Source organism: Dactylosporangium salmoneum (assembly GCF_039532525.1).
In the GTDB taxonomy this organism is placed as follows: domain Bacteria; phylum Actinomycetota; class Actinomycetes; order Mycobacteriales; family Micromonosporaceae; genus Dactylosporangium; species Dactylosporangium salmoneum.
In genome coordinates this window covers 56,328-112,891 of sequence record NZ_BAAARV010000086.1, presented here as the reverse complement: position 1 = coordinate 112,891, position 56,564 = coordinate 56,328, and the positions used below count along the sequence as shown (strand labels likewise).

Genomic DNA, 56,564 nt, shown 5'->3' with positions numbered 1-56,564 from the left:
CGGCCAATGGCGCTTCATCGACGTCGCCATCGGCTCGGCCGTCGGGCTCACCATCGCCGTCGTCGTGCCCGAGCCGCCCCGCATCAGGCATATCCACGCCACCCTCGACACCTGGGGGTGGGCGTGCGCGAAGGTGCTGCGCGCGATCGCCGACGAGCTGGGGGCCCGGACGCAGGCGCTCGAGGGGGACCGGCGCCACGACTGGATCGCCGAGTCGCGCAAGCTCAACGACGTCAGCGCGGAGGCCTCGGCGGCCGTCGCCGGGGTCGAGGAGATCACGGTGCTCAACCTGTTCGCCAAGCGGCTGCGGCGCGACATCGTGCACGCCCAGCGCCGGCAGCTGTGGCTGGTGCGGCTCACGCTGCAGGTGCGGGCCATCTCGCTGGCCACCGACCGGCTCTACGACCGGCCCGGGGAGCCGCCGGCCCTCGATCGCGAGACCCTCCGGGCGCTGCTGACCGCCCTCGCCCGGCTGCTGGAGGACCGGCTCGACGGGCGCGAGGCCGACGACCAGTCGCTGCGCTCCGCGCTCATCGCGGCCGTCGAGCGGGTGCACCTCGTGTTCCCGACCGCGCTCGCCGTGCTCGACTCGGTGTCGCTGCTGGGCCGCCTCGACCAGCTGCGCCAGGACATCGGGGGCGAGGAGGCGGAGGCGCTCATCGATCCGGGCACCCTGCCGCGCGCCGACTGAAACTTGGTTCAAGTTTCGGAACAACCCCTCGGACGGGTTGACAAGACATCGATGAAGGCGTTTATTGGCAGCCACTCTGCCTAATCGGAGGAACCCGCCCATGAAACGCCGCTCCAAGCTCCTCATCGTCTTCACCGCCACGGCCGTGGCCGGGGCGCTCGGCGTCCTCGGGATCACGGCCGCCACCGCCGCGACCGCCGGGCCGATCACCGGGCTCGGCGGCAAGTGCGTCGACGTCGCCGGGGCCAGCAGCGCCAACGGCACGGCCGTGCAGCTGTACGACTGCAACGGCTCCACCGCCCAGAGCTGGACCACCGGCGCCGCCGACCACACCGTCCGGGCCCTGGGCAAGTGCCTCGACGTCACCGCCGCCGGGACCGCCAACGGCGCGAAGATCCAGCTGTACGACTGCAACGGCACCACCGCCCAGCAGTGGACGAGCAGCGGCGCCGCGCTGGTCAACGCCGGCTCGGGCAAGTGCCTCGACGCCACGGGCCAGAGCTCGGCCAACGGCACCCGCCTGCAGATCTGGTCCTGCACCGGCGCGGCCAACCAGTCCTGGACGCTGCCCGGCGGCACCACCACGCCCACCACGCCGCCCGCGTCCAGCCTCGACCCGGCCGTCGCCCCCGGCGGCAACTTCGACCTGTCCATCTGGCAGCTGCAGCTGCCGATCGGCAGCCCGGGCGCCCCGACCACCATCCCGCCGTCGCAGCTGAAGGGGCCCGGCGGGTACACCAATCCGGCGTACTTCTTCACCGACAAGACCGACGGCTCGATGACCTTCTGGGCGCCGGAGAAGGGCGTGACCACGCCGAACTCCAACTACGCGCGCTCCGAACTGCGCGAGATGAACGCCGACGGCAGCGCCGCGGACTGGCGGCTGGCCGGGTCGCACAAGCTCTCGGCCACCCTGCGCATCCCGTCGGTGACCCAGAACGTGTGCGTCGGCCAGGTGCACCTCGGCTCCGGCGGCACGTCGACCAAGCCGCTGCTGGAGCTGTACTACCGGCCCAACGGCGACATCATCCTCGGCACCGAGAACTCCCCGGACGGCGGGCAGACCCTGCACACGGTCGGCAACGTCCCGCTCGGCACCAAGTGGAGCTACGTGATCGCCATCGCCGGCGGCAACACGATCAAGCTCACCGTCAACGGCTCGACGACGAGCTATGCGATCCCGTCGTCGTTCAACCAGTACGGGATGTACTTCAAGGCAGGCTCCTACAACCAGTCCTCGTCGGACAGCACGACCAACGGCGCCAAAGTGAAGTTCTATGCCCTGACGGTCAGCCACGGCTGAGCGAGGTTAGGCTTGCCTCCGCAAATTGCAGAAGCGGGGGTACGGCATGGCGCGCGAGGAGTCGCTGAGCGATCTGCTGGGCGGCTGGCGCTCGGCGGTCGAGACCGCGGTGCCGGTGCTCGGGTTCGCCGCCGGCTGGCTGGCCGACGGCCGCTCGATCCCCCTCGCCGCGGGCATCGCGGTGCTGGCCGGCGCCGCCGTGGCCGGATGGCGCATCGCCGCCGGCCGGCGCCCGGTCGGCACCGTGTTCAGCCTGCTCGTGGTGTGCGTCGGCGCGCTGGTGGCGCTGCGCACCGGCCGGGCCGCGGACTTCTTCGGCGTGCGGGTGCTCACGAACGCGGCCTCGGCGCTGGCCTGGGCCGCGAGCATCCTCGTGCGGTGGCCACTGCTGGGCGTGGTGGTCGGCACGGTGCTGGGCCAGAAGACCCGGTGGCGCGCCGACCCGGACCTGCTGCGCGGCTACCAGCACGCCAGCTGGGTGTGGGTGGCGCAGTACCTCGTGCGGCTGCTCGTCTTCGTCCCGCTCTGGTGGGCGGGCACCGTGGTGTGGCTGGCCGCCGCGCAGGCCGCCCTCACCTGGCCCCTGGTGGCGGCGTGCCTGGCGGTGAGCTGGTGGGTGCTGCGCCGCGCCCTGCCCGAGGGCCACCCGGGCATCCGCTACCCGCGAGCCCTGCAGCGCACCTGACGACGGCTACTCGAGCGCGGCCCGTGCCTCGTCGACCGTGTCCGTCAGGGTCAGGACGCGGTCCAGGGCGGTCAGGTCGAAGATGCGCCGGATCCGGGCGTGCGGGCAGACCACCGCGAACCCGCCGGTGTCCAGCAGCCGCTTGTGCACCGACACGAGCACCCGCAGCGCCGTGGAGTCGATGAAGTCGACCTGGGACAGGTCGAGGATCAGGCAGGTGGTGCCCTCGTCGAGGGTCCGCTGCAGCAGCGCGTGCAGCTGCGGCGAGGCGGCCACGTCGAGCGCGCCGGCGGGCGTGACCACCACGCACCCGCCGACGGTGGCCGTCGCGATGCCGTCGGTCATGACCGCTCCCACGGCGTGCTGCGCTGGGTCAATCCTCGTCCCTCTCCTGCTCGGACACGCGGCATGGTACCCGTCGCGGCTGTGTGCGCCGCGGGCCCGTCACCCGCAGGGCCGTGCGGCCGTTGTGCACTCGGACGCGTGTGCGTTGATCCCACGTCTGGACACAGCGGATCGGCGCGCCGTGCCGTTACTCCGACGCGCCGACGGGATGGATGCCATGGACGGGACCGCCACCGATCAGCTCAGCATGACCGCCGCCGAGCTGTCGTTCCTGCTGGCCAGCGGGGATCGGCAGGGGCAGACGCCGCGGCTGCTCGGCCTGGGCGACGCCGACCGCACCGACGCGGTGCTCAGCGCCGGGCTCGGCTCGCTGCTGCTTCGCCACCTGGCCGCCCCGGTCGACGGCAGCCGGCTGGAGATGGCCCCGGCCGTGGCCGCGGTCGCCGCCGGGCTGCACCGGCCGCGCGGCTTCGTGCAGCTCGGGCTCACCGCCGACGACCACGCCGACGGGGCGCTGCTCATCGCCGCCGAGCAGATCCGGATGCTGGTCGCGGCCCGGGCGTACCGCTGCTACGACGTCACCCCGCTGGCCCCCGAGGCCGACGCGCGCGACGCGCTGCTGGCCGTGGCGGACAAGTTCCTGCACCGGCACCGGCCGGCGATCGCCACGTTCGCGGCCACCTCCGCCGCCGACTTCGAGCGGGGCGTCCAGCCGGGCCGGGCGACGCTGTCCTCGGCGGCCGACGGCACCTGGCGGGTGGTGACCCGCGACGGCGCCGAGACCACCGCCGAGGACTTCGACGCGGCCGCCACCGTGCTGCGCGAGGAGCTGGCCCGGATGATGCCGGCGCCGTCCGCCGCCCAACCGGCCCAGTCGTAGGGAAGGTCCGCACGTTAGGGTCGTTGCCGTGCGCAACATCGACCACCCCAACCTGTTCAACTTCCGCGATCTGGGCGGCTACCCCGCCGCCGACGGGCGCACCACCCGTTGGCGGCGGCTGTACCGGTCCGACTCGCTGAGCCGGATCGACCCCGCCGACGCGGCGTCGTTCACCGCCCTCGGCGTGCGCACCGTCATCGACCTGCGCCGGCCGCGGGAGATCGAGCGGGACGGGCGGATCCACGCGTTCGACGGCCTGCGGTACCACCACCTCAACCCCATGCACGCGGAGTGGGAGGAGGCGACCGACCACGACGAGCCCAGCGACGCCCGCTGGCTCGCCAACCGCTACCTCGACCTGGCCGAGCACGGCCACGCCGCGATCGCCGGCGCGGTCGAGGTGATCGCCGACGCCGACAACGCGCCCGTGGTCGTGCACTGCGTGGCCGGCAAGGACCGTACCGGCGTGGTGTCGGCGCTGACCCTGGCCGTCCTCGGCGTGCCCGACCCGGTCATCGCCGAGGACTACGCGCTGACCAGCGCGGCCACCGACCGCAGCATGGCCTTCCTGCGCGGGCTCAACCCGGAGATCGCCGACATGCCGGCCCGCTGGCTGCTGTCGCCGGCCGAGACGATGCTGCTGTTCCTGGCCGACGTCCGCCGGCGCTACGGCTCGATCGAGGGCTACCTGCGCCTCCCCGGCGAGGTCTACCCGCGGCTGGAGACCAACCTGCTGGAGGCCGCGTGACGACCCGCGTCTGCGTGGTCGGCGCCGGGGCCGTCGGCGCGGTGTTCGGCGCCCGGATCGCGGGGCCGCTCTCCGTGCTGGCCCGCGGGGCCACGCTGGACGCGCTGCGCGAGCGCGGCTGGTCCCTCGACGGCGCCGCCCGCCCGGTCACCGCCAGCGACGACCCGGCCGCCCTGGGCGAGCAGGACGTGGTGATCCTGACCGTGAAGGCGCACGCCCTGCCGGCCCTGGCCCCGTCGCTGCGGCCGCTGCTGGGGCCGGACACCGTCGTGGTGCCCGCGCTCAACGGGGTGCCCTGGTGGTTCTTCCCCGACCGGTCGCTGCGCAGCGTCGACCCGGACGGGACGGTCGCCGCGACCATCGCGCGGTCCCGGGTCATCGGCTGCGTGGTGCACCTCAGCGCGGCCGTGACCGCGCCCGGGCAGGCCGCGCTCGTCGCCGGCAACGGGCTCATCCTGGGCGAGCCCGACGGCGGGCCGAGCGCCCGGCTCGACGCGGTCGCGGACCTGCTGGGCGGCTTCGACGTCACGCGCTCGGCCGACGTGCGGCGCGACGTGTGGTACAAGCTGTGGGGCAACATGACGGTCAACCCCATCTCGGCGCTGACCGGCGCGACCGCCGACCGGATCCTCGACGACGAGCTGGTGAACGCCTTCGCGCACGCCGTGATGCGGGAGGCGGCGGCGATCGGGGCGCGCATCGGCTGCCCGATCGAGCAGAGCCCTTCCGACCGCAACGCGGTGACCCGCCGGCTCGGCGCGTTCAAGACCTCGATGCTGCAGGACGCCGAGGCCGGCCGCCCGCTGGAGCTCGACGCGATGCTCGGCGCGGCCCGGGAGATCGCCCAGGTGGCCGGCGTGCCGACGCCGTCGCTGGACGCGCTGCTCGGCCTCGCCCGGCTGGCCGCCCGGCAGCGGGGGCTGTACCCGGGCTGAGAAACCAGCCCCCGAAAGAGCCGCACAAGAAGACGCGGCGGCGGGACCACCCGCGGGCAAGGTCATCTGTATAGTGCCCCTCGCATTCGTTCGCGGGGGAGGCAGAAGTGAAGCGGATCGCGGTGGCGGCGGTCTCCGTCGCGCTGGTGGGGCTGCTCGGCGGCTGCGGCATCACGGCCGGCGACGGCGACCTCACCGACGACTGGGCCATGCTGCCCGCGGCCAAGGTGCCCGAGCCGGAGGCCGGCTTCTGCTGGTCCACGAAGTCGACCGAGGCCAGCTCCCGGGCGATCTACCTGGACCGCACCACCTGCGACGTCACGCACACCTTCGAGACGGTCAAGGTCGGCCACTTCACCGGCAGCGCCGCGTCGGGCAGCACGGCGCCCGAGGGGGCGGAGCTCAAGGACGCGTGGGCGGACTGCGACAAGGCGGCCGGGGACTACCTCGGCGGCGACTGGCAGTCCGGCCGGGTGTTCGTCACGGTCACCCGCCCGACCAGCGCCGAGTGGCACGGCGGCGCCCGCTTCTACAGCTGCAACGTCGCCGCCGTGCGCACCGAGGCGGGCGAGTTCGACCCGCGCCGCGACTCCATGAAGGGCTCCCTGGCGGGCGACGGCAAGCTGCGGCTCGGCTGCGGCAGCCAGGTCGGCACCACCTCGACCAGCTGGGACGACATCTCGCCGGTCGCGTGCACCGACGCGCACGACGTGGAGTACGTCGGCTGGGTCAGCAGCCCGTCGGACACCTACCCGACCGACGACAAGAGCTACGACGCCGCCTTCGGCAAGACGTGCGAGGCCAAGATGCTCAGCTACATCGGCATGAGCCGCAGCCACCTGGCGTCGCAGCGGGCGCTGTACTACGGCTACTGGATGACCTCCGGCAAGGACGAGTGGGCCGCGGGCAACCACACCGCCCGCTGCTACCTCATGCTGGACAAGAAGAAGATCAACCGGTCGCTCAAGGGCGCCGGCGACACGACCGTCTGACGTGCGCCGCGCGCTCGCCCTCGGCGCCGCGGCGGCGCTGCTGCTGGGCTCCCTGGCCGGCTGCGCCCGCCCGCCCGGCACCGACGGCGACCTGGCCGACGACTGGGCCATGCTGCCGGTGGCCAAGGTCCCCGAGCCGGTGGCGGGGGTGTGCTTCGACAACCGCAAGCTCTCCCGGTCGGTCAAGGGCATCGGCGACGTCACGATCTCACGGCGTTGCCGGAGCCGGCCGGGTCTGGTTACCCTGAAGGGGATGTGATCACCGGACCTTCCCGCGCCCGCGCCTGAGGCCTCGCTGCCCGGCGGGCGGAAGCTTCTCGTTTCCGGTGGTCAGCCTTGTCCCAGTCTCCCCTGCTCGCCCATGACCTCGTGCGCACGTTCGGCGACCGCCGCGTGCTCGACGGGGTCTCCCTCACCGCCACCCCCGGCCGCCGCATCGGCCTGATCGGCGAGAACGGCACCGGCAAGTCGACGCTGCTGCGCCTGCTGGCCGGCGCCGACGAGCCCGACGGCGGCACCGTCGTGCGCCCGGCCGACCTCGGCTACCTGCACCAGGAGATGCCGTACGACCCGGCCGCCACGGTCGCCGACGTGCTCGGCGACGCGCTGCGCGAGGCCCGGGCGTGCCTGGCCGGCCTCGACGCGGCCCTCGCGGAGGACCGCCTCGACGACTACGCCACGCTGCTGGAGCGGGCCGAGGAGCTCGAGGCCTGGGACGCCGACCGCCGCGCCGAGCTGGTGCTCGCCGGTCTCGGTCTGGCCGCGGTACCGCACGATCGCGCCCTTCGGACCCTCTCGGGCGGGCAGCGTGGCCGGCTGGCGCTCGCCGCCCTGCTCGTGCGGCGCCCGGCGGCGCTGCTGCTCGACGAGCCCACCAACCACCTCGACGACGGCGCCGCGGCGTTCCTGGAGGAGCAGCTGCGCGGCCTGCCCGGCGCCGTGGTGCTGGCCAGCCACGACCGGGCCTTCCTGGACGCCGTGTGCACCGACCTGATCGACCTCGACCCGGCGATCGACGGCCCGGTGCGCTACGGCGGCGGGTACACCGCCTACCAGGCCGAACGGCGGGCCGAGCGGGAGCGCTGGGAGCGCCGCTTCGCCGAGGAGCAGCAGGAGCTGGCCGAGCTGCGCCACGCCGTCGCCGTCACCGCGCACCAGGTGGCGCACAACCGGCCGAAGCGCGACAACGAGAAGATGAACTTCGGCCGGACCACGGGCCGGGTCGAGGGGCAGATCTCCCGGCGGGTGCGCAACGCCTCCCGCCGCCTGGACACGCTGACCGGCGAGCAGGTCCGCAAGCCACCGCCGCCGCTGCGCTTCCACCCCCGCCCGCTGGCCGCCGCGGGCCCGGCCGACGGCCTGCTCGTGTCGGTGCGCGACCTGCACCTGCCGGGCCGGCTGCGGCTGGAGCGCCTCGACGTGCCCGCCGGCGACCGGCTGCTCGTCACCGGGCCCAACGGTAGCGGCAAGTCGACGCTGCTGGGCGCGCTGGCCGGCCGGCTGACCGCGGACGGGGTGCGCCGCCGCGCCGGGCTGCGGGTCGGCCTGCTCACCCAGGACACGGCCTTCGACCGCCCGGACCGCACCGCGCTGCAGACCTACGAGGCGGTGCTCGGCGCCGAGCGGGCGGAGGCGGTACCGCTGCGAAGCCTCGGCCTCCTCGCCCCCCGCGACGCCGCCCGGCCCGTCGGCGACCTGTCCGTGGGCCAGCGCCGCCGCCTCGACCTCGCCCTGCTGGTCGCCGACCCGCCGGACCTGCTCCTGCTGGACGAGCCGACCAACCACCTCTCCCCCGCGCTGTGCGACGAGCTGGAGGAGGCCCTGGCCACCGGACCGGGCGCGGTCGTGATCGCGAGCCACGACCGCTGGCTGCGCGCACGCTGGACCGGCCGCGGCATCGCGCTGTCCTGAGCGTTCAGTCGCGGGAGACGATCCACCAGATCACCGGGGCGGACGCCAGCGCCACCGCCCCCAGGCAGCACAGGGTGTCGCCGAGGGGGTTGAGGAGGCTGGCGGCCCCGTCGTAGTCCGGGCCGGCGATGACGCCCGAGCCGAGCCCGCACAGCAGGACGCCGGCGAGCAGCGGCGCGGCGACCGCGAGCACGAGCCCCCAGGCGACGCCGGCGGCCGGCTCAGGGGAGCTCAGCGCGGTCGCCCGTCGCCTCGTCGATGACGTGGACGCGCTGCCCGTCGGCCGGGCGGTGACGCGGGGAGCTCAGCACCGCGGCCAGCCGGGACACGCCGTCGCGCCACCACTGCCCGTCGGGCACGCCGAAGAGCGCCCCGTCGAGGTCGGAACGGATGATCACGTCGAGGTCGCGCCAGACCTGCTCGCCGCCGACCAGCTCGCACGGCCGCCACGGCCCCGCGTGCACCACGGTGGCGCGGGCCAGCCCGGTGTACCACATCCCGGACCGGATGACGTCCTCGATCGGCTTGCCCTCGCCGGCGGGCGCGGTCACGGTGGCCCCGCGCACCGAGGCCGACAGCGCGCCGCCGCGGTGCAGCACCAGCTCCACCCGGGCCCCGTCGCCGGCCAGCCGCAGCAGGTCGGCGGCGGTCCAGGCGGCGATGACCAGCGGCCAGTCGGCGGCCGGATACGCGCCGAAGTACATGCCGGGATGTGCCTTCACCGCGTCGGACACCGAACGTGCCCGAGCGCGCAGACGCGGTAACCCTTGGTCAGCCACGGCGAAGATTGTGACAGTGTTCCTCGTCAATGCGCAGCCCGCTCCACCGGATTTAACATTCCGCCGGCGACGATCGACCGGACGGCGTCGCGCCCGGCCCGGTTGGCGCCGACGGTGCTGGCCGACGGGCCGTAGCCGATGAGGTGCAGGCGGGGCTCGCGGGCGGCGCGGGTGCCGAGCATGCGGATGCCGCCGCCTGGCTCGCGCAGGTGCAGCGGGGCCAGGTGGGCCAGGTCCGCGCGGAAGCCGGTGGCCCAGATGACGGCGTCGAAGGGCTCGAAGCGATCGCCCCACACGGCGCCGCCCGGGACCAGCCGGTCGAACATCGGGTGGCGCACGAGCGCACCGCGGGCCAGGGCGGCCTTGGCCAGGGCGGTGTAGCCGAGGCCGGTCACGCTCACCACGCTGCGCGGGGGCAGGCCGGCGGCGACGCGCTCGGCGACCTGGGCCACCACGGAGCGGCCGAAGTCCTCGGTGAACTCGCCCTCGTGGAAGACCGGCTCGCGCCGGGTGACCCAGTAGGCGCCGGGCAGCTCGGCCAGGACGTGGATCGCGGAGTTGCCGCCGCCGACCACCAGGACCCGCCGGCCGGCGAACTCCTGCGGCCCGCGGTAGGCGGCGTAGTGCAGCTGGCGGCCGCGGAAGTCGGCGATGCCCGGGTAGTACGGGACGTACGGCGAGCGCCAGGTGCCGGTGGCGTTGACGACCGCCCCCGCGGTCCACTCGCCGACCCGCAGGCCGCCGCCGGCCCGGGTGACCTCGTGGACCGGGTAGGGCCGGCGCACCGGCAGGTCGAAGGCCCGCTCGTACTCGCGGAAGTAGCCGGCGACGACGGTGGCCGCGGGGCCGGAGGGCGGCGGGGTGAAGGGCATCCCGGGCAGGTCGAAGATGCGGTGCAGCGACTCCACGCCGAGCGAGGGCGAGCGGTGCCGCCAGGCGCCGCCCGGGGCGTCGTCCGCGTCGAGCACCACGAAGTCCAGGCCGCGCCGCCGCAGCCAGTATGCGGCGGACAGGCCCGCCTGGCCCGCGCCGATCACCACCACGTCCACGGCGGGTGCAACCCCGCCGTGGACGCGTGCCATACCGGCTGGTGACGGACCTTACTTCGCCTTGCCTTTGGTGAGGGCCCACGCCGTGGTGTTCAGCGTGTCCTCGGTGCCGGCCAGGCCCTCGTCCGGGGTGTAGACGTCCTCGCCGAAGTCGTAGTCGGCGTCGTCGGCGGTGCCGCCGATGTTGTCCGGGCCGACGCCGAACAGGCCGGGGAAGGCCCCGCCGGCGTCCATGAGGTCCGGCGTGTCGTTGAGCGGGTCGGTGTGGAAGTTGCCGTAGAGGTGACCGGCCTCGTGGCTGATCACGTTGCCCAGCGCCCGCCCGACGAACTTGATCTTGTTGCTGGCCGGGGTGATGTAGGCGTTGAGCGAGGCGGCGCCGCTCGGGTCGCTCAGCGTGTCGAGCAGCACGACCGCGGTGTCCTGCCGGTCGAAGTTGCCCGGGTCGATGAACTGCGAGATCCCGATCGTGTCGAGCCCCAGCTCGCCGATCGTCCCGCCGACCACGACCCGCTGTACGTTGGGCTGGCCGAACGCGTCGGGGTTGTCGCGGCTGTTCAGGATCGTCAGGCCCACCCGCGGGTCGGTGCCGCGGGCCTTGGCGTCGGCCAGGAGGTTCTCCCGCACGGTGGCGATCACCTGGTCGATGACCTTGTCCTCGTCGGCCGCGGTGAGGCCCCACCGGCCGAGGAAGCCCTGCAGCGGGGTCAGCGTGCGCACGCCCGGGCCGCCGAAGATGGCGGTGTTGAGCCGGGCGCCGTCGAAGTCGAGGAACAGCGTCTGGGTGGTGCCCTGCGCCTGGGACTCGAGGCCGGGCCGGTAGGCCTCCAGCGTGATGTCGTACGACCCGGAGGTGCCGCCGACCTCCAGCGTGTACCGCCCGTCCCTGGGGGCCACGTAGGACACGACCGCGTTGCCGCCGCCGGGCAGCGGCGAGGACGGCGGGTAGAGGGCGCTCGCGTCCTGGGCCGAGCCGAAGACGACCCGGCCGGCCGGGTCGCGGACGATAAGCGCGACGCCCGCGTCGGTGACCGAGGCGCCCAGCACGTCGCCGGCCACGAGGTCGACGGCGTAGAAGTCGTGGTCCGGGAAGACCAGCGTGGCGGCCAGCTCGTAGGCGCCCTCCTTGCCCACGCCCAGCCCGCTGCCCGAGTCGAACGGATCGGCCGGGAAGACCGTGCCCTGCCCGTAGCCGGCGACCATGACGTAGTAGTTGCCGGTGGCCGGGATGGTGAGCTCCAGCAGGCTGCTCAGCCCGGGGCCGCTGTCGTCGTCGGCGTCGACGAGCACGCCGGCGTCGTCGTAGAGCCCGATCACGGTGTCGAGCGCCCCGGAGGTGCCCACGGTCAGCTGCTGGCCGGCCGAGCCGTGCACGACGAAGAAGTCGAAGTCGCCGGTGGCGTCGCCGCCGCCGCCGTGCGGGCCGTCGCCGATCGTGCCGGTGGTGCTGAAGCCGTTGACGATGTTGCCCAGCTGGAACTCCGCGGCCAGCGGGATCGACCCGTCGTCCTCGGCGGCCGGGGCCACCAGCGGCGTGCCCGACGGGTCGGGCGCGAGCCGGCCCAGCACCCGGGCCCGGTTGTTGAGCTTCTTGGCGGTGCCGAAGCCCTTGACCAGCTCGGCGGTGGCGTGGGTGTCGTTGCTGCCGTGCGTGCCCTTCGGCTCGGCCTCGTCGTGCACGAGCGGGTTGGCGGCCGCGGCGAGCGCGTTGCTCCTCAGCGTCCGCTGGTTCGCCCGGGCCGCGGCCGCGGCCTTGGCCTGCTCGGACCAGGAGTACTTGTCGACCTTCGACGGGTCGCGCAGCAGCGACGTGTACGGGTTCGCCGCGCCGGTCGCGGCGAGCTTTCCGGCGGCGGTCTGCTTGGGCACGACCTGGATGCCGGCGGCCAGCTGCCGCTCGATCCCCGCCGCGAGGTCACCGCGCGGTGCCTTCGCCGCCGCCGGCGCCTGAGCGAGCACCACCGCGGCACCGGCGATCAGGCCGGCCACGGCGATACCCGCGAGCCTTTTCCTCACTCGGCCTCCCCCATTGAGTCAGGCGTTTCGTGCACGCTATGACCATGGGGGCAATCCGCACCACCCCTGCATTTGTTACGATATAGATCAATGTTACCTTCGACCACGTCAGTGACGTGCGCCAATGCGAATTACCGGCCCCCACGGCCGAGCCCCGGGCGGGTAAGGTATGCGGGATGTCCGCCGTCATCAGCCCGACCCAGCGCGTCCTGACCCCGGAAGATGTCGCCGCCCTCCTGCGCGAGCACTTCGACCTCACCGTGACCGGCTGCGCCCCGCTCTCCGGCGGCACCTTCGCCGCGGTCTGGCGGGCCACGCTGCCCGACGGCACCGACGCCGTGGTGAAGATCGGCCCGCCGGCCGGGGTGCCGCTGCTGCGGTACGAGCGGGGCATCATCGGCGCCGAGGCGCGCTACTACGAGCTGGCCGGCTCGGCCGGCGGGGTGCCCGTGCCGCCGGTGCTGCACGCCGACGAGGAGGCCGTCGTGGTCGGCCTGCTGCCCGGCCGGCCGCTGACCGAGCAGCACGAGCAGAACCCCCAGGACCAGGATTCGGTACGGCGCGAGCTCGGCACGGCCCTCCGGCACCTGCACACCGTCAAGGGCTTCCGGTTCGGCTACGACGGCGAGGGGCGCACCGGCGGCGACACCTGGCCGGAGGCCTACGCGGCGATGACGGCCGACCTGCTCGCCGACGCCCGCGACTGGGGCGTCACGCTGCCGGCCCCCGACGAGCAGATCATGGCGGTCGCGCAGCGGCACGCCGGCGCCCTGGCCGAGGTGACCGTGCCCTCGCTGGTGCACTTCGACCTCTGGGACGGCAACGTGCTGTGCGAGGGCGGCCGCCTCACCGGGCTGGTCGACGGCGAGCGGTACTTCTGGGGCGACCCGCTCTACGACTTCGTGTGCACGGCGATCGGCCGGCGCATGGAGGACGAGCCGGACCACCCCGTCCTGCGCGGGTACTACGGCAAGTCGAGCCACGTGTTCGGGCCGGGCGAGCAGGTGCGGCTCGGGCTGTACCGGATCCAGTTCTATCTGCTCCTGCTGGCCGAGATGCCGAGCCGGGCGATGACCGGCGAGGCCGCGCGGGAGCGCCGCGACTGGGTGACCCCCATGCTGCTGGAGGAGCTGCGGGCCCTGCACTGAGCGCTGCCGATGTGATACAAATCGTTATCCGGCGGTGAGGATGTCGATGGGCGAACACGGCGAGCGGCGGCTCCTGGCGGGCTACGCCGCGCTCATGGCGGCGCTGGCCACGTTGCTCTTCGCCCGGCCGGGCCTGAACTCCGTCGCCTGGGCCGGCATCGGCCTGGCCTCGGCCGGCGCGATCGTCGCCGGCATCGCCCGCTACCGGCCGCGGCGCGCCAGCCCGTGGTGGGCGCTGTCCGCCGCACTGGTCGCGATGATGCTCGGCGACTTCGCCTACGGTCTGGTCGCGCCGAGCGACGCCGACCCGCCAGCCCTGGCCCAGCTGTCCTACCTGGCCATGTTCCCGATCATGGCGATCGCCTTGATCGGGCTGACCCGCGAGACGGCGTTCCTCGACGACCGCTCCCGCCTGCTCGACCTGCTCGCGCTGGGCACCGCCGGCCTGCTGGCCGGCTGGGTGTTCCTCGCCTCGCCGCGGATGGCCGGCGGCGGCATGACCGCGGCCGACTGGTCGGTGCAGGCCGCGTTCACCCTCGGCGACGTCATCCTGCTGGTCGTCACCACCCGCCTGGTCACCGCCGCCCCGCGCAACGCCTCGGCGGTCCTGCTCGCCGTCGGCGCGGCCGGCATGCTCGCCGGCGACGCGGCCTACAGCATCGGCCAGGCCAACGGGGGCCTGGAGCCCGGCGGGCCGGCCGACGTCGCCTACGTGGTGCTCTACGCCGCCTGGGGCGCCGCCGCGCTGCTGCCGTCGATGCCCCGGCTCACCGCGCCCCCGCGCCGCCCGGCGGCCGTCCGCGAGCCCGTGCACGGCCTGGGCATGGCCCTGCTGCTGGTCTGCGTGGCCTTCGCACCGCTGCTGCTGCTCGTGCAGGCGCTGACCGGCGGCGTGCACGACGGCCCGGTGATCGCCATCGCCTCCGGCATCACCCTGGCGCTGCTCGTGGTGCGGCTCAGCGACGCCATCGGCAAGCACGCCAGCGCCCTGCGCCGCGAGCGGGCCCTGCGCCAGGCCGGCACCGTGCTCGTCGGCGCCGCCGACGCCGGCCAGGTCGCCGAGGCGGTCCGGGACGCGGTCCGCACGCTGCTGCCCGGCGTCGCCCCGCACGACATCGTCGTCGACTTCAGCCTCACCGACCTGATGCCGCTGGGCGAACTGTCCGCACCGCGGGTGCAGCCGGTCGCCGACATCCCGCCGCTGTGGGCCGATCGCCTCGCCGGCCACGACGACGTGCTGGTGTGCCCGCTCGACGCCGGGGTGCTCTACGTCGCCGCCGGCCGCCGCGAGCTGGTCACCGCCCTCGACGCGGTGTCGGTGGTGGCCGGCCAGGCCGCCCTGGCGCTGGCCCGCATCGGGCTGACCGAGGCGGCCAGCCGCCGCGACAGCGACGAGTACCTGCGCGCGGTCACCGAGCACGCCGGGGACGTGGTCCTGGTCCTCGACGACGACCAGCGCATCCGCTACACCAGCCCGACCGTCGCCGAGGTGCTCGGCATCTGGCCGACCCCGTTCGCCACGCTGCGCGAGATCGTCGCCCCGGAGGACCGCGACCAGGTCCGGCGCACCGTCGAGCGGGCGCTCGCCGAGGACCGCGACGGCACCCGCGACACGTGGAGCCTGCGCCGCCCGGACGGCACCCGGGTGCTGGTCGAGGTCATCTTCCGCGACCTGCGCGACGACCGCCTGGTCCGCGGCATGGTGGTCACCCTGCGCGACGTCACCGAGCAGCGGCGGGCCGAACACGAGGTGCTGCGCCGCGCGTTCAACGACACCCCGGCCGCCCAGAACCGCGACAGCTCGTCGCGCAAGTTCCACTGATGCGGGTCGTCACCGCCTGGGAGACCGCCCTCGGCCCCGCCGACCACCTGGCGCTGTCGGCCCTGCTGCGGGCCGCCTTCCCCGGCCCCGAGTTCGCCCCGGACCGCTCGTGGCCCGCCTCCTGGGCGCGCAAGCAGGCCCGGATCTGGCTGGCCGGCGACGGCGGCACCCCGGTCGCCCACCTGGGCCTGGACCGGCGCCTGGTCGGCACGCCCGCGGGCGAGGTCCTCGTGGCCGGCATCGGCGACGTCGCCGTCGCCCCCGGCCACCAGGGCACGGGCCTCGGCGCCGAACTGATGCGGGCCCTGGACGCGGCCCTGCGCGACGGCCCGTTCGCCGCCGACTTCGGCTTCGTGCAGTGCCGGGAGGCGGTGGCCGGGTTCTACGCACGCACCGGCTGGACCCGGGTGACCAACCCGACCCGGCACGTCGGCGTCCGCGACGGCCGCACCGTGGTCGAGGGCCAGGAGCCGACGCTCGTACGCCCCGGCCGCCGATCCCTGGCCGAGTGGCCGGACGGCCTGATCGACCTGCGCGGCCTGCCCTGGTAGGTGTTCACCGTGGACGAACTAAGTTCACCGCGGCTATATTGCGTACCCAGCGCCCTGCTTGAAGTGGGAAGGGAGTGCGTGCCGTGCCGGATCAGACCGGGCCGCGCGAGGCCGACGCCTTCTTCGAGACCCTCGACTCGACGCCACCGGACGCGGTCACGGCCTGCCTCGGCTGGACCACGCACGAGATGATCGCGCACATCGCCTCGGGCGCCGACGCGTTCGCCGACCAGATCGAGGCCCATCTCGACGGCCGGCCGGTCCCGGAGTTCGGCGCCTGGGAGGTGCGCGAGCCGCCGTACCGCGAGCTGTCCGACGCCGTCCTGCGCCGCCGCCTGGTCGCGTCCGAACAGCGGATGAGCGCGGCGTTCGAGACCATGCTCGCCGCCGACGCGGCGGCCGCGGTGGCCGACATCGGCTGGGGGCTGCCGATCGCCGAGCTGGTGACCCACATGCGTCAGGAGTTCGCGATCCACCGCTGGGACATGATCGGCGACGACGAGATCGGCCATACGCTGCTGTCGCGCCCGGTGCTGCTGGACCACTCGGTGCGCCTGCTGAGCGACTCGCTGTTCAGGCTCGGCCTGCCCCGCGACCCGTCACCGCAGACCCCGCTGACCGTGCGGCTGCGCTGCGCCGGCGAACCGGACCTCGTCGTCGACGTGCGCGACGGCGCCGGGACGCTGGCGCTCGCCGATCCGGCCGGCGCGGACCACGTGATCGAGACCGACGCGGCCGCCCGGCTGCTGATCCTGTGGGGCCGCCGGCCTACCGACCCGCGCCGCGTCCGCAGCGCACTGCCGCCCGACGATCTGGCCCGGCTGCAGACCCTGCTCGCCGGGTACTGATCGGCGGGCCCGCGCCCCCAGGTGGGATGCCACAGCATGTTCCGGTGAGCGACACACCGCAGCTCGGCCCCGCGCCCGAGCGCATCGCCGTCGACGCGGAACAGGCGCGCCGGCTCGTCGCCGCCCAGTTCCCGCAGTGGGCCGGACTCCCGGTCGAGCCGGTGGCCAACGGTGGCTGGGACAACTGGACCTTCCACCTCGGCCCCCGGATGTCGCTGCGACTGCCGAGCGCATCCGAGTACGCCGAGGCGGTCGGCAAGGAACAGGCGTGGCTTCCGGTGCTCGCACCGCAACTCCCGCTGCCCGTCCCCACCCCGCTGGCGAAGGGCGAACCCGGCGCGGGATACCCCTAGCCGTGGTCGGTCTACGGATGGCTCGCCGGCGAACCCGCGAGCGTGGACCGGATCGCCGACCCCGTCCGGTTCGCCCTCGACCTGGCCGGGTTCCTGGCGGCCCTGCAGCGCGTCGACACCGCCGACGGTCCACGCCCCGGACAGCACAACTGGTACCGGGGCGGGACGCTGCGCACCTATGCAGGGCAGGCCCGGCGCGCGCTCGCGGCACTCGACGGCCGGCAATGATTGAGGCGAGTGCGAGGAGTCTGCGGACGCGACTTGCCTGTTGCGGTCGGTGGTCGCCGCACGCTGTTCCGCGCGAGGTTCGGGGGCTGGCAGGACGGGCCGGCGGGCCGGCGCTTCCTGCCAGGGTGGTTGCCGGGGTTGGTCTTCGGGTGGTGCGGCTTGCTGGTGGAGAATTGGGCGCTGCGGCAAGTACATCCGGGAGGGTCGATGACCACGATGTCCGGCAAGGTGTGCCTGGTGACCGGCGGGACCAGCGGGATCGGCCGGGAGACGGCGGCCCGGCTGGCCGAGCTGGGGGCCACCGTGGTCGTCGTCGGGCGCGACGCCGAGCGAGGGCGAGCGGCCGTCAAGGAGATCCGGCATCGGGCGCCCGGCGCCGAGGTGGACCTCCTGACGGCTGACATGTCGAGCCTGGCCGAAGTGCGCCGGCTGGCCGCCGAGGTGCTGGAGAAGTACGACCGGCTCGACGTGCTCGACAACAACGCCGGTGTGATCATGCTCAAGCAGCAGTTCACGGTCGACGGCTACGAGACCATGTTCGCCGTCAACCATCTGGCGCCGTTCCTGCTGACCAGCCTGCTGCGGGAACGGCTGGTGAGCAGCGCGCCGGCCCGCGTGATCACCGTGTCGTCCAATGTCCATCGTTCGGCCAAGCAGATCCCGTGGGACGAACTGGCCCGCGGCGAGCCGAGCTACCCGCTGTCGAAACTGGCGAACATCCTGTTCACAGTCGAGCTGGCCAAGCGCCTGACCGGCACCGGCGTGGTCGCCAACTGCCTGCACCCGGGCCTCATCCGCACCCAGTTGGGCCGCGAGGCCGGCGGCGTCGCCAAGCTGCTCGTCGCGGCCGCCAAGCCCTTCATGGGTACCGTCCAGACGGGCGCGGCCACCCCGGTGTACCTGGCCAGCGCCCCGGAGGCGGCCGAGGTCACCGGAGGCTACTTCCTCCGCGGCAAGCAGATCGAGCCGAGCTCCCTGGCCCGCGACCCCGAGGCCGCCGCGCGCCTATGGACCCTCAGCGAGGAACTGGTGGCATAAGCCAGGCCAAGACAGGCGCGATCCCGCATGGGCACCGTTTGACCACAGACCGGACGCAGGGTACCCCCGCGCCGCCACGATTCATCTTGGCGATAGGCCGCGGAGGCGGGCGATGGCCTCGACGGCGTCCTTGGCCTCCCTCAGGCCGACCCCGGTGGCCTCGCGGTACGCCTTGATCGCCTGGATCTTCCGCCCGGCGGCGAGCTCCTCCAGCACCCCGGGCGGCGCCGGTGGTGCGGGCGGCACGGGCTCCGCGATGCCGAGGTTGTCCATGATCAGGTCGAGCTTGCGCTCGATCGCGGCGATGCGGGCCATACGCTGCCGCTCGGCGGCGCCGCGCCCGCCACTACTGATCAGCAGCGCGACCAGGACGAGGAACAGCAGCGCGATGATCCACTCCACGCCGTCACCCACGGCTCATGAGGTGCTCGAGCACCTCGGGGTCGCGCGGGTGCGGCTGGGTGTGGCCGGTGGCGCGGAAGCCGTGCCGCTCGTAGAGGCGCCGGGCCCGGTCGTTGCCGTCGATGACCCACAGCTCGACCCGTTCGCGTCCTTCCTGCTCGGCCCAGCCGAGGGCCTCGGCCAGGAGCGCGTCGGCGATCCCGCGGCCGCGCGCATCGGGCCGCACCCACATGCTGTAGAGCTCGACGGCCCCGCCGCGGTCCTCGGGCACCCAGGCGCCGATGATGCCGTCCCCGCCGGCCAGCGCCTTGAGCCCGCGCTCGGGCCGCAGCCACGCCCGCCACTCGGCCTCGTCGTACGCGCCCTCCCGCGCCAGCGACGAGCCGAACGCCTCGGGGGCGTCGGCGAGCGCGGCCAGCCGCACGTCGCGCCACTCCCGCCAGTCCTCCGGCCCGAGCCGGCGCACCGATATGGTCATGCCTCGATTCTCACAGCGGCAGCAAGTCCTTTCGGAACCGGTGCAGCACGCGCCACTGCTGCCGGGCGCCGGACGGCCACGGGAAGCCGCCCCGGCCGAAGACCCAGTTGAGGTACCCCACGAAGGGCATCGGGGCGTGCGCGACGAACGTCCAATGACGCGGCATCATGCCTCATCCGACCGGAACGGGAGGTCCCCAGGGAGTGCGGGCGGGCCGGAGCAGGATGCCGTACCGGCGCGACGGCGCCGAGCTCAGCAGGGCCAGCATCGTGACCCCGGCGGCGACGGCCAGCAGGGGCACCAGGGGACCCAGCGGCGGGGTCCACTGCCCCTCGAACGGGGACGGCCACGCGACCGGGCCGGCGCGGAAGCGGGTCATCACGAAGGCCAGCGTGAACACGTGCAGGGCGCCGGCCGCGGTGACCAGGGTGGTGCAGTAGCGGCGCAGGCGCAGGCGGGCGGCCAGGTGGCGCTCGAACTGCCCGGCGCTCGCGGCGCACAGCACGACCCCGGCGGCGGCCGGCATGGCGTAGCGGCCGTGGGCGAACCAGCCGATGACCGGCAGGTAGTGCAGCTCCAGGGCGACCAGCAGGGCCAGGCAGCCGGCGCCCAGGCCCGCGGTGGCCAGCAGGAGGCGGCGGGTGCCGTACCACAGGCAGGGCAGCACCACGGCGGCCAGCAACGCGTACCAGGCGATGACGGTCAGCGGGGGCGGGCTGGTCTCGCCGTAGCCGAACTGCCCGACCAGCTGCTTGAGGTAGAACGGGATGCGCCAGGTCGTCAGGAGCCAGGTGATGCGGGCCGGCGGCAGGTGCTGGGCGTCGCGCGGGACGGCGGCGACCTGGGTCAGGCCCGAGTACTCCCACCAGCCCACCGACACCGCGAGCCCGGCGCCCCAGGCCGCGACGGTCCACCAGGCGGCGGGGCGGCGCAGGAGGGCACGCAGGCGACCCGGGCGGGCCAGGGCGGCACAGGCCAGCACGATCAGGGCGAGCAGCGCCGGGCCGAGCTGGCGGACGGTGAGCAGCACGAGCGAGGCCACGGCGGTGAGGGTCAGCAGGCGGCGGGCGGCGCGGTCGTCCAGGCGGTCGTCGGGGGCGCGCACGAGCGCCAGCAGGGCGCTGCAGGCGGCGACGCCGGCGGCGATCTCCAGGCCGTTGGGGTTGACGGAGCCGGCCAGGTCGGCGGTCATCGGGGTGCTCACGAGGGCCACGCCCACGGCGAGGAGGCGGCTGCCCAGGCGCAGGGCGGCGCCCACCGCGCCGGCCAGGAGGGCCGCGGCGGCCAGGGCGGACAGCAGCCGGGACAGGACGATGCCGGTCAGGTCGGGCGCGGCGACCAGGGGCGCGCCGACGAGGAGGTAGTAGGCCGGGCTGTACCGCGCGGCGCCGCTCGGGGTGAGCACGCGCGTGTGGTCGGCGCTCCAGTGCTGGCAGGCGGCCGAGCGGGCCGGGCGCGGGGACCACGGACAGTCGACGTTCGCGTTCGGCGGGAGCAGGCTCGCGGGGACCAGGAAGGCCGGCTTCACGTCGTCGCGGCGGTCCACCACGGTGTGGCTCGGGGTCAGCTGGCCGGTCAGCACCGCGTAGGCGCGGGCGATGTGGTCCTTCTCGTCGTAGGTGCCGTTGGCCGGCAGGGCCAGCGCCCAGGCCGCGGCGACGAGGAAGAACGCGGCCAGGTGCAGCCACGGCCGGGGCGGGCGCTCAGGCGGCGGCATCGGCGACCTCCAGCACCGGCGCCTCCACGAGGACGGGCGCGGCACGGGGGGCGCGCACGAAGGGGTACAGCAGCCAGGCCGCGGCGGCCAGGCCGAGCAGCAGCAGGAGCCAGGGCAGGGTCACGCCCGTCGCGGGCAGCCAGCGGCCGAGGCCGGGCACGTGGCGCCGGCCGGTGCTGTAGCCCATGAGCGCGACCGCGAAGCCGGCGACGTGGGTGCCGGCCCAGATGGTCAGGCCGGCGGCGTAGACCCGGCGGCGCAGCGCCTCGCCGCCGGCGTCGCGCAGCGCCCAGGCGGCCAGCAGGGAGGCGCCGACCCACAGGGGCAGGAAGTAGCGGCCCTGCATCCAGAAGCCGACGATGCGCGACATCACCACGTCTGCCGCGATCCCGGCGGCCAGGCACAGCAGCGGGATGGTGACGATGGACAGGGCCAGGCGGCGGCGGTCGGCGACGGCGAAGCCGGCCACCAGCAGGCCGCCGGCGATGGCCGCCCAGGCGCAGTAGACGAACAGGGGCAGGCCGAGGGTGCCGTACCCGAACAGGCCCACGGTCTGGCGCAGCCAGTAGTCGACGTTCTGCTCCAGGATGAGCCGCACGACCGCGCGCAGCGGCCAGGTGATGGGCTGGGCCTGGTCGCCGAACTCGGCGACGCGGGACGCCTCGATCCACGCCAGGGCGCCCGCGACGGCGGCGGCGACCGCCCCGGCGGCCCAGCCGATGCGCCGCGGGCGGGGGAAGCCCATCGCCAGCCAGGCGGCGACGCCGATCGCGGCGACGAGCAGGAAGCCCTCGGGGCGGGTGACGACGAGCGTCACGGCGGCGGCCGCGCCGATGGCGGCGAGGCGGCGGCGCAGCTCGGGCGGGGGGTCGGGCTCTGCGCCGTACCGTCGCAGGAACACCGCCCAGAGCAGCACCGCGGCGTCGATGGCCATGCCGCTGGGGTTGACGATGCCGTTGAGGCACCCCAGCATCGGCGAGGCGGCGAGCAGCACGGCCAGGGGCAGGTAGCGCTGGCGCATCGGCAGCAGCAGCGCGAGCGCGGTGGCCAGCAGGGCCGCGCACAGCAGCGCGCTGACCAGCCGGGCGAGGATCACGCCGGTCATGTCGGGCCAGGCCAGCAGCGGCCAGCCGACGGCGGCGTAGTACACCGGGTCGTAGCGGGCGGCCCGGCTGTGCACGGGCACGGCGGCGTGCGAGTCCGGGGCGGCGCCGAGACAGTTGGCGCCGGGCGGGTTGACCACCATCATGCAGTCCCAGCCGGGCGGCACGAGGCTCGCCGGGACCACCGGGTAGCCGCCGTCGTTCACGCCCCGGGCCGGCTTGACGAGCACCTGCCCGCGCACCACCCCGGCCGCGCGGACCACGTGGTCATGTTCGTCGTAGGCCCCGTTGTACGGCGTCAGCAGCGCCCAGGCCGCCCCCACCGCGAAGAACAACAGCAGCCCGATCCACCAGCTCCGGCGCTCCCCCACGGGACACGGACCCTACTCGCCGCGTGGTGTCCCGCGCTGCCTCCGTCGGGGACGAACACATGAACGTCAGGGCACGACGGTGACCGGCCACCGGCCCGACTTCACCAGGCGCACGGCGAGGGAGCCGACGAACCGGTGCCCGAAGCGGCGGGACGCACCGACCACCACGGCGTCGGCCCGCAGCTCGGTGGCGATGCGGATGAGCTCGTTGTACGGGTCGCCGCGGGTGGGGACGAACTCGACCTGCACGCCGGTGTGCAGCGCGCCCTCGTGGACCTGCCGGCGCATGTCCTCGATGGACTCGTTGATGGCCTGCTCGACGGCGCCGGCCGCCTCGGCGACGAGGCGGCTCGCGGCGGGTGCGCCGGTCACGAAGACGACGACCAGCCGGGCGCGCTGGCGGCGGGCCAGGCCCGCGGCGTAGGCGCCGGCGCGCATGGAGGTGTCCGATCCGTCGACACCGACCACGATGACCTTCGGCCCGTCGGTCCCGAGTTCGAACTGCACGCGAACAGCATGCCGTAGCCGGTGCGTCTTGTCCCTCTAGGGTTCCTGCGAAAGCTTGCCGCGGTGCGGATGCGGCTCGTCGTCGCTCGCGAACCGGGCCGCGTAGCGTCCCGCGTCCAGGCGGCGCAGCAAGGGAATGTACCGCAGCTCCAGCGTGATCAGCACCAGCGCGGTGGCCCCGGCGGCGACCAGGATCATGCCCTCGCCGGCGCAGGCCCCGATGACCGCGGCGGCCAGGATCGTCGCCGCGGTCGTCACGCCGTGCAGGGTGGCCAGCTGGCTCTGGCTGCGCCCGCCCCGCGGCGCCGCCGCGATCGGGTCCTGGGCGGTGGCCTGGGGCGGGTTCTGCCGGAACAGCAGGCCCGCCCCGATGAAGCCGACGCCGGTGATCGCCCCGGCCAGCGCGGTCGGCGCGTTCTTCTCGGCCAGCAGGCCGATCACGCCGCCGGCGATGCCGACCAGGGCGAAGGTCCGGTCCCCGGCGGTCGAGCCGCGCAGTTCGCGCTCGTAGCCCAACGCGTACGTCAGCACGAACGCGATGCACAACCGCCCGACGAGGACGAGATCGTGGGTCACCGCGCTATCGTGCCGTCACGCGATGCTTCGCGCCAGGGCTCAGATCGTCACCGGCAGCCGCTCGAAGCCGCGCAGCACCCGGGTCGTCCGGCGGCGCGGCTCGCCGTCGAGGCGCAGGCCGGGGTAGCGCTCGAAGAGCATCCGCAGCCCGATCTCGCCCTCCAGGCGGGCCAGCGCCGCGCCCAGGCAGTAGTGCACACCGCCGGAGAACGACAGGTGCTCGCGGGCGTTCGCCCGGGTCACGTCGAAGGTGTCCGGCTCGGCGAACACCCCGGGGTCGCGGTTGGCCCCGCCGAGCATCGCCATCACCACGTGCCCCGGCGCGATGCGCTCCCCCGCCAGGTCGGCCTCCCGCCGGCACACGCGCGCGGTCACCTGCACCGGCGAGTCGAAGCGCAGCGTCTCCTCGACCGCGTTGCCCCACCGCTGCGGCTCGTCGCGCAGGACCGCCAGCTGCTCGGGGTGGCGCATGAGCAGGTAGGCGCCGGTGCCGAGCAGGTTGACGGTGGTCTCGAACCCGGCCGCCAGCAGCAGCCCCGCCGTGGCCAGCAGCTCCTGCTCGCTCAGGTCGTCGAGCTGGACCAGCTGGCTGAGCAGGTCGTCCCCGGGCTCCCGGCGCAGCCGCGCGAAGTGCCCGCGCATCCACTCGTTGACCCTGCGGATGTTGATCTCCGTCTGCCGGTACGTCGAGAAGGGCAGCCCCAGGTCCAGGGTCGGCGCCGCCGCGTTGCCCCAGGCCAGGAACTGCCGCCGCATGTCCAGCGGCACGCCGAGGATCTCCGCGATGACCGTCACCGGCAGCAGCGCGGCGAAGTCGGCGACCAGGTCGGCCGGCTTGTCCCGCAGCAGCTCGTCGCACGTGCGCTCGATGCGCGGCCGCAGCCCCTCGATGGCCCGGGCGGTGAACACCCTGGAGACCAGCCGCCGGTACCGCGTGTGCTCCGGCGGATCGACGACCAGCATCGACGGCGGGTCGACCGGCCCGATCGGCGAGCTGCGCCGGCTGAACCGGAACAGCAGCCCGATCGGCGCCGGCAGCGGCCGGTCGGTGAACCCGACCCCGAAGGCGTCGTCCCGCAGCACCGCGCCGGCCACCTCGTGCCGGGCCGTGGCCCACATGAGCCGCCCCCGCACGAGCGGCGCGGCCTGCCGGATCGTCGCGTAGAACGGGTACGGGTCGCGGCGCACGCCCGGATCGGCGAAGAACCGGGCCTGCTCGTCCCCCTTGCGCGCGGCGGCGTTGATGCCGGCCCGCATGAACCCGTGCTTCGTGGCCCAGCGGACCGCGGTACCAGGCAGCATGGCGCACCCCCTTGGTACTCCACGGTACCAAGGGGGTGCGCCCCGGTCCAGCCGCGGGCTGAGCGGCGGATCACTACACTCACGCCGATGTCCAGGAACGGGAAGCGGCCGCGGTACGGCATCACCCGCGCCCAGATCGCGGCGGCCCAGCGGCAGTGGCGGCGCGGCGACCACATCGGCGCCTGCGCGGCCTGCGGCATCGAGCCCGCCGTCGACCTGCGCGACGTGCGCGAGCGGGCCGGGCGGGAGGTCGCCGCCGCGGTCGAGGACGACCTGGCCCACCTCGTCCCCGACCTGCTGCGCTGGCACGCGCTGGGCCAGCGGCCCTACCCGGCCCGCACGGACTCCTACCTGCGGTGGCCCGCCCTGTCCCTGGCCGGCTACGGCGACAACGCCTTACACCTGGCGGCGTGGCCGGAGCAGGGCCCGCTGCTCGGCGGCACCGCCCGGTTCGCGCTGCGCTTCGGACCCCTGCCGGACCGGAGCCTGCCCATCGCGCGCGAGACGTGGGACGCCCGGCACGCGGCCGGCCTGCTGGCCCTGTGCGGCGGCCACACCCGGCTGCCGTTCTTCGCCGCCGACGGCCGCCGCCTGGCCCCCGCCGAGCTGGAGGGCGCCGGCCCGGAGTCCCTGACCGAGCGCGTCGTGCGCCTCTTCGCCGAAGCGCAGTACGCGCGGGCCTGGGAGGCGGCGGGCGCCGACGTCGAGCTCGGCGAGGGCATCCCGGAGTCGTACCTGCGGGTCCTGCCGACCCTCGCGCCGGCAGGCCCCGTCGCGATCGCCAACGCCCGGCGGGCCGCCGCCCGGGCGGGCGTGCCGGCCGCCTGGATTCGCGCGTACGGCCGTGTCGTGCGGCTGGACCGCCTGGGCCCGCACGACCGGCCCCGCGTCCGCGTCCTCGCCGGCGCCTACCTGCGGGACGAGCCGGCGGTGGAGCTGGCGTACTCCGACGTCAGCTGGCTCCCCGACTTCCGCGACCTGCTGTCCGGCCGGCTCGAGCCGGGCGACCTGCACCCGATGGTCGCCGCCGCGCTGTTCCCGACCATGGAGCGCGCCGCGGACGCCGGCCCGCCGGACATGCCCGCGCCCGCCACGGTCCGGGTGCGCTGCGAGGGGGTGTGGCACGAGCTGGCGCACCGCGGCGGCACCCTCACCGCCCCGCACCCGCCCGAGGCGGCCGCCCGGGAGGCCGCCCTGCTGGCGTTCGGCGGCCCGCCCCCGGCCGGCTGCCCGGCCGCCCAGCTGGCCTGGCGGGGCGCCCGGATACGCCTGCCCCGCGCCCTGCGCGAGCTGCGCGGCGAGCTGATGCTGCGGGTGGCGGCGGGCGAGGCCGACACCCTGGAGGCGATGCTGGACGCCGGCCTGGACCCGAACTGCCGCGACGGCGACGACCGCACCGTCCTGCACCTGCTGCCGTGCCTGATCCCGGACGGGGCGGCGCTGCGCCTGCTGCCCCGCCTGCTGGCCGCCGGCGTCAACCCGAACGCCCTGGACCGCGACGGGCTCACCCCGCTCATGCTCGCCGAGCGCTCGGGCGCCCGCCCCGAGCTGATCGCGGCCCTGCGCGCCGCCACGGCCACCTGAGCCCGCCGCGCGGCGTCGCTACTGCTTGGCCTCGAGGGCCCCGGTCTTGCCGTTCGGGGTGGCGCCGGCCAGGCCCGCCAGGAGGTTGCGCAGGTCGATGCCGGTCAGGTCGGTGCCCAGCTGCAGACCCTGGGCGACGTTGCTGGCCACGGCCTTGGTCAGGGACGTGGCGCCCTCGGTGGAGATGACGGTCATCTGGTCGATCTCCCCGATCGGCTTGCTGGCCGCCCCCACCACGTCCGGCAGGACCCGGACCATGAGGTCGAGGATGGCGGCCTGGCCGTACTCCTCGAACGCCTCGGCCTTGGCCCGCATGGCGGCGGCCTCGGCCTGGCCGCGGGCCAGCGTCGCGTCGGCCTCGGCGGCGCCCTCCAGCCGCAGCGCCTCGGCCGCCGCCGCGCGGGCGTCGGCCTGCGCCTTGCCCTCCAGGGCGAGGGCCTTGGCGGCGGCCGCGCGGCGGACCCGCTCGCCCTCGCCGACGAGCCGGGCCTGCTCGGCCTGGGCCTGGGCGGCGGCGATGGTGGCCAGGCGGGACGCCTCGGCCTTGGCGATGGCCGCGTTCTTGGCCGCCTCGGCCTCCTGCTCCACGCGGTACCGCTCGGCGTCGGCCGGCTTGCGCACCTCGGTGTCGAGCTGGCGCTCCTTGAGCTCCGCGTTGCGCTCGGCGACCTTCTGCTGCTCGCCGAGGATGTTCTGCTGCATCTCGGCCTGGGCGATCGGGCCGGCCGAGGCCGAGCGGGCCGCGGCGGCGTCGATCTCGGCCTGGACCCCGGCCCGCTTCAGGGCCAGGTTGCGCTCCGAGTCGGCGATGGCCTCCTCGGCGCGCATCCGCTCCTGCTCGGCGCCCTGGCGGGCCTGGGCCTCGGCGATGGCGGCGGCCCGGTAGACCCGCGCCGCCTCGGGGCGGCCGAGGTCCTCCAGGTAGGTGCCGGCGGTGCGGATGTCCTCGAGCTGGAACACGTCGAGGACGAGGCCCTGGTGGGTCAGCGTGAGCTCGGCCTCCTCGGCGACGTGGGCGGCGAACCCGGCCCGGTCGCGAATGATCTCCTCGATGGTGAGCCGGCCGATGACCGAGCGCAGCGCGCCCGAGAGCACCTGCGCGGTGAACGTCTCGATCCGGTCCTGCTGGTGCAGGAAGCGCTGCGCGGCCGGGCGGATCATCTCCGCGGTCCCGCCGACCTTGACGATCGCGACGGCCTCGGCGTCGCAGCGGATGCCCTGCTTGCTGACCGCGGCGGTGACCTGCACCGGGATCTCGCGGCTGGACAGGTCGAGGCGGTGCAGCCGCTGGACGATCGGCAGCACGAACACGGCCGCGCCCATCACGACCTTCTGCCCGGACAGGTCCGTGGTGACGCTGCCGTCGGCGGCCTTGACCGCGCGGCCCTTGCGCCCGGTGACGATGAACGCCTCGTTGGGGCCGGCGACCCGGACCCGGGACAGCACGGAGGCGACGATGAGCACGACCAGCACGACGAGGCCGCCGACGGCGGCTAGGAGCGGTGTCATGACCCTTCCTCATGGTCGAGAACGGCCGCCGGCCCGAGCGGCGGCAAGGGCGGCTGGAGCGGCGTCACGAGCACGCTGGACGGGGTCGGCACCCCGATGACCAGCACCCGGACGCCGAGCGCGAGCGGGCCGTCCGCGCGCGCGTTGAACTTCATCGGCTGTCCCGCGTAGGACAGCCGGACCTGGCCGAGGCCGCCGCCGGGCGGGATCTCGCTGACCACCACGCCCATCGCGCCGATCAGGCCGGCACTCTCGGGCGTGGCGTCGGTGGGCATGTCGGCGACGGCGGCGACCAGCCGGCCGGCGCCCCAGGCGAGCGGCACCCCGGCCACCAGCCCGGCGAGGCAGCCGACGAGGACGGCGGACGGCCCGGTGCGGTGGGCGAGCTCGACGGCAGCGGCGCCACCGAACCCGAACCCGCCGATGAACCCGCTGGTAATGGGCAGCGAGTACGCCGAACCCCGGGCCCGGAGCCTGCGACGCGGGAACCGGAAGTGCCCGATCCGGTGGAACCGGAGGGAAAGCGACAGCGACAGCAGGCTCAGGCCACCCAGGCCCAGAAAGGCGAGCGTCACGGCGCTCATGTGCCATCCCCGTTGGTCCCGGTGTCAGGGCGCCAGGACCCGCAGTTCTGACGTTAGACCGCCCGTCAAGTGATGGCGATCACTCTCCGGAGCGCAGCACGATCTCCGTGATCTCGCTGGGGGCGAAGACGCGGAAGGGCGGGCCCCAGAAGCCGGTGCCCCGGCTGGTGAAGAGCTGGGTGCGCGCCGAGTGCCGGGTCAGGCCCTGGACCACGGGCTGGTCCACGCGGACGAGGTAGTGGAAGGGCCAGATCTGCCCGCCGTGGGTGTGGCCCGACAGCTGCAGGTCGATGCCGTGGCGCACCGCCGCGTCGATCTGCTTCGGCTGGTGGGCGAGCAGCAGCACGGGCAGGTCGGGATCGGCCCCCTCCAGCGCGAGCGCATGGTCGGGCCGGTGGCCCTCCAGCCCGGAGCCGCCGGCCGTGCGGTCGTCGACGCCGGCCACCACGAGCCGGTCGCCGCCGCGCTCGACGACGATGTGCCGGTTGTGCAGCGGCTCCCAGCCGAGCGCCTGCATGTGGTCGAGCCAGCCCTGGGCCTCGCCGAAGTACTCGTGGTTGCCGGTGACGTACACCCGTGCGAGCCTCGCCCGGATGTCGCCGAGCGGGGCGGCCTGCTCGAGGCGCTGGCCCACGGTGCCGTCGGCGATGTCACCGGTGTGCGTGACGATGTCCGCGTCGAGGGAGTTGACCACCTCGGTGACGCCCTTGGACCAGGCGACCCGGTCGATGGGCCCGTAGTGGGTGTCGGTGAGCTGCACGATGCGCAGCCCGTCGAGGCCGGCCCCGAGCCGCGGGATGCGCACCTCGACCCGGCGCACCCGCGGCACCCGCATGGCCTCCCGGTGGCCCCACAGGCCCAGCCCGAGGGCGACCACGGCGGTGAAGCCGGCCGCGACCCGCGAGCGGACCGGGTCGTCGACCCCGCCGGCCAGCAGCGCCAGGCGCAGCAGGTCGCCGGCGATGGCCCAGACGAAGAGGATCCACACTGCGCCGAGCAGGGTGTCGCCGATGCGGGCGGCCCAGTCGGCCCGGCGGGCGTGGCCGAGGAACATGGTGACCGGGAAGGTCACCAGCGCGGCGGCGAAGACGAGCGTGCCGGCGACCTGGACGGCGACGGGCCAGTCGTTGCCGGCCATGACCAGCGACCACCACGGCACCCCGAACAGCAGGCCGAGGACCACGACGAGGGTCGCGGTGAAGGCCAGGGGCCGCAGGAGGGAACGCGGCCGCTCGGCCGGAGCCGGTACCGCCTCAGTAGTCGCCATGGGACAATGGTGCCACCCGTCGGTTGTCGTTGCTGAGCGCGCTCACAGGACTCTCGGCGGTGTGTTGCCGGCGGCCACGATCGCCCGGCGCACCGGCACCGCCAGCAGCATCGCCAGGCCGGCCACGAAGAAGACGACCAGCGACGCGATGGCCATCCGGTTGCTGTGCGCGAGCTGGAAGGCCAGGCCGAACAGCAGCGGGCCGAGCCAGCTGGTGCCGTCGGAGGAGATCTCGTACAGCCCGTAGTACTCGGCCTCCATGCCCCGCGGGATCATCTGGCTGAACAGCGACCGGCTCAGCGCCTGGCTGCCGCCGAGCACGATGCCGATGAGGCACCCGAGCAGCATGAAGGCGACCGGCGAGTTGGCCGGCAGCGGGTAGGCCAGGGCGACCGCGACGATCCACACGACGAGGCTCGCCGCGATCGTGCGCCAGGCGCCGAACCGGACCGCGACGCGGCCCAGCAGCCAGGCGCCCCCGAACGCGACGAACTGCACCAGCAGGATGGTGATGATCTGCACCGACTGGGACAGGTGCAGCTCCTGGTCGGCGTAGATCGTGGCCACCGTGATGACGGTCTGGATGCCGTCGTTGTACACCAGGTACGCGGCCAGGAAGAACAGCGTGAGCGGGTACGCGCGGGCGCTCTTGAGCGTGTGCCACAGCTGCCGGAAGCCGTCGGTGAGGACCGAGCCCCCGGTGTGCTCGCCGGCGACGGCCGGCCGGTCGGGCAGCCGCACGATCGCCACGGTGGTGAACGCGGCCCACCACACGCCGGCCGAGACGATCGACCAGCGGGCCACGGTCGCCTTGTGGTCGTCGCCGAGCACGACGAGTGCGGCGAGGTTCGCGGCAAGCAGCAGGCCGCCGCCGACGTAGCCGATGGCCCAGCTGAAGCTGGAGATGCGGTCCCGGTCGTCCGGGCCGGCCAGCTGCGGCAGGTAGGAGTTGAAGACCACCTTGGCCGCGCCGTAGGCGATGTTGGCGACCAGCAGCAGCACGGCGCCGAGCAGCCAGCGGGTGCCGGTCAGCAGCACCATCGCGATGACCGCGCCGGCGCCGATGTAGGCGAAGAGGGCCAGCAGCCGCTTCTTGTGCGAGCTGCGGTCCGCGAGCGCCCCGACGAGCGGCAGCAGGGGGACGGTCAGCAGCACCGAGGCCGAGACGGTGTAGGTGAACAGCGAGCCGGTCGCCACCGGGATGCCGAGCGGGTGCACGAGCCCGTCGGGTCCGGCCGCGTTCTCGGCGATGGTGGTGAGGTACGGCCCCAGGAAGACGGTGATGACCGTGGCCCGGAAGGCGGAGATGGCCCAGTCGTAGGAGTACCAGGCGACCCGCTCCGCGCGGGTGGAGGCGGGAACGGCGGGGGCGCCGGCCTCGGTGGCGGTCATGGCCAGCATGATGCCAAAGGCGGCGCCCCCGCAGAAGGGTGCGATGCGGCCGTTATTCGCGCTCGGCGGACACCGCGGTCAGCGGCGTCGCCACGTCCTCGAGGGACCTGCCCTCGGCGTTGACGCCGAGCACCACTTCGACCAGGCCGCCGATGACCATCACGGCGGCGCCGATGAGGTAGCCGATGAACAGCTTGCCCGGGTCCTCGCCCTCGCCGATCAGCCAGCCGTAGAAGATCGGGCCGATCGCGCCGAAGCACTGCGCGATGGCGAAGAACACCGCGATCGCCTGCGCCCGGATCTCCAGCGGGAAGATCTCCGAGACGGTGAGGTACGCCGAGCTCGCGCCGGCCGAGGCGAAGAAGAAGATGACGCACCAGGCCACTGTCTGCGTGAACGCGTTGAGCATGCCCGCGTCGAAGAGCCAGGCGGTGAGCGCCAGCAGGACGCCGGAGAGGATGTACGTCCCGGCGATCATCTTGCGCCGCCCGATGGTGTCGAAGAGGTGGCCCAGCAGCAGCGGGCCGGCCAGGTTGCCCACCGCGAACGCGATCAGGTAGATCGGCGTCTTCTCGGCGTCGACGTGGTAGAACTTCGACAGCACCAGCGTGTAGGTGAAGAAGATCGCGTTGTACAGGAACGACTGCGTGATCATCAGGCTGGCCGAGAGCGTCGAGCGGGCCGGCATCCGGGTGAAGAGCACCTTGAGCAGCGCCAGGTAGCCGTGGCTCGCGGCCGGGCGGATCTGCAGGGCGCGGGACTCGTCGACCGGGGCGAGCGTCTGGCCGGAGGCCTCGACGTCGCGCTCGATCTGGGCGATGGCCTCCTCGGCCTCCCCCTCGCGGCCGTGCATGACGAGCCAGCGGGGGCTCTCCGGCAGGTGTCGGCGCAGGTTCCAGATCGCCAGGCCGATGATCGGGCCGATGAGGAAGCCCAGCCGCCAGGCGATGTTCAGCGAGAGGTGGTTGAGCAGCACGTAGGTGCCGAGGGTGCCGATGATGGCGCCGCCCCAGTAGGTGCCGTTCACGCCGATGCCGACGCGGCCGCGGTACTTCGCCGGCATCATCTCGTCGATGGCCGAGTTGATCGCGGCGTACTCGCCGCCGATGCCGGCCCCGGCGATGAACCTCGTCAGGTACAGGAACACGAGCGCCAGCGCGCTGTTGCCCCACGTGAGCGCGGTGAGCGCGTTGCCCGCGAGGTAGACGCCGAGGGTGACGATGAAGAGGTTCTTGCGCCCGAGGGCGTCGGAGAGCCGGCCGAAGAACAGCGCGCCGAAGACCTCACCGATGAGGTAGACGGTGGCGATCGCGCCGACCTGCGTGCTGGAAAGCCCGAGGGTCTCCTGCTTGTTCAGCACGGCCCCGACCGCGCTGGCGATGGTGATCTCCAGCCCGTCGAGCACCCACGCGGTGCCGAGGGCGATGACCATGCGGGTGTGGAAAGGGGCCCAGGTCAGGCGGTCGATCCGAGCCGGAATGAGGCTGCGGATGATCCCACCGGCCGGGGCCGCTGCTGATTGCGTTTCAGCCACGGGCACCTCCCAGGCGCTGGGACACGACGGCGTGTCCATCTGTGATGGCACGTGCCCGATGCGTCAGACATCAAAACCCACCACTTGACGGATCCGCCCGGATCGTTGAGGCTGGCACTGCGAGAGAGCGCTCTCTCATCCCCGCCAGCGACCAACGCCCGCCAGCGCCGGTCCACCGCCTGAACCGGCGCGCCCCCGAGGTGCGGCGTCGATCGCCGACGCCCCAACCCACGTCAGGGAGCAGCCTTGATACCCGACAACGCCAGACCACCCACCCCCGCAACCATCGACGAACGTGCACCTCGCCGGTCCCGCCGGCGCCGCGGTCTGATCGTGAGCGCGCTCTCCGTGGTGGCCGTCCTGCTCGGCTACGCGGCCTTCACGATCGGCAACGCGAGCGCCGCCAGCTCGCTGCTGTCACAGGGCAAGCCCACCACCGCCTCCTCGAGCGAGAACGCCACGCTCGCGGCCGGCAACGCGACCGACGGCAACACCGGGACCCGCTGGTCGAGCGCGTTCAGCGACCCGCAGTGGATCCAGGTCGACCTGGGCCAGACCGCCACGATCGACCAGGTGGTGCTCAACTGGGAGGCCGCCTACGCGAAGTCGTTCCAGATCCAGACCTCGGCCAACGGCACGACCTGGACGAACATCTACAGCACGACCACCGGCACCGGCGGGGTGCAGACCCTGGCCGTCTCCGGCTCGGGCCGCTACGTGCGGATGAACGGCACCGCCCGGGCCACCGCCTACGGCTACTCGCTGTTCGAGTTCCAGGTGTTCGGCTCGTTCGGCGGCACCACCGGCTGCAGCACCGCCAACGCGGCGCAGGGCAAGACGGCCACCGCGTCGTCGGCCGAGAACGCCGCCACGCAGGCCTCGGCCGCCTTCGACGGCAACACCGGCACCCGCTGGTCGAGCGCGTTCAGCGACCCGCAGTGGATCCAGGTCGACCTGGGCGGCACCGCGACCATCTGCGGCGTCGACCTCAACTGGGAGGCCGCGTACGCGACGGCCTTCCAGATCCAGGTGTCCGCCAACGGCACCAGCTGGACGAACATCTACAGCACGACCACCGGCACCGGCGGCGTGCAGCAGATCACCGCCTCGGGCAGCGGCCGCTACGTGCGGATGAACGGCACCGCCCGGGCCACCGCCTACGGCTACTCGCTGTGGGAGATGGCGGTCCACGTGACCGGCACGATCCCGACCACGCCGGGTAGCACCCCGCCCACCAGCACCCCGCCGCCGGACCAGTTCTGGGGCGACACCGCCTCCATCCCGGCCGCACAGAACGTGGTCATGGTGAAGGTGCTCAACCGCACCAACGGCAAGTACCCGGACAGCCAGGTGTACTGGAGCTACAACGGCCAGGTGCACTCGATCGCCGACCAGCCGTACTTCGACATGCCGGCGAACACCGCGGGCCGGATGTACTTCTACGTCGGCCAGCCCAACGGGCAGTACTACGACTTCATCGAGTTCACCGTGGGCCCGGCCGTGTTCAACGGCAACACCACGCGGGTCGACGCCTTCGGCCTGAAGATCGCGATGCGACTGCACGCCAAGGACGGCTACGACGTGCAGGTCGGCGAGGACTACCAGACCTTCACCGAGTCGCGCGACGCCACCTTCGCCAAGTTCATCGCGGAGGTACCGCAGGAGTTCAAGGTCCTGGCCCAGTCCCAGGCCCCGTACCGGATCATCGCGCCGGGCTCCGACCCGACGTTCCGCAGCGGCGGCGTGAACCAGAACTACTTCACGTCGTACGCGCAGCAGTACGGCATCAACGCCCCGACGTCGGACATCTTCGGCTGCGCCGGGGTGCTCGCCAACGACCCGGGCAACTGCGCCGCGCTCAACCGGCACGTGCGCCAGCTGCCGCAGTCGGACTGGTCGACGCCGAGCCTGTACTACCAGGCCGCGCCGGCGAACTACTACGCCAAGTTCTGGCACGACCACGCCATCAACAAGCTGGCGTACGGCTTCCCGTACGACGACTACGCCGGGCAGTCCTCGTTCGTCTCGCACGGCAACCCGCAGTACCTGCTGGTGGCGGTCGGCTTCTAGCCGTTCTCCCCTGATTACGGGGGGTGGCGCGGATCACGCGCCACCCCCTTTCTTCAGTCCAGGTTTATCAGTCTACATTTACTATATGGAGATCGAGAGCACCGCCGCAGCGCTGCAGATCGCGGTCGGCCGCCTCGTCCGGCGACTCCGGCAGACGCACGTGCCCGGGGAGCTGACCCTCGCCGAGGCGTCGGTGCTGTCCCGCCTCGACCGGGAGGGCGCCACGACCCCCGGGGAGCTGGCGAACCTGGACCGGGTCAAGCCCCAGGCGATGGGCGCCACCCTGCAGGCCCTGGAGCAGCGCGACCTCGTCTCGCGCGCGCCTGACCCGGGCGACGGCCGGCGGGTCCTCATGGCCGTCACGGACGAGGGCAGGCGGCTGCTGACCGACCGCCGCTCCCTGAAGACCCAGGCGATCGCCGAGGCGATAGGCCGGCTCACCGAGGACGAGCGGGCCCACATCGCCGAGGCCGCACACCTGCTCGACCGGCTGGCGGAGGAGCTGTGAGCACGACCGCGACGGCCACCGCCGAGCGGGCCGGGACGGACCGCTACAAGTGGGTGGCGCTGTCGAACACGACGCTCGGCATGCTCATGGCCACCATCGACGGCTCGATCGTCATCATCTCGCTGCCGGCCATCTTCCGCGGCATCGGCCTGGACCCGCTCGCCCCCGGCAACATCGGCTACCTGCTGTGGATGATCATGGGGTACCTCCTGGTGTCCGCGGTGCTGGTGGTCGCCCTCGGGCGGCTGGGCGACATGTTCGGGCGCGTCAGGATGTACAACACCGGCTTCCTGATCTTCGCCATCGCCTCGGTGGCGCTCTCCGTGGACCCGTTCCGGGCCGGCGCCGGTGCGCTGTGGCTGATCGGCTGGCGGATCGTGCAGGCCTTCGGCGGCGCGATGCTCACCGCCAACTCCGCGGCCATCCTCACCGACGCGTTCCCGGCCCGCCAGCGCGGCATGGCCCTGGGCATCAACCAGATCACCGCCCTCGCCGGGCAGTTCCTCGGCCTGCTGCTCGGCGGGGTGCTCGCGGTGTGGGACTGGCGCGCGGTCTTCTGGGTCAGCGTGCCCGTCGGCATCGTCGGCACCATCTGGTCGTACCGCAGCCTCCGCGAGACCGGCGAGCGCCACCGCACCTCCGTGGACTGGGCCGGCAACATCACCTTCGCGGCCGGCACCGCGCTCATCCTGGCCTCGATGACCTACGGGATCCAGCCGTACGGCGGCCACCCCACCGGCTGGACCAGCCCCAAGGTGCTGGGCGGCATCGGCCTGGGCGTGGCCCTGCTGGTCGCGTTCGTCGTCATCGAGTCGCGGGTGGCCCACCCGATGTTCCGCCTGGCCCTGTTCAAGGTGCGCGCCTTCGCCGCCGGCAACCTGGCCGCGCTGCTCGTCGCCATCGCCCGCGGCGGCATGCAGTTCATGCTCATCATCTGGCTGCAGGGCATCTGGCTGCCGCTGCACGGCTACAAGTTCGAGGACACCCCGCTGTGGGCCGGCATCTTCATGCTCCCGCTGACGTTCGGCTTCCTCGTCGCCGGGCCGATCTCGGGGTACCTCTCGGACCGCTTCGGCGCCCGGCTCTTCTCCACGCTCGGGCTCCTGCTCGTCGCGGCCGGCTTCCTCGGGCTGCTGCTGATCCCGATCGACTTCCCGTACCCGGTGTTCGCCGCCCTGCTGGTGGTCTCGGGCCTGGGCCAGGGCATGTTCTCCGCCCCGAACACGTCGGCCATCATGAGCAGCGTCCCGGCCGGCCAGCGCGGCGTCGCCTCGGGCATGCGCGCCACCTTCCAGAACGCCGGCACCTCCCTGTCGATCGGCGTCTTCTTCTCCCTCATGGTGGCCGGCCTGGCCCGCGCCCTGCCCGGCACGCTCACGTCGGGGCTCTCGGCACAGGGTGTACCGCACGACGTCGCCGCCAGCGTCGCCTCGCTACCGCCGGTGAGCACGCTGTTCGCGGCCTTCCTGGGCAGCAACCCGGTCGAGCACCTGCTGGGCCACGACGTGCTGGCGGCGCTGCCGCCCGGCAACGTGGCCACGCTGACCGGCCACGAGTTCTTCCCGAACCTCATCGCCCAGCCCTTCCACGACGGCCTGGTGGTCGTCTTCGGCGCGGCGACGCTGATGACCCTGCTCGCGGCCGTCGCCTCGGCCTCCCGCGGCCGTCACGTCCGCCAGCAGTAGCCCGCGTCAGGCGGCCGCGGCGGCGCGGAGGGCACAGGCGCCGCGCCAGTCGCCCTCCCGGCGCAGGCGCTGGGCCTCGGCGATCTGGGCGCGCGTGATGCCGTACCGCGGCCGCCCCTGCAGGTTCGTGGACATCGGGCGCGAGTGCAGTGATCCACCGTCGCGGCCTGCGGAGGTCATGGCGGACGCGGGAGCGCGCGCAGGGCGGCGGCCAGGGCCCGGTTGGCGCCGGGCTCCCCGGCCGCCGCCCGCGGGGTCACGCCACGGCGGTCCTCGGCGTCGGGGTCCAGGCCGGCGGCGAGCAGGCGCGGCAACAGGCGCAGGGCGGCCTCGTCGGGGACCAGGCCCGGCAGCAGGTGCAGCAGGGTGCCGCTGCCGGCCGAGCGGCAATGGGGGTCCAGGCCGGCGTCGAGCATGGCCTCGAGGGTGTCGGCCTCCCCCGCCGCGACCCGGGCCAGCAGCTCGCGGTGCAGCTCCTGCACCTCCCGCAGCTCGCGTGGCGCGCGGGCCAGGACGCCGCGCCAGAACAGCAGGGCGGCGGCGCACCCGGTGGGCCTCGGGCCGCGCAGCGCCAGCAGGGCGGCCTCCCGCTCCAGGTACTCGGGCGGGTGCGGGGCGCTCAGCACGCCGTCGCGGTGTTCCAGGACGTGCCACTCCTCGGCGCACGCCACGCGGACCGGGGCGGGCGGGGGCAGGGGCGGCGGGCCGCAGTCCTCCGGGCCGGGCAGGGCCGGGAACAGGGCGGCGGCGACCATCGGGTGCAGGTCGCGCGGGCCGAGCCGGCCGGCCATGAGGTCGACGAAGTCGGCGGGCCAGAACAGCTCCGTCAGCGGAAGCTCTACGGCGGGATGGCGCCGCAGCCACCTCGAGTCCACGACGCTCAGCCGCGGGGCGGCGGTGTCCAGGCGGTCGAACCAGAAGTACTCGCGCTCGCCGGCGTGCGCCCAGACCACGTCGGCGCCGGTGCGGCGGGCCGCCGCCAGGGCCTGCGGGGCGGCCGGGGCGTCGAAGGGGCGCAGGGTGTCGTGCCACCCGCGGATCCGGTCGGTCAGCTCGGGCTCGACGCCGGCGGCGCGCCACGCGTCGTCCGGGCGGAAGTCGTTGAACAGGCGCACGACCCGCTCGACCGGCGACGCGGGGCCGGAGCCGGGCCGGCCGTCGGCGGTGAAGAACGGCAGGCTCGTCCCGCCGCCGCAGCGGGCCGCCAGGTTGCCTGCCTGCCGGTCGTCCCACAGCTCGCGCAGGCCCGCCAGCGTGGTGGTCTCGTGGCCGTCGGGCGGGCGGCCGAAGCGCAGCGCGAAGCGGGCGGGAGCGCGATCGGGCCAGCCGGTCAGGTAGAGGGCGTCCTCGCCGTACCGGGCCAGGGACGTGACCGCGCGGGCGCCGTAGGCGGTCCACTTGAGGCGCCAGTCGGTGCGGGCCGGGTGGCGCTGCAGGCGCAGGGCGTGCCAGCGCAGGAGGTCCGGGACCAGGTGGCGCAGGTCGTCGGCGAGGTCCGCCCGTTCGGCCACGATGCCGGGGTCGATCGCGACCTCGATGCCGCAGGCGTGGCAGGCGCCGAGCCAGTCGCCCTCGCGCCGCAGGCGTTGCGCCCTCGCGATCTGGGCGCGCGTCACGCCGTACCGCTGCGGCCGCTTGTGATCGTCAGGCATCGCGGCGAGTCTAGACACGGGACGGCCCCACCGCCGCGAGCAGCGGTGGGGCCGCCTGGTGCCGCGCCGGTCAGGACGCGGCGCCACCCGGCTGCAGGACGCCGTTCACCGTGAGGGTGTACGGCGCGTACTGCTGGACCATCTCGGTCGGCTCGTCGTAGGCGACGACCGCCACGACCTTCGGGAACAGCGAGAGCAGCGCCAGCTGGATCCAGTTGAGCTGCAGGCTGTGCACCCCGTTGTACTCGAACTGCCACGCGAAGTGGTTGTTCTCGTCCAGGCCGATGAGCTTCACGTCCCAGTTCTTCACCGAGACCGGCTTGATCTGGGTCGGGGACTTGAACGGCGCCAGGCTGGAGCCGTCGCTGAGCAGGGTGCCGCCCACCGTGATGTCGTCGACGAGGAGACCGCCCTCGTTGACGCCACCGTCGCTGACGTAGCGGAAGCTGAGCAGGATCGACTTGCCGGCGTAGGCCGAGAGGTCGAACGTGTGCAGCTCGAAGCCGTCGGTCGTGCCGTTGAGGCCGGGGCCCAGCGGTCCGGCGACGGTCTTGTCACCCGGGATGGACGTGTACGTCGCGCCGCCGTCGGTCGAGACCTGGACGTAGGCGTAGTCGTACGTGAGCTCGGCGCCGTACTTCGCGAGGAAGGTCAGCGACGCGTTGCTCGCCGGCACGGTCACCGGGATCACGGCGCTCGCGTCGGTGTTGTTCGCGTTACCCGAGAACAGCACCGAGTTGCCGGGCCGGTCCGGGTCGTTGTTCACCAGCGTGTAGGCCAGCGGCAGGGGCGGCAGCTCCGCGACGCCGCTGAACTTCAGCGACCGCAGATCCTTGCCCTTGAGCAGCTTGCCGTCCTTCTGCAGCGGGACGTAGTCCGCGCCGTTGGGCGCGGCCCCGGGCTTGTTGTACGAGGCCGGGTTGTCCAGGTTGACCTGCGCCAGGATGCTCTTCGACGTCACCTTGGACTTCTCGGCGCCGAGCACGATGCCAAACTTGGTGTCGACCGTCTTGTCGACCAGCATCATGGTCTGGAAGTCGTGCAGGACGCTGTACACGTCCTTGGCGCCCTTGGCCTTCACCGCGGCGTCGACGCTGGCCAGACCCTGCAGGTCGGCGTCACGGTGCAGCCGCGAGATGAGGTCGAGACCGAAACGGTCGTAGAGGTACAGGATGAACTGGTACGCGTGGCCGTAGTCGGCCAGCACACCGCTTCCCGTGTTGCCCTCGCCCCAGAGGTTCAGCGAACCCTGGGCGCCGTTGCAGTCGCGCGGGATGGGGTTGTAGGTGGTGACCACCCCGCCGTAGCCCTGGTAGCAGTACACGTGGCTGTCGCCGCCGTAGTCGGCGACCGTGAGGTTCGGGTTGCTGTAGCCGGTGAGCGCCATGGCGAAGTCGGAGAGACCCTCGTTCATCCAGGTCACCTCGTTCGGGTCCGAGTAGCTCTCCAGCAGGTGCTGCCACTCGTGTGCGAACGTGCCCTCGTAGCTGCGCGGCTTCGCCGGGCGGTTCGTGCAGGCGTCGGTCGTCGGCTCGTGGGCCGGGTGGGCACCGGTGCGGTGCGCCCAGTCGAACGCGTCGATCGTCATGACGTTGCGGTCGAACAGCTCGTCGAACTGCGAGGAGAAGAAGCCGGCGATGTAGGTCGGGTTGTTCGCCAGGTCGTAGTAGTTCCCGTCCCGGACGTTGTCGACCAGCGTCACCGTCTTGTCACCGGCGCCCGTGTAGACCCCGCCGTTGCCGTTCTTGTCGGGGCCGAGCAGGGCGTGGCTTCCGTCGCGGCTCTCCGGCGTGCTGAAAGCCGCGGTCTCCTTGGGGTACATGTTGTTGTCGAACTCGCTGATGAAGTTCGTCACCTGCTCATCGGTCACCGCGGTGGAGCCGGCACCGGCGTTGCGGCAGTCGCCCGCCGGGAACGTCGTGTCGACGGCCACCCAGATCTCGATGTGCTGCCCCACGCCGCGCAGGACGTAGTTCTTGCGGTACAGCGTCCCGTTGTAATCGTCGGAACCCAGCCACTGGCGGACGGTGCCGACCGGCGGGGTGTCCGCCGCGACGAGCGTGGAGCGCTGCTGCGCCTTGCTGCTCGCCATCTTCGACGTGTCGAGAGCCTTGCCGTCCAACGTGAACTTCGTGCGGGTCATCTCCCGCGTGTCGTCCGGGGACGTCACGGCCTTCGCCGGGGCCTTCGCGGGCGCGGCGGCGGCCGGCATTGCCGGCAGCGCGACGAGCACCGGGACGGCCAAGGCGGCGGCCGCGGCTGTGGCCAGGCCTTTTCTCACCATGGAGCCTCCTAACGACGGCGCGCGGCACCCGGCGGGATTCACCGCCTGGGCCCGTGCGCCGGGTTCGGGTTCATATTGACAACGCACACTATCGCCGCGTTGCACATGGACGCCTGTCGCATCGAAGGTGAAGGGTCTTCGCAAGGGGTTGCCGAGGTTGCCCGACGTCACCGCATCGTGGTTCCGTGCGGCTGCCGCCGGGCGCGACGCAACGTCCGGGGTCGCCCGATCGGCCCGGATACGCAGCGTGACGGCCGGATTGCGGTCGCCTGTGTGCCCGACGCGTAAACCGGTCATCGGGTTGCGTCGGCGGACAAAGTCCCCCGGGAAACACCCGGCCGGGCCAGGGTCGGCCCCGTCCGAACGATCACGGACCGCGACGTCCGGCGGGCCGGGCACCCTCCGGACGGACGGGGAAGGCGGCTGGACAGCGGTACACCGAAGGTCATCGCGGACCGTATCGTCGCAGCATGGCAGCCCTGACCCTCGCGGTGGAACGACTCGCTGCCGCCACGGTCCTGTCCTGTCACGGGTCGCTGGTGGCGGCCAGCGCGATGCAGCTGGAGACGGCCCTGTCCCAGGTGCTGCTGCGGCCGCAGGTCAGGATCGTCGTCGACCTGGGTGCGGTGGCGTCGATGGACTGCACCTGCGTGATGATGCTGCGGGTCACCGCCGGGATCGCCGCCGAGCAGGGCGGCACGCTGGTGCTGGCGGCGCCGGGCCCGGCGGTCGTGCACACGCTGCGTGAGGGCGGGACACTGTCGAGCATCCCGACGTACCGCAGCGTCCAGGCCGCCCTGGACGACGACGCGTCGGCGCTGATCGGCGAGGCGGAGGCGGCGCCGGCCACCACGCCGTGGCCGGTGAACCAGGCGGATCGCCGCAGCGCCTGAGTAGATTGGCGGCATGGCCTCGGAGTACTTCCGCTGGCGGCCGGCCCCGGCCGTGCGGCCCTTCGCGGCCTGGTACTCCGGCTACGCGCAGGACGGGCTGCCGCCGTCGCGGCACCGGGGGCTGCCCTCGCCGTACCTCACCCTCATCATCGCGCTCGGCGAGCCGCTGCGGATCGCGGCCCATCCGGACCCGGCCACGCCCCCGGGGCGCTACGACACGCTCGTCGGCGGCCTGCACACCACCCCGGCGATCGTCGTGCACGGCGGGCGGCAGGCCGGCATCCAGGTGGCGCTGTCGCCGCTGGGCGCCCGGTCGCTGTTCGGGTTGCCGGCCGGGGAGCTCGCCGGCGCGGACCTCGACGCCGCCTGCGTGCTGGGGCCGCTCGCCGCCGAGGTGCACGAGCGGGTGGCGCTCGCGCCGGACTGGCCGGCGAGGTTCCGCGTCGTCGACGAGGTGCTCACCCGGCGGGCCGACCCGGACCGCGGGCCCGCGCCGGAGGTGGCGTTCGCGTGGCGGCGGCTCTGCGCGTCCGGCGGCACGGTCTCGCCGTCGCAGCTGGCCGGGGCGACGGGGTGGAGCGGGCGGTACCTCAGCCGCCGCTTCGGCGTCGAGATCGGCCTGTCGCCGAAGGTGGCGGCGCGGGTGGCCCGGTTCGACCGGGCGCGGCGGCGGCTGCAGGAGTCCGGCGGGGCGCGCCCGCTGGCCGCGCTGGCCGTCGAGTGCGGGTACTACGACCAGGCCCACCTCACCCGCGAGTTCGCGGCCCTGGCCGGGCTGCCGCCGGCCCGCTGGTGGGCGGAGGAGTTCCGAAACATGCAAGCGCCGGTGGACCTGGCCGCGGCAGAGTCGACGGCATGAGTGACGACAAGGTTCCGGCCCCGCAGGTGTGGCCCACGCTGCGGGCGCGCGACGCCCGGGCGCTGATCGGGTTCCTCGTGGAGGCGTTCGGGTTCGAGGAGACGGCGGTGTACGGCGAGGGCTCCGTCGTCGAGCACGCGCAGCTCTCATGGCCGGAAGGCGGTGGCATCATGCTCGGCAGCGACCGCGACGACGGCGGCCCCTGGCGGCTCACGCCGGGATCCTTCGGCTGCTACGTCGTGTGCGCCGACCCGGACGCCCTGCACGCGCGGGCGGTCGCGGCCGGGGCGACGGTGATCCAGGGCCTCAACGACACGGACTACGGCTCGCGCGGGTTCGCGGTGCGCGACCCGGAGGGCAACCTCTGGTCGTTCGGCACGTACCGGGGGGAGCCGCGGGCCGTGTAGAGGTCCGGGCGGCCGCTCCGACCGTGTGGCATGACGAAGTTCGTGTTGCTGCATGCCCCCGGGGCGGCCGCGCCGCCGCCCGACGCGGGCGGGGAGCTGATGGAGGCGCGGCGCCTGGCCGACCCCAGCCTCGCCGTGCGGGTCGGACCGCCGCCGTCTTCCTTCGGGGGGTACTGGATCGTCGACGTCGACTCGCTGGAGCGGGCCGTGGAGATCGCGGCCGCGGCGGGGGTCAGCGTCGAGATCCGGCAGGTGATGAGCGATCGGGCGGGGCCGGATCTGTGACGCCCACCAGCTGCGCCAGGAGCCGCTTGAGCTCGGCGAGGTGCGCCGGCGGGTAGACGCGCCCGGCCGGGTCCACCACCTGGTCCACGGTTCGCAGGAGGCGCCAGGCCTCGTTCGCGTGGCCCAGCTGGGCGAGCGCCTGGGCCTCCAGCCAGTTGCAGTAGCCCGGGTCCACGCCCTCGTCGCGCAGCTGCCGGGCCAGCAGGACGACCGCGTCGTCGTGGCCGGCGCCGAGCAGGAGGCGGGCCAGCGCGTCCGTGCCGAGGATCCACTGCCTGGTGCCCGGCGCCGTCGCCCGGAGCTGTTCGAAGGTGTCGACGGCCGCCTGGAGCCGGCCGGCGCCCACGTAGCTGCGGGCCAGGTCGAGCAGGATGGTCGGCCGGTCGGAGGCATCGGACACCTCATGCCAGCGCCGCTCGGCCAGGGCGACGTTGCGGACGGACTTGCGGTGCCTGGTCCCGGCGTCCTCGTAGCCGTGGTGGATCAGGTGGAGCGCCTCGCGGGGCATGGCCGGCCGGTCGCCGTCGGGGGCGAGGCGCTCGTGGACCCGGCCCTCCCAGCGCAGGGCGGCCGGGCGGAACAGGCGGGTGGCGCGGTGCGTGTACGGCAGCTCGTCGTGCCGGTTGTCCAGCTCGACGACGAACGCGTCGGCGGGCGCGGCCGCCAGCCGGGTCCGCAGCCGCCCGGGGACGGCCACGGCCCGCTCGTCGGCGTCGATGCTGAGCACCCAGTCCGGCGCGCCGGCCGCCGCGACCGCCGCGTTGCGGGCGGCGGCGAAGTCGTCGCGCCACTCCCCCGCGCTGACGGTGGCCCCGAGGGAGCGGGCCAGCTGCGGGGAGCCGTCGGTGGAGCCGGTGTCGTGGACGTGGACGCCGTCGACGACACCGCCGAGGGAGCTGAGGCAGCCGGGCAGGTGGGCCGCCTCGTCCCGGACGATGAGCACCGCGACGAGGTTCACCCCAGCCGGATCGGCCCGCCGGGGCCGTCCTTGAGCACTTTGTTGCGACTACCGCCCCGTCGCGGCGTGGTACTGGTCGACGATCTCCTGCTTGATGCGCCCGCGGTCGGAGACCTGGAATCCGGCCTCCTGCGCCCATTCCCGGATGGCCCGGTTCTGGTCGCGGTCGCCGCGCGTGGTGCCCCGCCCCCGGCCCGGGGCGGTTCGGGCCCCAACGGTCGCGCTGCGCCCGACCTTGGTCCCCGCGGAAATGTAGGGCTTGAGCGCCGCCCGCAGTTTCTCCGCGTTCTTCTTGGACAGATCGATCGAATACTGCACGCCGTCCAACCCGAAGCTGACGCTCTCGTCGGCGGGCTTGCCGTCCAGATCGTCGATCAGTTCCTGAATGACACGCTTGGCCATGTCGGCCGACCTCCCGTGAGCGGCGTGGGAAGGGCCGCAAGAATGCGCCGGCCCGCGCAAACAGTATCGCCAATGGATTGATTAAGCGCCAGATAGTGCCGCCAAAACTGTTCTTCACCGATCGTGTCGGTTCAATTACGGGCACCCCGGGCCGGGCCGGCGGTCTATCCTGTACGGATGGCCGCTCGTCGCGCGGCCGGAGTTCTCCTGGGACCACCACCGCTGGCCCCGGCCTGAATGGCCTGACCGGCGACGACGGCCCGGCCACCCGCCGCCGTTGACCACGATCGCGATGGACTGTTTCTCCAGCCTTCTCCGGCCCGGGTGACGCCGGCATGTTCGGCCCGGTGCACGTCCCGCCGATCTGCCGCACGCCGCCGCCGGCGGGCCGGCGTTCCTGCCCGACTCGTGCCGCAATGACACGCGCAGGACGACGAGGGGATGCGCGCCCGCCGGGACCGAAGGGCGACTATTTCCACGCCGATCCGATGGCCGGCCCGAGCCGCCCCGTGAACCGGGAATCGAGATCGGAGTGCCGCGCGCCCTTTACCGGGCGATGCGCCACCCGTCATCCTGATCCGGCAATTGCGCCGCGGCATTGATCAGGTCCGGCGGCGCGCGTTTCGCCGGTCAGGCCGGCAACGGCGGGCAGGCGGCCAGCAGCGCCTCGGCCACCGCGTTCTGCGCCCGCGCGCCCTCCGCCCGGGCCGGCAGGTCGTTGGTCAGGTACGCCACGGCCAGGCGGCGGGTGGGGTCGGCCCACGCCACGCACACGTTGCTGCCGTTGTGCCCGAACGCCTGCGGGCTGCTGGTGCGCCCCATCGGCCTCGGCCGCTGCGGGAACAGGCCCGGCCCGCCCAGCTGGAACCCCTGCGACCATCGGATGGGCAGCCGGATCAGCGCGTCGATCGTGCCGTCGCTGGTCGGCGTCGTGGCGACGCGGAGCGACTCGGGGCTGAGCACCCGCACTCCGTCCAGCGCGCCCCCGGCGGCCAGCGCGGCGTAGAGCACCGCCAGGTCGCGGGCCGTGGTGGACACGCCCGCGGCCGGGATGACGGCCTGCCGGAGGGGGCGGCGGTTGAGGTACGCGGCGGTGACGGCCGGCCCGGCGCCCCGGCCGCGGATGGGCACGTGCCTGGGCCACGCCGCGTCGGGCAGGCCGAGGTGGGTGTCGCGCAGCCCGAGCGGGCCGAGGATCTCCGCGGCGAGGAGCTCCCGGATCGGCGTGCCGGTCACCCGCTGGAGCAGCTCGCCGAGCAGGAAGCCGTAGCTGACGTACTGGTAGGCCGGTCCGCCGCCGGGGGCGAAGCGCGGCCGGGCGCGCTCGATGGCGCGGACCGAGGCGGCCCAGTCGGTCATGGCCATGGCGTCGCGCAGGGCCGAGCGGGCCACGGGCAGGCCCGAGCGGTGCCGCAGGACGTGCCGGACCGTGATGGCGTCCTTGCCGTTGGCGCCGAACTCGGGCCAGTGCTTCGCCAGCGGGTCGTCCAGCGAGAGCGCGCCGCGCTCGGCGAGGCGGTGCACGAGCAGCGCGGCGAAGGGCTTGCTGGTGGAGAAGGTCCAGAAGAGGGCGTCCGGGGCGCAGCCGTAGGCCCGGTCCAGGACCACGGCGCCGTCGCGCACGACGACCAGCTGGGCGGCGCCGGCCCGCTGCCGGGCCAGCCCGGCGGCGGCCTCCAGGCCCTCGCGGTCGACGTCGCCGGTGTCGCGCTCCCCCCAGTCCAGCACGGCAACCAACCTAGACCCTGCCTGCACCGCCGCCGCACCGGCGCCTCCGCCGTCCGCCTGGCAGAAGCCGGTGAACCCTGGCAATAGCCTGGCAAAGGCTCCGCCCCGCACCCGGTGGGTCGAAGTCAGGCGCGGGCCGGGTCGACGAGCGATCCGGCGGTACCGCGAACAGCACCACGGACGGAGCAACTGTGACCTCGATCAGCGGCATCAGTGGCATCTCGGGCTCGTACGGCATCCAGTTCCAGGCGAGCCGGCCGCCGCAACGGCCCAAGGACGGGCAGGACCCCCTCGAGCCGGTGGCGAAGGCGCTGAGCCTGTCCGCCGGCGACCTCAAGAGCAAGCTCGAGGACGGCAGCAGCCTCAATGAGATCGCCGAACAGCAGGGCGTTTCGCACGACGACCTCATCGCGGCGATCAAGGCCGGCAAGCCCAGCGACGCGCCGGCCGCCCCCGACGGCGTCTCCGACGACGAGATGGCCGAGAAGATCGCCGCCCAGCAGGGCCGCCCCGGCCCGCCGCCCGGCGGTGGCGCGGGCGGCCCGGCGGGGCTGCGGGACAGCTCGAAGCTGCAGCAGCTCGGCACGCTGCTGAACAGCGACACTGACGACCTGAGCCAGCTCAGCGCGACGGAGCTGGTGAAGAAGTTCCAGAGCAAGGGCCTGAACCTGGACCAGCTCAGCTCCGTGCTCAACAGCGGCGACCTGGTGGACGTCAAGGCCTGAGCCCCCGCAGGAGCGGCCGTGGGGCCGCGCGGCCGCTCCTAACCGTCCACTTCGGACAGGACCGCCGCGATGCCCCGGCGGCCGAGGGCGGCCAGGAACGGGTTGGTGTCGCGGTAGTACGGCAACGCCGCCAGCGCCATGCCGAAGGCCTTCGCGCGGCCGCGCCGCCACGTGTCCTCGTCGGGCGCGAGCGCGGCCCGGAACTCGGCCCGCCCCGGGCCGTCGAGCAGCAGCCAGGCCGGGAGCAGGTCGGCGGCGGGGTCACCGACCGCGAGGCAGCTCCAGTCGAGCACGACGGCCAGGGTGCCGCCGCGCACGAGCAGGTTCCCGGCGTGCAGGTCGCCGTGGATCCACACCGGCGGGCCGGCCCACTCGGGCGCGGCCCGGTCGGCCTCCCAGACGGCGGTGAGCCGCGCCGGGTCGTACTCCCCGGCGAGCTGCTCGATCGGGGCCGAGACGTCCCAGTCGCGCAGGCTCGCGCCCCGCTCGCCCGGCCGCGCCGGCGGTGGGCCGGCGGGCCTGCGAGGTGGCCGCACCCGCCACGCCGCGGTCGCGCGCCGGCACAGTCACGCCCGGTCACGTCCGATCGGATCGACCTGGCCGCCGCCGTCCCTCTGCGCCCTTCATCCTGACCTGCGCGGACGCGGTCACGGAGCGTTAATTCGCGACTTAACTTAACTATTAGGGTTCTTTACCTTGTGCGGGCGGTCATCGATGGCCGATGATTCGAACGAGCGGATCCGCCCATCCCTCCCGCCTACACCCGAAGGACCCCCTACCGTGCGCAGAAAGCTGGCGCTGCTCGCGCTTGCCCTGTTGACGGCGGCCGGGGTGGGTATCGCCATCCGACCCGCCCTCGCCGCCACCCCGTTCAAGGTGCTCGCGTTCTACAACGGCACCTGGGACGCCGCCCACATCGACTTCGACAAAGAGGCCAAGGACTGGTTCCCTGCCCAGGGGGCCCAGAACGGCTTCACGTGGGAGGCGACCACCGACTGGAGCCGGCTCAACGCCGGCAGCCTGGCGCAGTACAAGGTGATCATGTTCCTGGACGACGCGCCGCCGGCCGCCCAGCGCAGCGCCTTCCAGCAGTACATGCAGAACGGAGGCGCGTTCTTCGGCTTCCACGTGAGCGCCTTCACCACCGATCCCGGCTCGTGGAGCTGGTACTACAACACGTTCCTCGGCTCGGGCGCGTTCCAGACCAACACGTGGGGGCCGACCCGGATCACCTACAAGGTCGAGGACCGCAACCACCCGTCGACGGCCGGGCTCCCGGCGACGTTCACCTCCGCGGTCTCCGAGTGGTACTCGTGGAGCAACGACCTGCGGCAGAACCCGAACATCGACATCCTGGCGTCGGTCGACCCGAGCAGCTTCCCGGTCGGCACCGACCCGAACCAGTCGTGGTACAGCGGCTACTACCCGATCCTGTGGACGAACCGCAACTACAAGATGCTGTACGCCAACTTCGGCCACAACGGCATGAACTACGACACGAACACGCGGACCTCGTCGACGTTCGAGAGCGCGAACCAGAACCGCTGGATCATCCAGGGCCTGCAGTGGCTGGCGGGGCAGTCCACGACCACGCCCCCCTCGTCGGCATCGCCGTCGGCCCCGCCGACCTCCAGCGGGCCGATCACGCCGGGCCAGTACTACTCGATCGTCAACAAGAACAGCGGTAAGTGCGTCGACGCCCGGTCGGCCGGCACCGCGAACGGGACGGCGATCCAGCAGTACACGTGCAACGGCACCAACGCGCAGCACTACCGCTTCCAGTCCACCGACAGCGGCTACAGCCACATCGACAACCAGGCCAACCCGGCCCAGTCGCTGGACGTGACGGGCAAGTCCACCGCGGACAACGCGCCGATCCAGCTGTGGGCGTACGGCGGCGGCACCAACCAGCAGTGGCAGCCGGTCGCCGAGGGCGGCGGGTACTACCACTTCGTCAGCCGGGCCACCGGCAAGTGCCTCGACACCCCCAGCGCGTCCACCGCGGACGGCGTGCAGCTCGTGCAGTACGCCTGCAACGGCACCGGCGCCCAGTCCTTCCGCCTGCAGTAAGTTTCACCGGTCCCGGGACCGCCGGCCAGTGGTCCCGGGATCGACAGGTTTCTCTTTCCTGGTCGCCGGTCTACGGTCCGGCCCATGCGGAGACTCCTCGCCGCCTCGGCGGCATTCCTGGCGACGGCCGGTGTCACCGCCGCCGCGGTCCACGGGGCCGCGGCGGCGTCCGGCTGCCGCGTCACCTACACGGTGACCAACGAATGGCAGGGCGGCTTCGGCGCGAGCGTCGACGTCACCAACCTCGGCGACCCGGTCAGCAACTGGGTCGTCACGTGGACGTTCGCGAGCGGCCAGGCGGTCACGCAGGCCTGGAACGCGACGGTGACGCAGAGCGGCCTGTCGGTGCGGGCGGCCGACGCGGGCTACAACGGCTCCATCGCGACCGGGGGCACGGTCTCGTTCGGCTTCAACGGCTCGTTCGCCTCGTCCAACCCCGTGCCGGCGGACTTCGCGGTGAACGGCGTGGCGTGCGGCGGCGTTGTTACCCCTTCGCCGTCGACCTCGACCTCGCCGCCGTCCTCGCCGACCGGCCGCCAGATGGAACGACTCGACCGCGGTCTGATCTCCGTGCGCTCCGGCAACGGGAACCTGGTCTCGTGGCGGCTGCTGGGCACCGAGGCGCTGGACACCGCCTTCAACCTCTACCGTGCCGGCACGCGCATCGCGACCGTCACCGATTCTACCAACTATCTCGACGCCGGTGGGGCCGCCGACGCCTCGTACACCGTGCGCGCGGTGGCCGGCGGGGTCGAGCAGGCCGCCTCCCCGGCATCGCTGCGGTTCACCGGCGGGGGCTATCTCGACGTACCGATCCAGTCACCCGGCTCGATCTACAGCGCCAACGACGCTTCGGTCGGCGACCTGGACGGCGACGGGCAGTACGAGATCGTGCTCAAGTGGGACCCGAACGACTCGAAGGACAACTCGCAGTCGGGCGTCACCAGCAACGTGTACGTGGACGCCTACCGGCTCACCGGCCAGCGGCTGTGGCGGATCAACCTCGGCCGCAACATCCGGGCCGGCGCACACTACACGCAGTTCCAGGTCTTCGACTACGACGGCGACGGCAAGGCCGAGGTCGCGATGAAGACCGCCGACGCCACGGTGGACGGCACCGGACGGGTCATCGGCAACGCCTCCGCCGGCTACCGTAACTCCTCCGGCTACGTGCTGTCCGGCCCGGAGTACCTCACCATGTTCAACGGCCAGACGGGCGCCGCGATGTCCACAGTGGACTACGATCCCCCGCGCGGCACGGTGTCCAGCTGGGGCGACAGCTACGGCAACCGGGTCGACCGCTTCCTGGCGGGCACGGCCTACCTGGACGGCCAGCACCCTTCGCTCATCATGGCCCGGGGGTACTACACCCGCTCCGTCATCGCCGCGTGGGACTTCCGGGGCGGCGCCCTGACCAAGCGCTGGGTGTTCGACAGCAACGCGTCGGGCAACTCGGCGTACGCCGGCCAGGGCGACCACCAGCTCGCCGTGGCCGACGTCGACGGCGACGGCAAGGACGAGATCGTGTACGGCGCCATGGCCGTCGACGACAACGGCACCCGCCTGTGGAACACCGGCAACGGCCACGGCGACGCGCTGCACGTCGGCGACCTGGACCCGTCCCGCCCCGGCCTGGAGGAGTTCAAGGTCGACGAGGACGGCTCGAAGCCCTCGTCGTGGATGGCCGACGCCCGCACCGGCCAGGTGCTGTGGACCACGCCCCCGAACGGCGACAACGGCCGCGGCGTGTCCGACGACATCTGGGCCGGCAGCCCCGGCGCCGAGTCGTGGTCCGCCGCCGCGGACGGCCTGCGCGACCCGCACGGCACCGTGGTCGCCACGCGCAAGCCCGGCTCGACGAACTTCGTGGTCTGGTGGGACGGCGACACCACCCGGGAACTGCTGGACGGGACACACATCGACAAGTACGGCACCTCGGGCGACACCCGCCTGCTGACGGCCTCCGGCGTGCACGCCAACAACGGCACGAAGTCCACCCCGTCGCTCTCGGCCGACCTGCTCGGCGACTGGCGCGAGGAGGTGATCTGGCCGACGACGGACAACACGGCGCTGCGCATCTACAGCACCCCGACCCCGACGACCACGCGCCTCTACACGCTGATGCACGACAGCCAGTACCGGACCGCGATCGCGTGGCAGAACACGGCGTACAACCAGCCCCCGCACCCGTCGTACTTCATCGGCACCGGCATGTCCACCCCGCGCAAGCCCGCCATCTACGTTGCGTCCGCGTCCCTCACGCTGCGTGCAAGCGGCAGCGGCGGCCCGGCGGTGGCGCCGGTGGCAGGCGGTACTGTGCCGGGGTGACCGAGGAGCAGAGCGAGCCGACCGCCCGCTGGGTGGACCACCGCCTGCTGATCCCGCCCGGCTGGCTGGCCGTCGACGTCCCGCCGCTGGAGATCCCGGACGACGTGGAGGGCCTGCTCCTGCTCGGCGCGGGCTCCACGGCGGTCCCGCTGCCCCTACCCGTGGTGACGCCGGACGGCCCGGTGGTGGTGACTCCGGGCGGGACGCTCTTCGCCGAGGCCGGCTGGTGGCGGCACACGCCCGACGGCAGCCGGACCCCGCTCGGCCCGCGCTGGCCCCCACCGGCCTGGCAGGCACCGGAGGTGACACTCACCCCGATGCCCGCCGGCTGGCTGCTGGGCACCCCATCGGAGCTGGCCCTGTCCGTGGCGGCCGATCCCGCACGCCCGCGCCTGCTGTTCAACACCGCCGACTCGCTGGCCGACACCCTTCGAACGCTCCCGGAAGACGTGGAGCTGGTCCCGCTCCTCCCCGGCCAGGGCGCCGGCCGCCCGCCGGCCCTGGCCGCCGCGGCCGCCCTGGGCAGGCCGGTGCGCCTGGTCAACGGGGTGCCACTGCACACGCCCGCGGGCGACGTCGTGGTCCACGCCCTCGACGCGGCCGGCCACCCGGTGTGGGCCGAGCCCGCCTGGCTGCTGCAGATGCTGCCCGACGGCCGCGAGGAGGTGCTGTCGTCCACGCCGCCGCAGCCGTCCCTGCGCCCCCTCGACGCCGCCACCTACGGCATGGACCTCGGCTGGCTGGTGCGCGTGTGGAGCGACGGCCTGCACGCCTACCCGACGGGCCCCCTCCCCCCGGCCCGAGGCCGAGCCACGCTGCGTAGCGCGACGACTCCCATCGGCCATGATCGTTCCACGGATTTGGATGCATCGGCTACGGTGGAGGAGATAGGCCCGGTTCCGCCGCCGAAGTCGTCCGTTCTCCCTAGTCGGCGCCGTGACCCCGATGGCCGCTATCGGGTCGAAGTCGGCACCCCGGGCCTCGAGATCAACGACCTGCTGTGGCCACCGCTGTCGGCACTGTTCACGGCTGCGCTGACCGACCTGCCGGCCCCCGTGGACATCACGGTCATCGGCGACGCGAGCCCGTGGGGCCTGGCCGCCGCCCGCGAACTCGCCGACCGCCACCCCGGCGACACCGCCGCACGCCCGAAGCCGTTCCTCGCCGCCGAACCGCTCCCCCTGACCGACCTCCCGTCCCCCGCGCCCGCCGCCGCTCCCCCAGCCCGCCGCCGGCGCACGCTGCTCGTCGCGGCAGTGGTCGCCGTCCTCGTCCTGCTGGGCGTGGGCATCGCCGCCGCCTGGCCCGGCGGCGGGGCCCCGCTGGACGGCGGCCAGGCGAGCGGCGAGCAGCACGGCCTGACGTCGGACCCCTCCGCGACCACGACACCCACCCAGGCCCGCCGGTCCGGCTCCCCCTCCCCGGCGTCGACCCGCTCCGGCGCCCCGTCCGCGAGCGCCGCCCCGTCCTCCAGGACGACCGGCGGCCCGAGCGCGACGGCGGCGCCCAGCCAGACGGTCGCCAACGCCGCCGACGGGGTCAACCTCGCGGCGGGGCGCAGCACGCGGGACAGCGGCCACACCCAGGCGTACGGGTCCGGGAACGTCACCGACGGCGACGCGATGAGCTACTGGGAGAGCCGCAACGGGGCCTTCCCGCAGTGGGTGGAGGTGGACCTCGGGGCGCCGGCCGAGGCGCGGCGGGCGGTGCTGCGGCTGCCGCCGTCGAGCGCGTGGCCGGACCGGACGCAGCGGATCGAGGTGCTGGGCAGCACGGACGACAAGGACTTCACGTCGCTGGCGGGGGCGGCGACGTACACGTTCTCGGGCGGGTCGGGGCAGCGGGTCAGCGTGGCGTTGCCGGGCGGGCAGTGGCGGTACTTCCGGCTGGTGTTCACGGCGAACAGCGTGCAGCCGGCGGGGCAGTTGTCGTCGTTGGAGCTGTACCGGGGCTGAGCCGCCCGCCGGGGTCGCTCCGCGCGCGGAGCGACCCCGGGGAAGGCGCCGAATCCCTTCCCCGGGGCCGAATCCCCCCAGTAACGCCCTGCCGGCGCCCAATCGCGCCGCAACCTACGGCTTACGTCCGTTTCAACGACATTCGATGGGATTTGGTGGCGAGCGGACCAGGACCGGGCCACCGCACCCCGCCCGCCGCCCCACCAGGCCGCGGCCCGCGACCAGAATGGGCGATTTGCGCCGATAAATCGGGACTTATGAGCAGGTGGAGCCGTTCAGCGCGACCCCCGACGGGGCCGGGGTCGACGGGCCGTTGGCGGTGAAGCCGATCGTGGCCGAAGCGCCCGGCGCCAAGGAGGCCGACCAGCTCGGAGCCTGCGCCGTGAACGTCGTCCCCGACTGGGTCACGGTCGCGTTCCACCCGCTGCTCAGCGTCACGCCGGAAGGCACGGTCCAGGTGGCGGTCCACGGATTGACCGCCGCGCTCCCCGTGTTCTTCACCGTCACGCTGGCCTGGAAGCCGCCCTGCCAGGCATTGTCGATCTTCACCGTCGCGGTGCAGCCACCGGTGGGCGGCTGCGGTGAGGGTGAGGAGGAGGACGTCGGGCCGGTGCCGCCGCCGACCGGCGGGATGAGGTACGGCTGCAGGATCGACTGCTTCTGCTGGTTGACCGTCTTCCAGTCGTCGCCGACGATGCCGCCCGTGTCGCCCGAGTTCGGGTTCCACGACCAGTAGGTGAAGTTCATGCCCGTGACGCCCGTGCCCATGTACTGCATCAGCTTCTGCAGCCACACCACGTCCTGCGGGCTCTGCAGCGTGCTGCCGAACTCGCCGACGAGCACCGGCGCGATGTTCTGCTTCTGCAGGTAGCCCCAGAACTGGTCCCAGATGCCCGGGAGGTTGTCCGGGAACGAGGGGTCGTCGAACCACGCCTGGTGGTAGACGGAGTTGCCGTACTCGTGCGCGGAGTAGACGAGCTTGTTGGGCTTGTTCAGGCGGACCGGGAACTGGCCGGCCTTCGACAGGTTGCCGCCCCACCAGCCGCAGGGCTCGTCCGGGATGTTGTCCCAGACGTTGGCGTTGCCGCCGCTGGGGCACGAGACGCCCTCCACGACGATGAGCCAGTTCGGGTTGGCCTCGAGGATGGCGTTGCCGGCCCGCTCGGCGGCCAGGCGCCAGTCGCGGTTCACGTCGCCGCAGCCCCAGCAGGCGCCGGTGCCGCTCGGGTCGGTGCCGTCGGCGTGCGGCTCGTTGTGCAGGTCGGCGCCGATGACGGCCGGGTTGTTCGCGTAGTGGCGGGCCAGCATCTGCCAGTTGGCGATCCAGGTCGACTCGGGCGTGGCCGGGACGTACCACAGGGCGCTCTGGCCGGCGGCGGTCGGGCGGTGCCGGTCGAGCAGGATGCGCATGCCCTTGCTGCCGGCGTAGTCGACGACCTTGTCGAGGATCTGCAGCGGCGTGAGGCCCTGCAGGTCCGGGTTGCTGTACCCGTCGACGCTGTTCGCCTGGGCGCCCGCCTTGAGGGCGTCGTCGGAGTACGGCACCCGGATGGTGTTGTAGCCGAGGCTCGCCATCTGGTCGATGTGGTCGCGCCAGGGCCGCGCCCACAGGCCGTGGAACGTCTTGTTGTCGGTCTCCATGCCGAACCAGTTGAGGCCGGTGAGCCGCACCTTGGCCCCGGTGGAGTCCACGAGCTGCGCGCCCTGGGTGCTCAGGTACCCGGTCCCGGTGCCGCCGACGGCCGCCGATGCCGTGCCGGTGAGCCCGATGACGGCGACCGCGCCGGCCACGGCCATGCTGCTGGCCGCGACGGCGGCCCAGAGTCTCCTCATGCGGGTTTCATAGGAGCCGGATGCCGTACCGCAACAGCCGCGCCCCGAGCGCATCGGTATGCGCGCAGCTCAGGGACGTACAACCGGGGAAACTTACACCGCCGGCAAAGCGGCCAGCAGCTTGGTGTGCGCGTCCAGGACCTGCGCGGCGGCGGTCTTGGTGGCCGGGTCGGACCCGGCCCTGCCCTCGGAGGTGGCCAGCGCGACGGTGCCGGTGAGGTGCTCGCGCAGGACGGCGACGGCCTTGGCGGCGCGCTGGTCGGCGGGTGCGTCGCGGACCGCGGCCAGGTCGGCGTCGAGCACCATGCCGGGCAGGTCGTGCCCGGCGTGCTCGGTCGGGTTCTCGATCCCGCCGCCGGCCACCAGCGCGGCCCGCAGCGCCACGAGCTCGGCCTTGTGCCCGTCGGACCCGCTCGCGGCGGCCGGCTGCAGGGCGGGCTGGTCCTTGATGAGCTCGAACAGCGGCAGCGCGCTGTTGTCGAGCGAGATCATCAGCTGCAGGAAGGCGAGGTCGGTCGGGTTGAGCACGCCGACCACGTCGGGGTCGCCGGTGGGCGGGACCAGGGCCGGCGCGCCCGGCTCGTGCGCGGGGCGGGCCCACAGGACGACGACGGCGAAGGCGGCGACGAGCACCACGGCGACGGCGATCACCCGCCGCCAGACGTCCCGGCGGCCGGGCTCGTCCTCGGCGACGCCTGCTTCCGCGTCGTCAACATCGTCAACAACCGAAGCGCTCACGTGATGACGGTAAATCCGGTCCCGGGACCGATGCTATTAGCTGCGCATTAAGTTGTCCCGATGATTTTCGGGGCCCGCGAATAACGCTTTTAACCGCGATTTCAGGTACTAGACGTCGCCGAGGTGCTGGCGGCAGCATCCGGCGCCGCCGAGGTCGTCCGGGGCGGCCGCGCGCATGCCGTAGTCGGCCGCCGCGCCGATCTGGGCTTCCTCGCCGGGGTAGCGCAGGCGCAGCTCACGGTCGCGGTCGGCGTCGCCGAGCCGGGCCAGCGAGACGATCTGGGCGTCGGTCAGCGGGCCGGCCGCCGCGTATGCCCGGGAGATGTTGCGCGCGCGTTCGGCGGGATACCACGTCCCCAGTTCCGTGCGCAGGCGTGCCGCCGGTTCGCCACCCTGAAACATTTGCCACATCCCCATCACCTCACCCTCAGCCTCACCCGTTCGCGGACGGGTGGCAACTCGGGGGACCGAATCTCTCTCCGCCGGGGGGACAATCGATCATGTGAACCGGCTCGCGCGCGTCCCGCTCGTGCTCG

At 73.4% G+C, this 56,564-nt stretch carries 55 protein-coding genes and 1 pseudogene (2 of these 56 cut by a window edge); 28 read left to right on the top strand and 28 right to left on the bottom strand.

The features are described 5' to 3' along the window. From ABD352_RS43920 to ABD352_RS43910, 3 genes are all read left to right on the top strand, one after another. A protein-coding gene (locus ABD352_RS43920) for an FUSC family protein (protein ID WP_344618539.1) crosses the window boundary here: on the top strand, positions 1-691 show its 3' portion. Its footprint begins 431 nt before the window's first position; the window shows 691 of its 1,122 coding nt (coding positions 432-1,122); its start codon lies beyond the left edge, outside the window; it ends in the stop codon at positions 689-691. A 100-nt stretch (positions 692-791) separates the two neighbouring features. After that, positions 792-1,994 carry a polysaccharide lyase family 7 protein gene (locus tag ABD352_RS43915; protein WP_344618538.1) on the top strand — a complete coding sequence of 401 codons (1,203 nt, stop codon included), beginning with the start codon at positions 792-794 and terminating at the stop codon, positions 1,992-1,994. Positions 1,995-2,040: 46 nt separating this feature from the next. Continuing rightward, the gene (locus ABD352_RS43910; RefSeq protein WP_344618589.1) at positions 2,041-2,679 is read left to right on the top strand and encodes a DUF3159 domain-containing protein; all 639 of its coding nucleotides are present in this window, start codon (positions 2,041-2,043) and stop codon (positions 2,677-2,679) included. Between the two features lie 6 nt (positions 2,680-2,685). Here the strand turns inward: ABD352_RS43910 and ABD352_RS43905 are convergent, their stop codons facing one another. Next, positions 2,686-3,024: an STAS domain-containing protein gene (locus tag ABD352_RS43905; protein WP_344618537.1), complete on the bottom strand. Its 339-nt coding sequence runs from the start codon at positions 3,022-3,024 to the stop codon at positions 2,686-2,688. Positions 3,025-3,241: 217 nt separating this feature from the next. Here ABD352_RS43905 and ABD352_RS43900 point away from each other — a divergent pair, with 217 nt between their 5' ends. The 6 genes from ABD352_RS43900 to ABD352_RS43875 all read left to right on the top strand — a co-directional run bounded on the left by ABD352_RS43900 (position 3,242) and on the right by ABD352_RS43875 (position 8,490). Continuing rightward, a complete protein-coding gene (locus tag ABD352_RS43900) occupies positions 3,242-3,904 on the top strand; it encodes a hypothetical protein (protein ID WP_344618536.1) in 663 nt (220 codons plus the stop codon). Positions 3,905-3,932: 28 nt separating this feature from the next. Further along, on the top strand, positions 3,933-4,652 hold the full coding sequence (locus ABD352_RS43895) for a tyrosine-protein phosphatase (protein ID WP_344618535.1): 720 nt from the start codon (positions 3,933-3,935) through the stop codon (positions 4,650-4,652). Beyond that, positions 4,649-5,587 carry a 2-dehydropantoate 2-reductase gene (locus tag ABD352_RS43890; protein ID WP_344618534.1) on the top strand — a complete coding sequence of 313 codons (939 nt, stop codon included), beginning with the start codon at positions 4,649-4,651 and terminating at the stop codon, positions 5,585-5,587. Before ABD352_RS43895 ends, ABD352_RS43890 begins: the two co-directional genes overlap by 4 nt. A gap of 107 nt (positions 5,588-5,694) precedes the next feature. Next, the gene (locus ABD352_RS43885) at positions 5,695-6,579 is read left to right on the top strand and encodes a septum formation family protein (protein ID WP_344618533.1); all 885 of its coding nucleotides are present in this window, start codon (positions 5,695-5,697) and stop codon (positions 6,577-6,579) included. 1 nt (position 6,580) lies between these two features. Then, positions 6,581-6,838, top strand: coding sequence for a hypothetical protein (locus ABD352_RS43880; RefSeq protein WP_344618532.1), 258 nt, complete (start codon positions 6,581-6,583; stop codon positions 6,836-6,838). Positions 6,839-6,915: 77 nt separating this feature from the next. Further along, entirely contained in the window at positions 6,916-8,490 is a 1,575-nt protein-coding gene (locus tag ABD352_RS43875) for an ABC-F family ATP-binding cassette domain-containing protein (RefSeq protein ID WP_344618531.1), read from the top strand. 4 nt (positions 8,491-8,494) lie between these two features. Here the strand turns inward: ABD352_RS43875 and ABD352_RS43870 are convergent, their stop codons facing one another. The 4 genes from ABD352_RS43870 to ABD352_RS43855 all read right to left on the bottom strand — a co-directional run bounded on the left by ABD352_RS43870 (position 8,495) and on the right by ABD352_RS43855 (position 12,334). Next, entirely contained in the window at positions 8,495-8,683 is a 189-nt protein-coding gene (locus ABD352_RS43870; protein ID WP_344618530.1) for a hypothetical protein, read from the bottom strand. A gap of 28 nt (positions 8,684-8,711) precedes the next feature. Then, positions 8,712-9,212 (bottom strand): hypothetical protein, encoded by a 501-nt coding sequence (locus ABD352_RS43865; RefSeq protein ID WP_344618529.1) that lies wholly within the window; start codon positions 9,210-9,212, stop codon positions 8,712-8,714. An 83-nt stretch (positions 9,213-9,295) separates the two neighbouring features. Continuing rightward, positions 9,296-10,318: an FAD-dependent oxidoreductase gene (locus ABD352_RS43860; protein WP_344618528.1), complete on the bottom strand. Its 1,023-nt coding sequence runs from the start codon at positions 10,316-10,318 to the stop codon at positions 9,296-9,298. Between the two features lie 51 nt (positions 10,319-10,369). Beyond that, entirely contained in the window at positions 10,370-12,334 is a 1,965-nt protein-coding gene (locus ABD352_RS43855; protein ID WP_344618527.1) for a pre-peptidase C-terminal domain-containing protein, read from the bottom strand. Between the two features lie 176 nt (positions 12,335-12,510). On the opposite strand from ABD352_RS43855, the gene ABD352_RS43850 reads away from it, so the two are divergent. From ABD352_RS43850 to ABD352_RS43825, 6 genes and pseudogenes are all read left to right on the top strand, one after another. Beyond that, on the top strand, positions 12,511-13,482 hold the full coding sequence (locus ABD352_RS43850; protein ID WP_344618526.1) for a phosphotransferase family protein: 972 nt from the start codon (positions 12,511-12,513) through the stop codon (positions 13,480-13,482). 46 nt (positions 13,483-13,528) lie between these two features. Continuing rightward, complete coding sequence (locus tag ABD352_RS43845) at positions 13,529-15,304, top strand: PAS domain S-box protein (protein ID WP_344618525.1); 1,776 nt, start codon at positions 13,529-13,531, stop codon at positions 15,302-15,304. Beyond that, on the top strand, positions 15,304-15,855 hold the full coding sequence (locus tag ABD352_RS43840; protein WP_344618524.1) for a GNAT family N-acetyltransferase: 552 nt from the start codon (positions 15,304-15,306) through the stop codon (positions 15,853-15,855). The genes ABD352_RS43845 and ABD352_RS43840 overlap by 1 nt, the downstream gene beginning before the upstream one ends. An 83-nt stretch (positions 15,856-15,938) precedes the next feature. Then, a complete protein-coding gene (locus tag ABD352_RS43835; RefSeq protein ID WP_344618523.1) occupies positions 15,939-16,703 on the top strand; it encodes a maleylpyruvate isomerase N-terminal domain-containing protein in 765 nt (254 codons plus the stop codon). A 26-nt stretch (positions 16,704-16,729) separates the two neighbouring features. Then, positions 16,730-17,284, top strand: a pseudogene (locus tag ABD352_RS43830) (phosphotransferase). 207 nt (positions 17,285-17,491) lie between these two features. Continuing rightward, positions 17,492-18,322: an SDR family oxidoreductase gene (locus tag ABD352_RS43825; protein WP_344618522.1), complete on the top strand. Its 831-nt coding sequence runs from the start codon at positions 17,492-17,494 to the stop codon at positions 18,320-18,322. A gap of 81 nt (positions 18,323-18,403) precedes the next feature. Here ABD352_RS43825 and ABD352_RS43820 read toward each other — a convergent pair whose 3' ends face one another. From ABD352_RS43820 to ABD352_RS43785, 8 genes are all read right to left on the bottom strand, one after another. Continuing rightward, entirely contained in the window at positions 18,404-18,724 is a 321-nt protein-coding gene (locus ABD352_RS43820; RefSeq protein WP_344618521.1) for a ribosomal protein L7/L12, read from the bottom strand. Positions 18,725-18,728: 4 nt separating this feature from the next. Further along, on the bottom strand, positions 18,729-19,202 hold the full coding sequence (locus ABD352_RS43815) for a GNAT family N-acetyltransferase (RefSeq protein WP_344618520.1): 474 nt from the start codon (positions 19,200-19,202) through the stop codon (positions 18,729-18,731). Between the two features lie 10 nt (positions 19,203-19,212). Further along, positions 19,213-19,371, bottom strand: coding sequence for a hypothetical protein (locus tag ABD352_RS43810; protein WP_344618519.1), 159 nt, complete (start codon positions 19,369-19,371; stop codon positions 19,213-19,215). A 3-nt stretch (positions 19,372-19,374) separates the two neighbouring features. Continuing rightward, a complete protein-coding gene (locus ABD352_RS43805; RefSeq protein WP_344618518.1) occupies positions 19,375-20,919 on the bottom strand; it encodes a DUF2142 domain-containing protein in 1,545 nt (514 codons plus the stop codon). Beyond that, positions 20,906-22,393: a DUF2142 domain-containing protein gene (locus tag ABD352_RS43800; protein ID WP_344618517.1), complete on the bottom strand. Its 1,488-nt coding sequence runs from the start codon at positions 22,391-22,393 to the stop codon at positions 20,906-20,908. Before ABD352_RS43800 ends, ABD352_RS43805 begins: the two co-directional genes overlap by 14 nt. Before the next feature lie 66 nt (positions 22,394-22,459). Then, on the bottom strand, positions 22,460-22,900 hold the full coding sequence (locus ABD352_RS43795; RefSeq protein WP_344618516.1) for a universal stress protein: 441 nt from the start codon (positions 22,898-22,900) through the stop codon (positions 22,460-22,462). Positions 22,901-22,936: 36 nt separating this feature from the next. Next, positions 22,937-23,476 carry an MgtC/SapB family protein gene (locus ABD352_RS43790; protein ID WP_344618515.1) on the bottom strand — a complete coding sequence of 180 codons (540 nt, stop codon included), beginning with the start codon at positions 23,474-23,476 and terminating at the stop codon, positions 22,937-22,939. Between the two features lie 39 nt (positions 23,477-23,515). Beyond that, entirely contained in the window at positions 23,516-24,778 is a 1,263-nt protein-coding gene (locus ABD352_RS43785; protein WP_344618514.1) for a cytochrome P450, read from the bottom strand. 87 nt (positions 24,779-24,865) lie between these two features. On the opposite strand from ABD352_RS43785, the gene ABD352_RS43780 reads away from it, so the two are divergent. Next, on the top strand, positions 24,866-26,362 hold the full coding sequence (locus tag ABD352_RS43780; protein ID WP_344618513.1) for a hypothetical protein: 1,497 nt from the start codon (positions 24,866-24,868) through the stop codon (positions 26,360-26,362). Positions 26,363-26,380: 18 nt separating this feature from the next. On the opposite strand, the gene ABD352_RS43775 is transcribed toward ABD352_RS43780, so the two are convergent. From ABD352_RS43775 to ABD352_RS43755, 5 genes are all read right to left on the bottom strand, one after another. Then, positions 26,381-27,871 (bottom strand): flotillin family protein, encoded by a 1,491-nt coding sequence (locus ABD352_RS43775; protein ID WP_344618512.1) that lies wholly within the window; start codon positions 27,869-27,871, stop codon positions 26,381-26,383. Continuing rightward, on the bottom strand, positions 27,868-28,455 hold the full coding sequence (locus ABD352_RS43770; protein WP_344618511.1) for a hypothetical protein: 588 nt from the start codon (positions 28,453-28,455) through the stop codon (positions 27,868-27,870). Before ABD352_RS43770 ends, ABD352_RS43775 begins: the two co-directional genes overlap by 4 nt. Positions 28,456-28,534: 79 nt before the next feature. Then, positions 28,535-29,722 carry a metallophosphoesterase gene (locus tag ABD352_RS43765; protein ID WP_344618510.1) on the bottom strand — a complete coding sequence of 396 codons (1,188 nt, stop codon included), beginning with the start codon at positions 29,720-29,722 and terminating at the stop codon, positions 28,535-28,537. 42 nt (positions 29,723-29,764) lie between these two features. Then, a complete protein-coding gene (locus ABD352_RS43760) occupies positions 29,765-31,114 on the bottom strand; it encodes an MFS transporter (protein WP_344618509.1) in 1,350 nt (449 codons plus the stop codon). Positions 31,115-31,166: 52 nt separating this feature from the next. After that, on the bottom strand, positions 31,167-32,648 hold the full coding sequence (locus ABD352_RS43755) for an MFS transporter (RefSeq protein WP_344618508.1): 1,482 nt from the start codon (positions 32,646-32,648) through the stop codon (positions 31,167-31,169). Between the two features lie 333 nt (positions 32,649-32,981). Between ABD352_RS43755 and ABD352_RS43750 the strand changes: the two genes are divergently transcribed. From ABD352_RS43750 to ABD352_RS43740, 3 genes are all read left to right on the top strand, one after another. After that, positions 32,982-34,718, top strand: coding sequence for a discoidin domain-containing protein (locus tag ABD352_RS43750; protein ID WP_344618507.1), 1,737 nt, complete (start codon positions 32,982-32,984; stop codon positions 34,716-34,718). An 85-nt stretch (positions 34,719-34,803) separates the two neighbouring features. Next, on the top strand, positions 34,804-35,226 hold the full coding sequence (locus ABD352_RS43745) for a MarR family winged helix-turn-helix transcriptional regulator (RefSeq protein WP_344618506.1): 423 nt from the start codon (positions 34,804-34,806) through the stop codon (positions 35,224-35,226). Then, positions 35,223-36,911: an MFS transporter gene (locus ABD352_RS43740; protein ID WP_344618505.1), complete on the top strand. Its 1,689-nt coding sequence runs from the start codon at positions 35,223-35,225 to the stop codon at positions 36,909-36,911. The genes ABD352_RS43745 and ABD352_RS43740 overlap by 4 nt, the downstream gene beginning before the upstream one ends. A 6-nt stretch (positions 36,912-36,917) precedes the next feature. On the opposite strand, the gene ABD352_RS43735 is transcribed toward ABD352_RS43740, so the two are convergent. From ABD352_RS43735 to ABD352_RS43725, 3 genes are all read right to left on the bottom strand, one after another. Further along, positions 36,918-37,046, bottom strand: a complete 129-nt coding sequence (locus tag ABD352_RS43735) for a hypothetical protein (RefSeq protein WP_344618504.1) — start codon at positions 37,044-37,046, stop codon at positions 36,918-36,920. Positions 37,047-37,087: 41 nt separating this feature from the next. After that, positions 37,088-38,563, bottom strand: coding sequence for a hypothetical protein (locus ABD352_RS43730; protein WP_344618503.1), 1,476 nt, complete (start codon positions 38,561-38,563; stop codon positions 37,088-37,090). Between the two features lie 70 nt (positions 38,564-38,633). Beyond that, entirely contained in the window at positions 38,634-40,847 is a 2,214-nt protein-coding gene (locus ABD352_RS43725; RefSeq protein ID WP_344618502.1) for a choice-of-anchor J domain-containing protein, read from the bottom strand. 470 nt (positions 40,848-41,317) lie between these two features. Between ABD352_RS43725 and ABD352_RS43720 the strand changes: the two genes are divergently transcribed. Genes ABD352_RS43720 through ABD352_RS43705 form a run of 4 tightly spaced genes read left to right on the top strand, consistent with a single transcriptional unit; the run spans position 41,318 to position 43,291 of the window. Further along, entirely contained in the window at positions 41,318-41,740 is a 423-nt protein-coding gene (locus ABD352_RS43720) for an STAS domain-containing protein (protein ID WP_344618501.1), read from the top strand. Between the two features lie 13 nt (positions 41,741-41,753). Next, positions 41,754-42,599, top strand: a complete 846-nt coding sequence (locus ABD352_RS43715) for an AraC family transcriptional regulator (protein ID WP_344618500.1) — start codon at positions 41,754-41,756, stop codon at positions 42,597-42,599. Continuing rightward, positions 42,596-43,006, top strand: coding sequence for a VOC family protein (locus tag ABD352_RS43710; protein ID WP_344618499.1), 411 nt, complete (start codon positions 42,596-42,598; stop codon positions 43,004-43,006). The genes ABD352_RS43715 and ABD352_RS43710 overlap by 4 nt, the downstream gene beginning before the upstream one ends. Positions 43,007-43,036: 30 nt before the next feature. Beyond that, positions 43,037-43,291: a YciI family protein gene (locus ABD352_RS43705; protein WP_344618498.1), complete on the top strand. Its 255-nt coding sequence runs from the start codon at positions 43,037-43,039 to the stop codon at positions 43,289-43,291. Here the strand turns inward: ABD352_RS43705 and ABD352_RS43700 are convergent. The 3 genes from ABD352_RS43700 to ABD352_RS43690 all read right to left on the bottom strand — a co-directional run bounded on the left by ABD352_RS43700 (position 43,239) and on the right by ABD352_RS43690 (position 46,379). Next, on the bottom strand, positions 43,239-44,249 hold the full coding sequence (locus ABD352_RS43700) for a glycosyltransferase (protein ID WP_344618497.1): 1,011 nt from the start codon (positions 44,247-44,249) through the stop codon (positions 43,239-43,241). The two genes, ABD352_RS43705 and ABD352_RS43700, sit on opposite strands and share 53 nt — an antisense overlap. Before the next feature lie 48 nt (positions 44,250-44,297). After that, on the bottom strand, positions 44,298-44,651 hold the full coding sequence (locus ABD352_RS43695) for a histone-like nucleoid-structuring protein Lsr2 (RefSeq protein WP_344618496.1): 354 nt from the start codon (positions 44,649-44,651) through the stop codon (positions 44,298-44,300). A gap of 630 nt (positions 44,652-45,281) precedes the next feature. Next, complete coding sequence (locus ABD352_RS43690; protein ID WP_344618495.1) at positions 45,282-46,379, bottom strand: serine hydrolase domain-containing protein; 1,098 nt, start codon at positions 46,377-46,379, stop codon at positions 45,282-45,284. A 191-nt stretch (positions 46,380-46,570) separates the two neighbouring features. On the opposite strand from ABD352_RS43690, the gene ABD352_RS43685 reads away from it, so the two are divergent. Continuing rightward, complete coding sequence (locus tag ABD352_RS43685; RefSeq protein WP_344618494.1) at positions 46,571-47,104, top strand: hypothetical protein; 534 nt, start codon at positions 46,571-46,573, stop codon at positions 47,102-47,104. Positions 47,105-47,142: 38 nt separating this feature from the next. Here ABD352_RS43685 and ABD352_RS43680 read toward each other — a convergent pair whose 3' ends face one another. Then, on the bottom strand, positions 47,143-47,640 hold the full coding sequence (locus ABD352_RS43680) for a phosphotransferase (protein ID WP_344618493.1): 498 nt from the start codon (positions 47,638-47,640) through the stop codon (positions 47,143-47,145). A 244-nt stretch (positions 47,641-47,884) separates the two neighbouring features. On the opposite strand from ABD352_RS43680, the gene ABD352_RS43675 reads away from it, so the two are divergent. The 3 genes from ABD352_RS43675 to ABD352_RS43665 all read left to right on the top strand — a co-directional run bounded on the left by ABD352_RS43675 (position 47,885) and on the right by ABD352_RS43665 (position 53,457). Beyond that, the gene (locus ABD352_RS43675; protein WP_344618492.1) at positions 47,885-49,174 is read left to right on the top strand and encodes a ThuA domain-containing protein; all 1,290 of its coding nucleotides are present in this window, start codon (positions 47,885-47,887) and stop codon (positions 49,172-49,174) included. Positions 49,175-49,258: 84 nt separating this feature from the next. After that, positions 49,259-51,502 (top strand): rhamnogalacturonan lyase family protein, encoded by a 2,244-nt coding sequence (locus tag ABD352_RS43670; protein ID WP_344618491.1) that lies wholly within the window; start codon positions 49,259-49,261, stop codon positions 51,500-51,502. Beyond that, positions 51,499-53,457 carry a discoidin domain-containing protein gene (locus tag ABD352_RS43665; RefSeq protein WP_344618490.1) on the top strand — a complete coding sequence of 653 codons (1,959 nt, stop codon included), beginning with the start codon at positions 51,499-51,501 and terminating at the stop codon, positions 53,455-53,457. Before ABD352_RS43670 ends, ABD352_RS43665 begins: the two co-directional genes overlap by 4 nt. 255 nt (positions 53,458-53,712) lie before the next feature. Here the strand turns inward: ABD352_RS43665 and ABD352_RS43660 are convergent, their stop codons facing one another. From ABD352_RS43660 to ABD352_RS43650, 3 genes are all read right to left on the bottom strand, one after another. Continuing rightward, a complete protein-coding gene (locus tag ABD352_RS43660) occupies positions 53,713-55,290 on the bottom strand; it encodes a cellulase family glycosylhydrolase (RefSeq protein WP_344618489.1) in 1,578 nt (525 codons plus the stop codon). 93 nt (positions 55,291-55,383) lie between these two features. Further along, positions 55,384-56,028 carry a hypothetical protein gene (locus tag ABD352_RS43655; RefSeq protein WP_344618488.1) on the bottom strand — a complete coding sequence of 215 codons (645 nt, stop codon included), beginning with the start codon at positions 56,026-56,028 and terminating at the stop codon, positions 55,384-55,386. Positions 56,029-56,136: 108 nt separating this feature from the next. Continuing rightward, on the bottom strand, positions 56,137-56,439 hold the full coding sequence (locus ABD352_RS43650; RefSeq protein WP_344618487.1) for a hypothetical protein: 303 nt from the start codon (positions 56,437-56,439) through the stop codon (positions 56,137-56,139). A gap of 91 nt (positions 56,440-56,530) precedes the next feature. Here ABD352_RS43650 and ABD352_RS43645 point away from each other — a divergent pair, with 91 nt between their 5' ends. Beyond that, positions 56,531-56,564: the start of a hypothetical protein gene (locus ABD352_RS43645; RefSeq protein ID WP_344618486.1), read on the top strand. The gene runs 293 nt beyond the window's last position; the window shows 34 of its 327 coding nt (coding positions 1-34); its start codon is at positions 56,531-56,533; the stop codon falls past the right edge of the window.

Coding starts and splice junctions, on each gene's coding strand:
- ABD352_RS43730 (WP_344618503.1), bottom strand. CDS start 38,563: ATGCCTGACGATCACAAGCGGCCGCAGCGGTACGGCGTGACGCGCGCC.
- ABD352_RS43915 (WP_344618538.1), top strand. CDS start 792: ATGAAACGCCGCTCCAAGCTCCTCATCGTCTTCACCGCCACGGCCGTG.
- ABD352_RS43650 (WP_344618487.1), bottom strand. CDS start 56,439: ATGTGGCAAATGTTTCAGGGTGGCGAACCGGCGGCACGCCTGCGCACG.
- ABD352_RS43805 (WP_344618518.1), bottom strand. CDS start 20,919: ATGCCGCCGCCTGAGCGCCCGCCCCGGCCGTGGCTGCACCTGGCCGCG.
- ABD352_RS43810 (WP_344618519.1), bottom strand. CDS start 19,371: ATGATGCCGCGTCATTGGACGTTCGTCGCGCACGCCCCGATGCCCTTC.
- ABD352_RS43710 (WP_344618499.1), top strand. CDS start 42,596: ATGAGTGACGACAAGGTTCCGGCCCCGCAGGTGTGGCCCACGCTGCGG.
- ABD352_RS43775 (WP_344618512.1), bottom strand. CDS start 27,871: ATGACACCGCTCCTAGCCGCCGTCGGCGGCCTCGTCGTGCTGGTCGTG.
- ABD352_RS43815 (WP_344618520.1), bottom strand. CDS start 19,202: ATGACCATATCGGTGCGCCGGCTCGGGCCGGAGGACTGGCGGGAGTGG.
- ABD352_RS43905 (WP_344618537.1), bottom strand. CDS start 3,024: ATGACCGACGGCATCGCGACGGCCACCGTCGGCGGGTGCGTGGTGGTC.
- ABD352_RS43780 (WP_344618513.1), top strand. CDS start 24,866: ATGTCCAGGAACGGGAAGCGGCCGCGGTACGGCATCACCCGCGCCCAG.
- ABD352_RS43910 (WP_344618589.1), top strand. CDS start 2,041: ATGGCGCGCGAGGAGTCGCTGAGCGATCTGCTGGGCGGCTGGCGCTCG.
- ABD352_RS43900 (WP_344618536.1), top strand. CDS start 3,242: ATGGACGGGACCGCCACCGATCAGCTCAGCATGACCGCCGCCGAGCTG.
- ABD352_RS43720 (WP_344618501.1), top strand. CDS start 41,318: ATGGCAGCCCTGACCCTCGCGGTGGAACGACTCGCTGCCGCCACGGTC.
- ABD352_RS43760 (WP_344618509.1), bottom strand. CDS start 31,114: ATGACCGCCACCGAGGCCGGCGCCCCCGCCGTTCCCGCCTCCACCCGC.
- ABD352_RS43840 (WP_344618524.1), top strand. CDS start 15,304: ATGCGGGTCGTCACCGCCTGGGAGACCGCCCTCGGCCCCGCCGACCAC.
- ABD352_RS43765 (WP_344618510.1), bottom strand. CDS start 29,722: ATGGCGACTACTGAGGCGGTACCGGCTCCGGCCGAGCGGCCGCGTTCC.
- ABD352_RS43715 (WP_344618500.1), top strand. CDS start 41,754: ATGGCCTCGGAGTACTTCCGCTGGCGGCCGGCCCCGGCCGTGCGGCCC.
- ABD352_RS43670 (WP_344618491.1), top strand. CDS start 49,259: ATGCGGAGACTCCTCGCCGCCTCGGCGGCATTCCTGGCGACGGCCGGT.
- ABD352_RS43785 (WP_344618514.1), bottom strand. CDS start 24,778: ATGCTGCCTGGTACCGCGGTCCGCTGGGCCACGAAGCACGGGTTCATG.
- ABD352_RS43825 (WP_344618522.1), top strand. CDS start 17,492: ATGACCACGATGTCCGGCAAGGTGTGCCTGGTGACCGGCGGGACCAGC.
- ABD352_RS43845 (WP_344618525.1), top strand. CDS start 13,529: ATGGGCGAACACGGCGAGCGGCGGCTCCTGGCGGGCTACGCCGCGCTC.
- ABD352_RS43660 (WP_344618489.1), bottom strand. CDS start 55,290: ATGAGGAGACTCTGGGCCGCCGTCGCGGCCAGCAGCATGGCCGTGGCC.
- ABD352_RS43695 (WP_344618496.1), bottom strand. CDS start 44,651: ATGGCCAAGCGTGTCATTCAGGAACTGATCGACGATCTGGACGGCAAG.
- ABD352_RS43725 (WP_344618502.1), bottom strand. CDS start 40,847: ATGGTGAGAAAAGGCCTGGCCACAGCCGCGGCCGCCGCCTTGGCCGTC.
- ABD352_RS43735 (WP_344618504.1), bottom strand. CDS start 37,046: ATGTCCACGAACCTGCAGGGGCGGCCGCGGTACGGCATCACGCGCGCC.
- ABD352_RS43770 (WP_344618511.1), bottom strand. CDS start 28,455: ATGAGCGCCGTGACGCTCGCCTTTCTGGGCCTGGGTGGCCTGAGCCTG.
- ABD352_RS43705 (WP_344618498.1), top strand. CDS start 43,037: ATGACGAAGTTCGTGTTGCTGCATGCCCCCGGGGCGGCCGCGCCGCCG.
- ABD352_RS43850 (WP_344618526.1), top strand. CDS start 12,511: ATGTCCGCCGTCATCAGCCCGACCCAGCGCGTCCTGACCCCGGAAGAT.
- ABD352_RS43745 (WP_344618506.1), top strand. CDS start 34,804: ATGGAGATCGAGAGCACCGCCGCAGCGCTGCAGATCGCGGTCGGCCGC.